Below are 57,027 nucleotides of genomic sequence, written 5' to 3'. Positions count from 1 at the left end.
AACAGCATGTCGATGCCGCCGAGCTCCTTTGCCGCGCCCTCGACCCAGGACTTCAGCGCCGCGCCGTCGGTGACGTCGACCGGGCTGCCGGTGGCGCTGATACCGCTCGCCTTCAGCTCAGCGACGGTGGCCGCAACCTGATCCGCGTTGCGTGCGCACACCGCGACATTGGCGCCTTCGCCGGCCAGCGTCGCCGCAATCGCCCGCCCGATGCCGCGCGTGCCGCCGAGGATGATGGCGTTCTTTCCCTTGAGACCGAGATCCATTGCTGGTTTTCCTTTTTGTTGATCGCGCGCCGTCGTCGCGAACGAAGCGCAGTGCCTCTCCAATGTCGTCCTGGCGAAAGCCAGGACCCATTACCACAAATCCCTGTTGTTGCGCGATGTCGTGGCCAAAGCGCATTTCAACAACATTCGACCGGGGTCATGGGTCCTGGCTTTCGCCAGGACGACACCGAGCGTGTGGTTGATTGCTTCGCCTGCGGCGACTACCTCACTCCGGTGCCGCCCCCACCGGCGGGCCGCCGGGCGGGCGGTGCAGGAAGGTCAGCGACGTGTAGGCGCCGACCCAGGAGCCGATCGCAGCGAAGGCAACATAGAAGGCGTTTTCGGTGTAGCTGATCACCGCGTAGGAGGAGAGCAGATACCAGATCGCGCTCCAGCTCGCCGCCGGCACGCGCTTGCGCGCGACCACGGCGGAGGTGAACATGACATAGACCGCGTCGGTGGCCGCCGTTGCGATGAACACGGCGCCTGCGGTGAGGGGATCGATGGCGGCCATTGCATTCCTTTCTGCGATCGTGACATGGTCGCGAAAAGTACAGCATGATCCGGAAAAATGCGCAGCGGTTTTCCGGAAGGATCCGTACTTTAAAACAATAACCCGAAAGGGAGAGAAGCGGTCATGCAAAGCCTCGCCGATATTCTCAAGGGTATCTGGACCTCCGTTGGCGGCGACCCTGTCGCGCTCGAACGTGTACGGCTGACCGGCGAGGAGCCGCAGATCCCGTCCTCGTTTCGTGTCGCTGCCGCCGGCCAAACCACAATCGCTGCGGCAGGCCTCGCCGCCGCCGAAATCTGGCGATTGCGCAGCGGTGAGGCGCAGGACGTCCATGTCGACATGCGCCACGCCGTGGCCGAATGCCGTTCGGAGCGCTATTTGCGCCTCGACGACAAGCCGCCGCCGCCGGCCTGGGACGCCATCGCCGGCGTCTACAGGACCGGCGATGGCCGCTTCGTCCGCTGCCACACCAACTTTCCGCATCACCGCGACGCGGTCTGCGAGGTGCTCGGCTGCGAGGCGGAGCGCGAGAAGGTGCAGGCCGCGTTGATGCGGTGGAAGGGCGAGGATTTCGAGACCGCGGCTTACGCTGCAGGCGGCGTCGTTGCCCTGATGCGCTCTTACGACGAGTGGTCCGCACTGCCGCAGGCGCGTGCGCTCGCCGAACTGCCGCTGATCTCGATCGAGAGGATCGGCGAGGCCCCGCCAAAGCCGTGGCCCCAAGGATTATCGAACAGCGATCGCCCGCTGTCCGGTCTCCGCGTGCTCGATCTCTCTCGCGTCATCGCAGGGCCAGTCGCCGGCCGCACGCTCGCCGCGCATGGTGCGGATGTGCTGCTGGTGTCGGGGCCGGAGCTACCCGCCATTCCCTGGCTCACCATCGACACCGGCCGCGGCAAGCTCACCACGTTCGTCGAGCTGAAGAGCGAGGGCGGCAGGGCGCAGTTGCGCGAGTTGCTCAAGGACGCCGACATTGTCTCGCAGGGCTATCGCCCGCGTGCGCTTGCCGCCCTCGGCTTCGCGCCCGAGGAGGCCGCGAAGATCAATCCCGGTATCGTCTACGTGACGCTGTCGGCCTACGGCCATGCCGGCCCCTGGGCCGAGCGGCGCGGCTTCGACTCTCTGGTGCAAACCACCACCGGTTTCAACCATGCCGAGGGGCAGGCCGCAGGCATCGACGGTCCCAAGGAATTGCCGGCACAGATACTCGATCACGCTACCGGCTATCTCATGGCGTTCGGCGCGATGATGGCCAGGGCGCGCCAGGCCCGCGAAGGCGGCAGCTGGCACGTGCGCGTGTCGCTGGCGCAGACCGGCCGCTGGCTGTGGAATCTCGGCCAGCTCGACGGCGGACTGGACACCCCGGATATTACGGGCGAGGCCGTACATGCAGCGTTCATCGAGAGCATGCCATCTGGCTTCGGTACGTTGAAAGCGGTGCGCCATTCGGCGCTGCTGTCGAGAACGCCGGCGCAATGGAGCCGTCCGGCGATGCCGCTCGGCAGTCATCCGGCACAGTGGCCGGCGAGAAGCTGACGCTTAGCTTACTTGGAGCTGACGCGTCGCAATATTTTAACGCAAATGGAAAGGTGCCTGGCGTTTTTTAGGTTGTTTGAAATCTGAATTCGGCACTATTAGCGCGACCGATGAGGCAGTCATTTGCCGAGATCGTCGCAGATACGACCGGGCCCCATGGTAGTTGAAAATACCAAGCGATTGCAGGTGCTTACAAAACAACGGGTGATCTCATCCGTAGTTTTACTGGCACTCGCCGGCGCCGGTGCCTACGGCTTCCTCTATGCGGGGGCCAAGGAAAAGAGTCATTCCGAGGTCTCCAGCCAGTCGCGCAGGAATGCGCAGAACTTCACGCCGACGCCGTCCGAATGGGCGACGCTGACGATCGAGCCGGTCAAGGCCAAGACCTTCCGCGCCGAATATGTCACCGAAGGCAAGGTCGCGGTCGACGAGGACCGTTCGACGCCGGTGTTCTCGCCCTATGCGGGCAGGGTCACCAAGCTGCTCGCGAAGCCGGGCGAGATGCTGAAGCAAGGTCAACCGCTGTTCACGATCGAGGCCGCCGACACCGTGCAGGCCCAGAACGATTTCATCGCGGCGATGACCTCGCAGAACAAGGCGAAGTCGGCGATCGATCTTGCCGACATCCAGTTCAAGCGGGCCAAGGATCTCTATGAGGGCCACGCCATTCCGCTGAAGGACTATCAGCAGGCGGAAGCCACCCAGGTTCAGGCGCAGAACGACATGCGCTCCTCGGCGACGGCGCTGGAAGCCGCACGCAACAAGCTGCGGATTCTCGGCTTCACCGACGAGACCATCAAGGCGTTTCAGGACAAGGGCGCCATCAATCCGGAGGTCACGATCTATTCGCCGATCTCCGGCACGGTCGTGCAGCGCAAGATCGGCCCCGGCCAGTACGTCAATTCCGGCGCCAGCGATCCGGTCTTCGTGATCGGCGACCTCTCCACGGTCTGGCTCACCGCCTTCGTGCGTGAGAGCGACGCGGCCGCCGTGTGCATCGGGCAGGACATCACCGTCAACGTGATGGCGCTGCCGGGCCGGCCGCTGACTGCCAAGATCAACTACGTCGCCGCTGCGATCGATCCCAGCACCCGCCGTCTGCTGGTTCGCGCCACCATCGACAACAAGGACGGCCTGCTCAAGCCGGAAATGTTCGCCAACGTCACGATCTATTCGGCTGGCGACCGTGCGGCACCGGCGGTGCCGAAACAGGCGCTGATCTATGAAGCCGACAAGGTTCGCATCTGGGTGGCGCGCGAGGACAAGTCGGTCGAGCTGCGCCAGATCAAGATCGGCCTCATCAACGGCAACGTCGTCGAGGTCACGAGCAACCTGAAACCCGGCGAGCAGATCGTCACCAAGGGCAGCCTGTTCATCGACCGCGCGGCGTCCGGCAGCTGATCGACGACCCAAAAAACTGAAAACAAACTGAAGAGTTGAATGGATCGTCTCGTCGCCCTTGCCGTCAACCGGCGCTTCCTGATGGTCGGCATGTTCGTTGCCGTGCTGATCGGCGGCCTGATCGCATTCAACCAGCTCAACATCGAGGCCTATCCCGACCCGACCCCGCCGATGGTCGACATCGTGACGCAGAGCCCGGGCCTGTCGGCCGAGGAAATCGAGCGTTACATCACGATCCCGATCGAGACCCAGGTCGCGGGTCTGAAGAACCTCACGACGATCCGCACCATCTCGCTCTACGGTCTCTCCGACATCAAGCTCCAGTTCTCCTTCGCCTACACTTATGACGAGGCGTTGCAGCAGGTCTTGAACCGCCTGGCGCAGCTCGCGCCGCTGCCGGGCAATGTGCAGCCGCAGATCTCGCCGCTCAGCCCGATCGGCGAAATCTTCCGCTACCGCCTGGTCGGCCCGCCGAACTACAGCGTGCTCGATCTCAAGACCATCCAGGACTGGATCCTCCAGCGCCGCTTCCGCGCCGTGCCGGGCGTGATCGACGTCACCGGCTGGGGCGGCAAGAGCAAGACCTACGAGCTCCAGGTCGACTTCAACAAGCTCGTCGCCAACGGCCTGACGCTGCCGCAATTGCTCCAGGCGGTCGGCAATGCGAACGTCAATGTCGGCGGCAACACCGTCAATATCGGCCAGCAATCGGCCGTGGTGCGCGGCGTCGGCCTGATACGTTCGATCGACGACCTTGCCAACACCATGGTCTCGCAGACCAACGGCAACCCCGTGCTGGTCAAGGACGTCGCCACCGTCACCGTCGGTCAGAAGCCTCGTCTTGGCATTGCCGGCCTCGACGAGTCCGACGACATCGTGCAAGGCATCGTCCTGATGCGCCGTGGCGAGCAGAGCTCGCCAACCATCAAGCGCGTCCACCAGCTCGTTCAAACCATCAACGACTCCAGCATCCTGCCGCCCGGCGTGCGCATCGAGCGCATCTACGACCGTGGCGACCTGATCGAGCTCACCACCCACACCGTGCTGCACAACATGGTGGTCGGCATCCTGCTGATCGTGCTGTTGCAGTGGATCTTCCTCGGTGACCTGCGCAGCGCGCTGATCGTCGGCGCCACCATTCCGTTCGCGCTGTTCTTCGCTGTGATCATCCTGGTGCTGCGCGGGGAATCGGCGAATTTGCTGTCGGTCGGTGCGATCGACTTCGGCCTGATCGTCGATGCCACCGTCATCATGGTGGAAGCAATCTTCCGCCGCCTGACCCAGACGACGCCGGTGTCCGAATCCGAGCACATGTCGCCCGAGACGCTGTTCGGCATGAAGAGCCACGCCATCCTCAGCGCGGCGGCCGACGTGTCGCGCTCGATCTTCTTCGCCGCCGCCATCATCATCGCGGCCTTCCTGCCGCTGTTCACGCTCTCCGGCGTCGAAGGCAACATCTTCGGGCCGATGGCGCGCACCTATGCCTATGCGCTTGCCGGCGGCCTGCTGGCCACCTTCACGGTGACGCCGGCGCTGTCCGCGATCATCCTGCCCGCACATGTCGAGGAAACCGAGACCAGGGTCATGCTGATCCTGCACCGGATCTACATGCCGGTGCTGCATTGGGCGGTCGCCAATCGCGGCATCATGCTCGGCGGTGCGGTCGGTCTCGTGCTGATGACGGTGGCGCTCAGCCGGCTGCTCGGCCTCGAATTCCTGCCCAAGCTGGAAGAGGGCAATCTCTGGATCCGCGCCACGCTGCCGCCGACCATCTCGCTCCAGGAAGGCAACACCTACGTCAACGAGATGCGCAAGGTGATCCGCGCCCGGCCCGAGGTGGAATCCGTGGTGTCGCAGCACGGCCGTCCCGACGACGGCACCGACGCGGCCGGCTTCTTCAACGCCGAGTTCTTCGCGCCGCTCAAGCCCGTCAGCCAATGGCCCGGCACGCGCGACAAGGAAGAGCTGACCGCGCAACTGCTCAAGCAGCTCGACGACCGCTTCCCCGGCGTCGAATTCAACTTCTCGCAATATCTCCAGGACAACGTCTCCGAGGCCGTCTCGGGCGTGAAGGGCGAGAACTCGATCAAGCTGTTCGGCAGCGATCTCCAGGCGCTCACCGACACCGCCAACAAGATCAAGTCGGTGCTGGCCACCGTGCAGGGCGTCACCGACCTTGCGGTGTTCACCTCGCTCGGGCAGCCGACCATCCAGATCGACATCGACCGTGCCAAGGCCGCGCGCTACGGCCTCGCGCCGGGCGACATCAACGCCACCATCAAGGTCGCGATCGGCGGCGACACTGCGGGCGATCTCTACGAGCCCGGAAGCGACCGCCATTTCCCGATCATCGTCCGCCTTGCGCCGGAATACCGCAGGAGCGCGGAGGCGATCCAGAACCTGCGCATCGGCGCGCCCGGGCCGAACGGCACCGTCACGCAGATTCCCCTGAGCGAGGTCGCCACCATCAGCCTCGTCTCGGGTGCGGCCTACATCTATCGCGAGCAGCAGGAGCGCTACCTGCCGATCAAGTTCTCGGTGCGCGAGCGCGATCTCGGCAGCGCGATCCGCGAGGCGCAGCAGAAGATCGCCAGCCAGGTGCAGCTGCCGCCCGGCGCGCACATGGACTGGGTCGGCGAATTCGGCAATCTCCAGGATGCGATCCGGCGCCTCTCGATCGTGGTGCCGATCTCGCTGGCGTTGATCGGCGTCCTGCTCTGGTTCAATTTCGGCTCGATGACCGACACGCTGCTCGCGATGAGCGTGATCCCGATGGCGATCTTCGGCGGCGTGCTCGGGCTGTTGATCACCGGCACCGCGTTCAGCGTCTCCGCCGCGATCGGCTTCATCGCGCTGTTCGGCATTGCGGTCATGGACGGCATCATCATCCTGTCGCAGTTCAATCAGCTGATCGAAGAAGGCATGGACCGCGTCAGCGCGGTGATCCGCACCGGCGAGCTGCAGCTCCGGCCGGTGCTGATGACCTGCGTCGTGGCCGGCGTCGGCCTCTTGCCTGCTGCACTGTCGGAGGGCATCGGCTCGCAGGTGCAGAAGCCGCTCGCCGTCGTCGTCGTCACCGGCATGATGCTGGCGCCGGTCGTGATCCTGGTGACCCTGCCGGTCCTGATTTCCTTCTTCTCCCGCCGCGCGCGCTGATCGCGGGGGCTTGTCGCGCCTCAGAAGCCGTAGAGCCGTGCCGGATTGTCGACCAGGATCTGCTTGCGCACCTCCGCATCCGGCGCCCACACCGGGAGCTGGTTGAACAGACGACCATCGTCGATCTGGTAGAGCGGCGCGATGTCGGTGGCTTTCCGTCCCTCGACGCGGTTCGAATCCGGATGCGGCCAGTCGGTGCCCCAGACGATGCGATCCGGATTGGCCGCGATCAGCGCGCGGGCATAGGGCACCATGTCCTGATAATCAGGCGCGAGTTTTGACGAGCGATAGGCGCCGGAGATCTTCACATAAGCCTTGCCGGATTTGACGAGCGCGACCAGGTCCGCAAATCCCGGCTGCTCCAGCCCGAGCGAAGCCTCGAGGCCGCCGAAATGATCGAATACCGCGGGCACCGGCGCGGCCAGAACCAGCTCCTTGATTGCTGAGATCATCGGCAGCGTGGTGTAGAGCTGCACGTGCCAGCCGCGCGCCTTCATGCGCTCCACGGCCGCAGTGAAGCGGGCCCGGCCGACATTGGGATCGCTGATGCCGCCGGTCGCAAGGTTGATGCGGATGCCGCGGAAGCCGTCCTGCTGCATCGCGTCGAGCTGGGCCTCCGTCGTCTTGTCGTCGATCACGGCGACCCCGCGGGCGGTTCCGCCCCGCGCCTTCATGCCGAACAGAGAGGAGGAGTTGTCGGTGCCGTAGACGCTCGGCGTCACGATCACCACGCGCTCGATATGCAGCGCCTTGTGCAGAGCGGCCATTTCTTCAGGGCTCGCCGTCTCCGGCGTGTAGACCCGTCCTGCGAAGAACGGAAACTTTTCGGGATCGCCATGGATGTGGGTGTGGCAGTCGCAGGCATGCGCCGGAACATCGAAATTGACCGGCGTCGCGGGCTGCGACGCGCGGGCGTGAGCTTTGTTGGTCATGGCTACTCCGGCGGCAAGGGAGGCAAGCAGGACGCTGCGTCGGGTGAGCATGGTTTCTCTCCATGTTTTCATTATTGGCAGTGGCGCCGCGACAGTATCACATCAGCCCGGCAATCGCTCCGCTTCGCTGCATAGCTGCTCGACAAGGTTCGCAAGCGGGTGTGAGCCGTCAACGCGCACGACCGGGCAGGGCAGGCCCGCGAGCCAGGCCTCATCTTTTGTGAGACTGCGGCCCTCGCGATCGCCGGCTTCGTAGCGCGAGGCCCATTCGACGAACGACTCCGTCTCCTCATGACGCCAGCCGCCCTGTGCGACGGCATCAGCTCCGAAATGCGTAGCCTCGCGGCCACGCAGGCGCTGCAAGCGAAGCTCGCGCGGCGTCGTCACAAAGACGACAAGATCGAAGAACGGGACGAGCTCGTCGCCCCAGCCGGTGACGGTTCCGCTCAGCACCCAATCGAGACGCGGCAGAAACATCTCGCGCATCAGGCGCAGGCGCTCTGCGGCGCGGCGCGTCGTCTGGTAGGGAGGCGCGGTCGGCAGCCAGAAATAGTCGTCGCTGTCGTGATGCGGAAGCGCAAGCTGGGCGGCGAGCGCGCGACCGAGCGTCGTCACGCCGGAGCCCGAAGCTCCCATCAGATGGATGCGGCGGCTTTTCATCTCATCGGCACCGGGCCAAAAGATTGAAACTACTGCCCCGACGGCGTGCGCAGGCCGTGCCAGGCGTCGCGGACCTGCTGGTAGTGCACTTCGGGCAGGTAGTCCGGCGTGTTCAGGCTCAAGGTCTTGACGTCGAGATGGCCGACGGCGCTGAGCAGCGTGTAGGAGGCGATGACGCGGTCGCGCAGCGCGCCGATCAGACGGGCCTTGGCCTGGATCAGATCGGCCTGCGAGTTCAGCACGTCCACCGTCGTGCGCTGTCCGCCGGCGGCCTCGCGCTGCACGCCCTGGAGCGCGACGGTTGCCGCCTTCACCTCGGACTCCGAGGCCGAGACCGCGATCTTGGCACCTTCATTCGCAACCCAGGCGCTGACCGCCGCGGTGCGGGCCTGATTGCGCACCTGGTCGAGCACGAGCCGGCTCTGCGCCGTGATCTCCTTGGCCTGCCGGGTCTGCGCGGCGGCCTGGCCGCCGTCGTAGATCGGCGCGGTGACGTTGGCGACGATTGAAGCCTGGTCCTCCGCGAACGTGCCGAGTGTCGGGTCGTTGTTGCGGCTTTTGCTGGCGCTGCCCTGGATGCTCGCGCTCGGCAGCAGGGCGCCTTCGGCGACGCGGATGTTGGTGGAGGCGACATCGACGTCGAAGCCTGCCGCCATCACGGCGGGATGCTGGCGGATCGCCATCGTCATCGCGTCTTCGCGGCTCTTCGGCAGGTAGCGGTCGACGACCTCGGCGGGCCGAAGCTGCGACGGCGCATTGCCGATCACCTGCGCGTAGATCGCCTGGCTCACGGCGAGCGCGACTTCGGCGGCGTTGAGATCGGCAAGGCCGCGGTTGAGACGGGCTTCGGCCTGCGCGGAGTCGGTCGGCGTGACGTCGCCGGCGTTGAGGCGGCGCTGGGTGACGGAGAGCGTCTCGCGCAGGAAGGCGACGTTGGAGCGCTGCGCCTCGACCAGCGACTGGTTCGCCAGCACGTTGGTGTAGGCGGTGACCGCGTCGAGCAGCACGCCCTGGCCGACATTGCGCAGCGCCTCGCGGCCCGACTGGACCTGGAGTTCGGCGGCTCGCACGTTGTTGGCGGTGCGGAAACCGTTGAACAGGGTCTGCGTCACGGTGACGCCGATCACCCAGGGCTTAAGATTGGCGGTCTGGATGGTGTTGTCGGGCAGCAGATTGCGCACCGATTGCAGGCCGGCGCTGAGGCTTGCCACGATCTGCGGCCGGTAGCCGGCCAGCGCCTGCGGCACGTTCTCGTCGGTCGCGCGCTGCCGCGCGCGCTCGGCGTTGAGCTGCGGGTTGGTCTGGTAGGCCTTGGCGAGCGCCTCCGGCAGGGCTTCGGCCCATGCAGCGGAGGAGAGGGCGCAACACAACGCCAGCGTGGTCCATGTCGCAAGCACAGGACCCACGCCCGATCGATGCCGCGTCATCACGCGACCAGCTCTGGCGGCTCGCCCAATCATGTAATCCCGCTAACCCCGGCTGTCCGCCCCCGCCGACGGTGGCCTCTTAGCTGTTTAACCAGCCGGGGTCCCGCAGGCAAACTGCCGCGGGGAAAACCCCCATGTATTCCGTGCTTGTTGCAGGTGCGTCACAGGGGTTGCGCGGGGAAGCGGCGGAGCCTTACACCGGCCTTACCGCTCGCCGGCGTTACCGGTTCTTGTTCACCGGCTTGCGCTTCTCGATGAACGCCGCCATGCCCTCGGAGCGGTCTTCCAGCGCAAAGGTCGAGTGGAACAGGTTGCGCTCGACGCTCATGCCCTCGGCGAGCGTGGTCTCGAAGGCGCGGTTCACCGCTTCCTTGGCCATGGCGGCGGCGGGGCGCGACATCGAGGCGATCTTCTCGGCGGCGGCCAGGACTTCGTCCATGAGCTTGTCGGCGGGCACGATGCGGCTAACCAGGCCTGAGCGCTCGGCCTCCGCTGCATCCATCATGCGACCGGTGAGGCAGAGGTCCATCGCCTTGGACTTGCCGATCGCGCGGGTCAGGCGCTGGGTGCCGCCGATGCCGGGAATGGTGCCGAGCGTGATTTCGGGCTGGCCGAACTTGGCGGTGTCGGCGGCGATGATGAAGTCGCACATCATGGCGAGCTCGCAGCCGCCGCCGAGCGCGTAGCCCGCGACCGCGGCGATGGTCGGCTTGCGGCAGCGCGCGACGCGGTCGCCGCCGATTGCGGCGAAATCCTCGGAGAACATGTCGATGAAGCCCTTCGGCTGCATCTCCTTGATGTCGGCGCCGGCGGCAAAGGCTTTCTCGCTGCCGGTCACGACGATGCAGCCGATGGCATCATCGCCCTCGAGATCGTCGACCGCGGCTGCAATCTCGCGGAAGACGCCGAAGGAGAGCGCATTGAGCATCTTCGGCCGGTTCAGCTTGATGATACCGACCGCGCCTTTGCTTTCGACGATGATGTGTTCGAACGTGCTCATGCTCCACCCACGCTTTTGATTGGGCGGGCAATGTGCCCGCTAGCGCGGTGGGCTTCAAGGGGGCCTGGAAAGCTGCCGGAACAAGGCCGCCCGGAACGCGCAGCAAATTGCGCGTCCCGGACGAGGTCCGTCGGGCCAAAAGATCAGGCCAAAAGATCAGGCCAAGAAATCAGGCCATGAACATCCGCGCGGCGGAGGCCAGCGTCAGCAGCGTGCCGACGCCGATGAAGATCTTGCCGATCAGGGAGCTCTGGTCCCAGGCCGTGCTCTGCTGGCTGCTCGCCATCACCGGCGCGGGCCGCGGCTGCGCGTCGGCTGCGGCGATCACCGCGTTCTGCTTCTGCGCCGGCGGGCTGTCCTGTTGCAGGGCGCGGTCGAGATCGTTGAGCTGGTCGGGCGCCACCACCTGGTTCTCGGCATTCGGGGTGGCGGTATTATCGGCCGCTGCCTGGACGTTGTCGTTGGCGCGGCCCGTCATCGCGGAGGCCGCAGCCGCAGCCGCAGGCGGCGTATCGGCGGCGAGCTGCGCATTGGCGTTGGCGACTTCCGGCGGCATCTGGTTCGAAGCCGGCACGTCGCTATCGGCCTTGTTGTCAGCCTGTTTGTCGGCCTTGGCCTCGTCGGTCTTTGCCGCGTCCGTCTTGCCGGCCTTGTCGCCGGAGGACTTCTGCGCCGTCTTGCTGCTGGTGCGGCGAGCATCGTGGCGCCGGTGCTTGCTCGGCTGGACTGCATCAGCCTGTTTGCCTGCGCTGTCCGATTTGCTGTCCGCAGCCGAAGCCGGCGCCGCCTGTGCGGCGCCTCCGAACAGCAGGAAAAGCCCGGCCATAAGAATCAGGGCAGCGCGCCCGCTGGTTTTCATCATGTTGACGATCTCCCCAATCCACCCATCCCGGACCGAACAGAGACGCCGTGGCGTGACGACAGCGGGGCAGAAAATGGGAATCTTCTGGCTAGACCGGGCAAAAACGGGGCAAGCCGCCCCTTCGGGGCTGGCCGCCGGGTGCGGACGGGATCGATCGGTGTTATGAGCCGTCGCGGATTTCCACGGCCGCGTGGGAGAGTCGGCATGTCACTTATCACGAGTTCGTGATCGTGCGGGTGCCGGCGTAACAAATTGAAAGAGCGGCCGAATTGCATGGTGAGGGCGCGCGTGCGCGGACGTGAGGACGAATGGACCGGCCTGATGCGGTCGGCCATGGCAGGCGATGATGCGGCGTATCATCGCCTGTTGAAGGCGGTCACGCCGGTGCTGCGCGCCGCCGCGAGGCGCGGGCTGGCGCGGGCCGGCCAGCCTCCCGACCAGGCCGAGGATATCGTGCAGGAGATTCTGTTGGCGGTGCATCTGAAGCGGCACACCTGGGACAGCGAAGCCCCCTTCGCACCCTGGCTGTTCGCGATCGCCCGCAACAAGCTGATCGATGCGCTAAGACGGCGGGGCCGGCGCGTCTTCGTCAACATCGATGATTTCGCCGAGACCCTGCCGGGCGAGACGCCGCAGGAGACGGCGTCGGCGGGCGAGGTCACAGCGCAGCTCAACACGCTGCCGCAGCGCCAGCGCGACGTGTTGCAGTCGATCGCGGTCGATAGCGCGTCGATCAAGGACACGGCGGCAAAGTTTTCGATGAGCGAGGGCGCCGTGCGGGTCGCGTTGCATCGCGGACTTGCGGCGCTCACGGCCAAACTGCGGGACCACTAGTCATGGATACCGATCAACTCATTCGCTCGCTCGCGGCCGACAACGCCCATCGCGCCCCGCGCGTCGGCGCCGTGCTGACCATGGCGCTCCTGGTCGCCGCGCCCCTGTCGATCCTGATCTTCGCGACGTTCCTCGGCGTGCGGAGCGACGTGATGAGCGCCATGCACAACCCGTTCTTCGACATGAAGTTCGCGGTGACGCTGTCGCTCGCGATCCCCGCGATCATCGTCAGCCTGCATCTGTCGCGGCCCGAAGCCTTGCTGCGCGGCTGGGGCTGGCTGTTGCTGCTTCCCGTCGGCCTTCTTGCGGTCGCGATCGGCGGCGAGGCGATGATGGCGCCGGCCATGCCGATGACGATGCGGCTGATGGGCAAGAACTCCAGGGTTTGCCTGCTGGCGATCCCCGCGATGTCGCTGCCGTTGCTGGCGGGGGCGCTGTTCGGCCTGCGCCACGGTGCGCCATCGCACCCCGCGCTCGCCGGTGCGCTCGCCGGCCTGGTGTCGGCCGGGCTCGCCGCGACGCTCTACGCCTCGCACTGCACCGACGATTCCCCGCTGTTCGTCGCGACCTGGTACACGCTCGCGACCGCGTTCGTCGCGGCGGTCGGCGCGTTGGCCGGCTCGAAAGTGCTGAGATACTGACCGCGCAGCCAGGCCCCGCGCTCGGTCGTCAGCGCTCAAACAACCCGCGCAAGTTTCGGCGTCATGACTTCCTGCGATAGAGGATGAACCGGGTCGACTCTTCGGAGCGTTCGAACTGCTCCTGCAAGATCTCGTCCACCATCTCCTTCATCCAATCATATTGGTAGGTCGCGCCGCGTTCCAAAAAGAAATAGTCGGTCCCGGCAAAACTCCTGATCACCTGGTCCCGGCTGAACGCGTCCCGGAAAGGCATGAATTCGCTCTTGGGAGCCCGGCCAAGCGCCGGGAGAACGGCCCAATCCTGGTCCGACAACAGCAGCATGCGGCCACCGGGTGGCACGACCTTGTTGACCAGGTCGATGTCGCTGGCGTCGAGCGCGACCTTGACCGGGTCCGCGCTTTGTTTCCATCGGAAGCTGGCGATGCTTGGATACTTCAAATACGACCGCAGGCCGATCGTTATCGTCTCGGGCTGTCGCCGATCCTGCGCACTCAGAAGCACGGCGACCGAGACGACGGCGACCGCCGCCAGCGACACGGCCGGGACCAACTGCGACTTGGTTCGGCCGACAGCGGCGCGAAATGCCGATCGGCCCCACCAAGCGCCAACGGCAAGATAAGCAAACGCGTTCTGCTGCCACACCGCATCGAGCGATCGGTTCACCCACTTGGTCATGAACACCAGCGCGACGAGAGACAAAACCAGCAGATAAGCGCGCTCGATCGTGCGTGAGCCGGTCCACGCACCGGCGACGCTCACGGCTGTGCCGATGGCGATCGCGGGCATGACGATCTGGTAGACCGTCCCGAAACCGGGAGTCCAGATCAGGATCACCGCTACCCAGTTCGAGAAGCTGTGCAGACTGAGCGGGGCAAGGAAGACGTACAGGAAGTCCCTTGAAAGGACGGCCAGGCCGAATGCGGCAACGAACAATGCCAGCAGGAACACGATCGACATGCCGGTGAAGGCCGCGACCTCCCAAAACCGGCGCCGTTCCAGCAACCGCACGCATAATGCGGCACACGCCACAGCCCAGGTATAGATCCCGGTCTCGGTGTTCCAAAAGATCGAGGCCGCGCAGACGGCGGACAGCGCCACCAGCAACCAGTCGGACGGTTTCACCATGAGACGCGCCAGAATGCCCACGGCGATGAACACGAACATGTACCGGATCGCGAGCGCGGACGGCCCGCCGAAAGCGTCACCGTTGGCGTACTGGCACAGGGCGAGAAACACGACCGTCAAGACGAAAGGCATCGCCCGGTTCTGGAAGAAGTCCCGCAGCACCCAATAGGCCGACAGGTGGAAGACCACGAGACTTGCAGCAATGATCCGGATGTAGTGGCTATACAGGGCGTTGACGTCCGTGGTGAGGAACCTGCTCAACACGTAAGGCGGTCCGTACCCGTAGAACGACAGGAAGTCGCGGCCGGGCACCATGTCCTTTGCAAAGTGATAGAGCGCCGGCCCCGTCAGGTAGGATACCGGATGATTGCCGATCAACGCCCGCGTGGCCATGCCCTGCACGTCCCCGGGCAGGATCAGGGCCAGCAGTGCAGCGATCAGCACCGCATCGACCCATCGAAATTCGAATAGCCCGATCGGCCTGGATTCCGCATCGCCATCGATGTGAATGCGGATCGGGAAGCGTTTCACGAACGGGATGAAGACGGCGACGACAAGGACGGCCAGCGCGACCCTTTGAAGTCTGGGCTCGAATGTGGCCCGCAGGAACGGATGTAGCTCTGTGACGATGATCACCGACGAGAGGTAGAACAAAACGAGCGAGCGGCCTTCGAAAAACTTTCGGAGCTTGAGGGCAGCAAACGCTGCGGCAGCGCCGAACCCGTAGAACAGGACATAGAAGATTTTCTCGGCGCGCTTGATGGCCTCGCTGTTCGGGACGTCTGATCGAACGACCGGAAAGTCCTGTGCCAGGTTGACGGCAAGGTCCGGCCTGGCGGCATTCAGGATCAGATAGGCCGACAGGCCAGCTGCAACGGCGCCAACGCAAGCCCCCCACAGTGCCAAGCTCTGAAAACGCCAAAGCTCAAGTTCTGACCGTGTGATCGGCTTGACAAGACGCAACAATACCACCCCCCGCCCGGGACGAATCCTCCGGAAGGCTAAAACAAAAAAATCGCCGGCGCCATAAGCGCCGCGCGCGATGGATGGCATGCCCGTGGGAAGGCTCACGCTCGAGGATCGAAGCCGTGATGCTTCGTCCCTCGCGCGTCAGGCCGGCATCGTGCCGTGCTGCATGCGGTGGAAACGCAGCACCTGCTGCGCGGTCGATGAGCGCAGGGCCTCGTAGGTATCGCGCAGCGTCAGCATGTCGGTCTGCGAGCCGCCCGAGAGCTTTTCGCGCATGGCGATGATTGCGCGCACGCTCACCCATGACATGCCCGCGACCTTGGCGAGGATCATCACGCCCTCGGTGCGGCTCTCGATCATCATGGTCTCGGCGGTCTCGACCGCGACGCCCGCGAGCGCCGCGAGCCCCGCATTGGTCTCGTCGAACTTGCCCTGTTCTGCGAAGGCGGTGACTTGGACCTCGTTGAGGCGGCCGTCCTCGTAGAGCGACTTCACCAGCGCGCGCGCCAGCTCTGTCTGCCTGGTCATGGCCGCTGCGCGGACCCGCTGGGCCGCTTCCTGGACCACGCTCGACACCTCGTCCGCGAGCTCCGGATGCGCGGCCTCGAGCTTCCTGCGCACGTTCAAGGACGCCTTCGCGACCAGCTTGAGGTAGTGATGGCGCGGCAGGTCGGGCCGCAGGCCGATGCAGGTGGCGAGGTCGTCGTCGCGCTCGGCCCGCGTGACGAGGTCGGTGAGACTGCCCTCGGAGAGCTGCGCGCCGGGATTGCTGACGGTCGATTGCACCACGTCCTCGTCGCCGCGCGTCACCAGCACGTCGGTCAGCGCTTCCGACAGCACCCGCCGCAGCGAGATCGCCTTCAGATGCGCCTGGCCCCGCGTGCGTGCGATCTCGATCAGGGTCGTCTCGTCCAGCCGTTCCGATTTCGACAGCACCGGGCCGGCGACCTCGATGACCTCGTCGAGCGCGAGCGTGCGGATGATCTTCGGCGGTGCCGCCGCGATCGGTGCGAGGCGGTCGGCGAGCAGCGTCCTGGCCGAGGTCTCGATCTGTTCGATCAGGCACTGAAACACGTCGTCGAACACGCGGATGTGGTCGTCGGAGTAGTCCACTGCATTGCCCACGAAGAGATCGGTGACGCGGCGTAACGTCTCGACCCGGCGCGCAACGGTGCCGTGCGAGAGCGCAGCCTGCAATTCCTCGAGCAGGTTCTCGGATGGTCTGGCGGATCTGGATATCATTGCCCTGTCCTGGAGCGTTCGGTCCGGCGGCGGCTTCTCACGCGCCGGAGAAAATGGATTGGTCAGCTCGTTGCAATACGGTTGCGCCCTTGCGCCTTGGCGGAATAGAGCGCGCTGTCGGCGCGCGCGAGAATCGTGTCGGCAGTATCAACGTCGCGCAGCGTCACGACGCCCGCGGAAATCGTCACGCGCATGCCCGGGGAGAATGCGCTCCAGTCGAGATCGGCGACGATGCTGCGCAAGCGCTCGAGCATGCGCGGGGCCGCCTCGCCATCGGTATCCGGCAGCAGCAGCAGGAATTCCTCGCCGCCGTAGCGGCCGAAGCAGTCGTCCGGGCGGATGTTGGCGAAAATGGTGATCGCGAAGGTGCGCAGCACCTCGTCGCCGACGGGATGGCCGTGGGCATCGTTGATGCGCTTGAACCAGTCGAGATCGATCAGCGCGATTGCGCAAGGTGTCGATGCCCGCCGCGACTTCTCCATCTCGGTGTCGAGCAGGCGCATGATGCAGCGGCGGTTGTAGGAACCGGTCAGCTCGTCGAGTTCGGCCAGTTCCTCGATGCGCTGATAGGCCGCCTTCAGTTCGATGCTGCGCTGGTACAGGATCTTGCGCAGCGTTGCGCCGAACAGGCCGAGAAAGGCGCACTGGCCGATCACCAGCACGAAGCACAGCATCGAGGCGGTCCGCTGGAGCCGCGTTGCGACGGGCATGCCGATCGGCAGGTCGGAGGCGAGGAAGACGGCGGCAAGGCCGATGGCCGCGAGCGTCCAGGTGAGCATCGCCTGCGCCGAGGTCATGCGCAGCGTGCCGAAGGCGAAGATCAGGAACAGCACGCAGATGAAGGCGATGCCGATGGTCGGGACCGACAGCAGGAACACGAATTGCAGCGCCATATGCGCCGAGATCTGGAAGACGGTGAGATAGTGGTCGGTGAATCTGTCACCGACGCCGGCTTCCGACAGCACGGTGAACGTGCCGATGATCAGGAGGCCGCCGAACCAGAACAGCGAGGCAATGTCGACCGAGATCGCGCCGTCATAGGCGTAGATCATCAGGACGGAGGCGCCGAGCGAGTAGCTCGCCACCTGGCCGATATACATCTGGCGGCGCTGCCGGGCCCGGCGCGCCCGGACTTCGGGCGCCGCCGCCTCGGGCGCCAGAACGAGCTCCGCGACCTCAGCGGCATTCCTCTCGGGAAAGGACGTCGCGGCCGTGTTCATGGTTCCGCCAGTGGTGGATGTCAGCCCAAAAATCTACGTGGCAAGCCTTTAGGTTTGGTATCCTTTGAAAACGAATCCGAACCGTGCAGCGCAAAACAGGTGATGTCGGTCGCAAGGGGAATTTGCCGGCGATTAGGCATCATTTGCGATGCGGTCGAGCCAAAGCAGGGCTTCGTGAGACATACGTCGTGCAGGACTGCTATGGAACCGAACTTGGTCGGCCCATCCGTGCCCCGGCAGGCATTCCGCAGGGAAGTGTTGCAGTATTATGTTACCTATCTGGATCGAAATGGCCAATCCGCGCGGGCGGGGCAGGAAAAATCCGCGTATGTGGGGTAGATTACACAAGCTCCCGTATGACCGCGGTAGGTTGAACAATTTTGCACCTGTCGTCGAACCGTCCGCTGCATCGATCCGACCAACCTTGCGAGACGGCCTTTGAGCGTGACACAGGCGGCTTCGGACGAGATCCTCATCGCCAGGATCGCTCAGGGTGACCGGCTTGCCATGCAGGTGCTGTACGGGCGGCACCATGTCAGGGTCTACAGGTTCGGCCTCAGGCTCGTACGGGACGAGCAGGCGGCGGAAGACCTCATCAGCGAGGTGTTTCTCGACGTCTGGCGTCAAGCCGGCAAGTTCGAGGGTCGATCCGCAGTTTCCACTTGGCTGCTGGCCATTACCCGATTCAAGGCCCTCTCGGCGCTTCGGCGCAGGAAGGACTTTGAGTTGGACGAAGACGCCGCGAACGCGATCGAGGATACGTCCGACGATCCGGAAACGGTGGTGCAGAAGAAGGATACCAGTGAAGCGTTGCGGGGGTGTCTGACGGGCCTCTCGCCGGAGCACCGGGAAATCGTCGATCTCGTCTACTACCACGAGAAGTCCGTGGAAGAGGTGGCCGAAATCGTCGGGATACCGGAGAACACTGTGAAGACGCGCTTGTTCTATGCGCGCAAGAAACTGGCCGAACTGCTGAAAGCAGCCGGCGTTGAGCGAGGCTGGCCATGATGGCTTTGAGCAAAAAGATGCTGGAGCAAGAGCCCAGTGAGATTGAACTGCTGCTGCCGTGGCACGCCGCCGGCACGCTGAACGCGCGCGACGCCCGCCGCGTCGAGGAAGCGCTGGCACGTGATCCCGAGCTCGCCAAGCAATATGCCGCGATCCGCGGCGAGTACGAAGAGACCATCCATCTGAACGAGAGCCTGGGTGCTCCGTCGGCACGCGCGATGCAGAAGCTGTTCGTCGCGATCGACACCGAACCGGCGCGTGCGACCGGATCGCTGCCGCTGTCGGCGCGCATCTCGACCTTCTTCGCGAGCCTGTCGCCGCGGACGCTGGCCTGGTCGGCGAGCCTCGGTGCCGTCGCGCTCATGCTCCAGGCCGGCATCATCGGCGCGGTGCTGATGAAGACCCAGCCCACGACCTTCCAGACCGCCTCGCTGTCGACCAGTGCGCCGATCACGCGCGAGCTTGGGACTGCGGTTGCACCGGCGCGCGCGCTGGTGCGCTTCGCGCCCGAGGCGCGCGTCGCCGACATCACGGCGCTGCTCGACAGCTACCAGGCCTCGATCATCGGGGATGCCAAGGGCGGCATGTTCCGCCTCCAGTTCGACAAGGCGATGAGCCAGGACGAGCTCGCCTCGCTGCTCGGCAGGATGCAGCGCGAGAAGTTCGTCAACCTCGCCGTCGCGGCGCCGTAAGGCGCCGCTGAACCGATGACGCGCAAGTCCGAGAGTAAGTTGCGAGCCGGGGCCTGCGCTTCGTCGGTCGGAGCCGCGCTGCTGCTTGCCGCCTGTCTCGGCGTCGAGGTTGCGCAGGCGCAGGCGATCATGCGCACGCCCACGATCAGCGTCCCCTCGCGCACGCCGACCATCTCTCCCAGCATCGCTGCGCGGGCGGTGAGCATCGATCGCGGCCCGCGCACGATGACCACCGCACGTATCTCTACACCCCGAATCGGGCCGGCGCCGGTGCTGCCTTATGCGCGCTACTCGCCGAACCTCTATCCGTCCTGCACGGCACCCTACCGCGACGCCGACGGCGAATGCCTGGCGCAGCCGAATGCAGGCGGTGACGGCGCCGGCAAGTCCGGCAAGAGGAGCGCGGGCAAGGGGCGCGGCAACAACACGCCCGTCGCGCTGAACCAGCGCATCTTCGCAGGCGAATTCGTCGCCGAGATCGACGGCGCGCTGTCGGTGACCGAAGCCGATGAGCTCGCGCGTCGCCACGGCCTCGCGCGCATCGCGTCCGAGAATATCCCGCTGATCGGGGCGACCTTCGGCCTGTTCCGCATCACCGACGGCCGTCCCGCCGAGACGGTACGGCGCGAGTTCGCCGCCGACGGCAGCGTGCGCTCGGTCCAGCCCAACTTCCGCTACGTGCTCCAAGACCAAAAATCCTCCGTGCCGACCGAGGGGGATCCGGCGCAATATGTGCTGACCAAGCTCCGCCTTCCGCAGGCGCACGCGCTGGCGCACGGCGCCAACGTGACGGTTGCCGTGATCGACTCCGGCATCGACGCCAGGCATCCCGAGCTCGCCAATTCCATCGCCGACAATTTCGACGCGCTCGGCGGCGCCGAGGGCCCGCATATTCACGGCACCGGCATCGCCGGGGCGATCGTGGCGCACGCCCGGCTGATGGGCAGCGCGCCCGAGGCGCGCATCATCGCGATCCGCGCCTTCGGCGGCACCACGGGCGGCGCCGAGAGCTCGTCCTATATCATCCTGCGCTCGCTGAACTACGCCGCTGAGCACGGCGCGCAGATCGTCAATATGAGCTTTGCCGGTCCGAAGGATGCCGTGATCGAGCGGGCCATCGCGGCGACCGCCGCGCGCGGCCTCGTGCTGATCGCGGCCGCCGGCAATGCGGGTGCGAAATCGCCGCCGCTCTATCCCGCCGCCAATCCCAACGTGATCGCGGTCAGCGCGACCGACCAGCAGGACAAGCTGTTCACCGCCTCCAACCGCGGCAACTACATCGCGCTGGCGGCGCCCGGCGTCGACATCTTCCTGCCGGCGCCCGAGGGCAAATACCAGATGACGTCGGGAACCTCGTTCTCGGCGGCCTATGTCTCCGGCGTCGCGGCGCTGCTGCTCGAGCGCAACTACGCGCTCAAGCCGGAAGCGCTGCGCATGACCCTTGCGAAGACCGCGCGCGATCTCGGCTCACCCGGGCGTGACGATCTGTTCGGCGACGGCGAGGCCGATGCGTTTGCCGCGGTCTTGGCCGTTCCCGCCGAAAGCGCGACGCCGGTGGCGGCTGCATCCGGTACAACAAAACGTGAAGATGGGCAGCCACGTCGCGACGCGCCCGGCATCCGCGCGATCGAGCAGCCTTCGTTGTCGAGCGCGGATGATAAATCCACGATTTCTCAGTCGGATAGGCCGGCGGCGCGATAGGCGCTGCGGCTACTTTGCGCGCGGGCCGAAGGCCAAATAATCGAACGCGGCATTGAACGTTCGGCCGGCTGCCACGACCAAATTATGTGGGAGCGGTCATCCCTCCCCATCAGTCATATCAGGCGCGAGCGCCCATCCACCCCAAGCGCCCATATGGCTCGACCCGTCCGGTTGTCCCCCCGGACGGGTCTTTTCTTTTCGGGCATCCGATTCCTTGAAGCCGTGTTTGAGATCAGCTTCTGGTTGAAGGATCGCGTTTGCGTTCATCGCCATTGGTCGGCGGCATCCCGCACGCCCGCCATGCTTGTGCGAAGCTTGACTCGAAAACAGAGCAAATCTCCGCACGACTACGGTCTTTCACGACGAACGAGGTGTCGTTGCTGGACAAGTCAAAACTTTTCCACAAAATATTCATGTCGCGTCTAAATTGATTCGTGTGCGTTGCGTCCCCCGCGTCCGTATTTTTCTCATGACGGGCTGGTTCATGACACATCGCCAAGAGTCTGTTCGCGAGTTTGTTCGCGGCGCGGCTGGTAGCCGTGAGATCGCTGCACGCTGGTGCGCTCTCGCCGAACAGCGGCTGGAACATCTCTCCGAAATGTTCGAGACCGGACGCTGGCGCCGCTATCATTCCGAGATCGCATTCCTCGAAAACATCCAGGAAGCCAAGCGCGCTGTCCAGACCTGGCGCGCCATCGCCACTGGCGGGGACGTCGCCGCGGCGGCCGCGAGCGTCACTCCCGCATTCGGCTGGTCGCCGGCGACGATGCCCCGCACGGCGCCGCGTGAGCAGCAGGCGCAGACCGTGCAGCCCAAGATGTTGCAGCCAAAGGCCGTCCACATCGCCCCCGAGACCGCCGTGCCGGTCAAGCTCGCCCCCACGCCGAATGTGCTCGCCGAGGTGACCGAAGCCCCGCTCGCGCCGCTCGCCGCGCCTGCCGCGATGGCGCCGCCCACGGCGCCTGCTGCGATGGCATCGCTTCTGCCGCAGTTCTCCCCACCCGCCGCCGAAATCGTCGCCGCCCCCGAACGCGTCGTCGAATTCACCCTCAGCCTCGACGGCATCGAGGCGAAGTACCCGCTGCTGCGGAATACGTTCTAGCTTCTGAAGCTCTGGCCCAGGCCGAGCGCACCGCCGTCGTCCTGGCGAACGCCAGGACCCATACCGCGGGATATTTCAATAGGACGATGCGGCCGGTACCGCCCCCATAACCCCATCCTGTGGTTACGGGTCCTGGATCTGCGCTTCGCTTGTCCAGGACGACACCGAGTGGGTCCTACCGCCGCACCGCGTTCCCGCCGACCACCACCTGCGCAAAGCGCTGCGCGCCGTCCGCCGACAGATCCGCCGTCACCGCGCGCGCGTGATCGAGGCCGACCACGGCGCCGCGCGGCGTCTCCGAGATCATGTTGTTGTTGACGAGCGCGGTGCCGGCCCCCGGCACCACGGAGACGCCGATTCCGGCCAGCGCCTTGCGGATCACGTTGCCGGTGATCGCGACGTCGCGCAGGTATTTGCCCCAGCCGGCGACGATGCCGTAGGACGGCGCGTTCTCGATCACGTTGCCGGTCACCGAGGTATCCGCCTCGATGTAGATGCCGACGCCGGCATCGTCGTCAGGCGCGGTGCCGATCGGCCGCTTCGGGATCAGGTTGCGGATGATGTTGCCCTGGATCACGGCGATGCGGCCGCCCTCGTTGAAATTGCAGACGGAGACGCCGACGGCGGCGCCGTCCACAATGTTGTTGGCGATCACGGCCGCCTCGAACGCGAACTCGGAATAGAGCGCGACCTCGCGCACGTCGCTGACGCTGTTGCCTGATATGTGGATGTTGGAGGCGGAATTGCCGCGTACCGCGGAGTAGTCGCAATTCTTGATGCGGTTGCCGCGCACGATCACGTTGCCGGCGCGGAAGGCGTTGATGGCGTTGCCGTACTGGCCCGAGCCGCCGGGACCGGCCTTGATGTCCTCGATGCGGTTGTCCGCGACCAGCGTGCCGTCATCGCCGATCGCGCTGCGCAGGATCTCGATGCCGTTGTCGTTGGTGCCGATGATGGTGTTGCGGGCGACGCCGAGGCCCCTGGCGTCGAACGAGACCACCGCCGTCACCGCGATGTTGGCGAAGATGTTGCCGGAGATATCGCCGGACACCTGCTCGAGCCAGATGCCGCTGCCGCCGGAGCCGGTGATCTCGCAATCGGTGATGCGGACGTCGCGGCCGCCGAGAACGTGGATCAGTCCGCGCCGCGCCGGCAGCGGGACGCCGCCGCCGTCGAAGGTGATGCCGGAAAGGCCGATCGCATCGGAACCGTCGCTCTGGATCGCCGAGGCGCCGCCGGTGAAGACGAATTTCGTCGCGCCGCGCACCCCGATCAGTTGCGCGCCGTTCGGCAGCCGCAGCAATCCGCTGCGGTAGACGCCCGGCGGCAGCGCCAGCGGCATCTGCGCCCGCGCGGCCTCGTCGATGGCGCGTTGCAGTGCGCGCGTCTGGTCCTCGCTGCTGCCGGGCCGCACGCCATATTGCGTGGCATCGCGGCCGAGCAGCGATGTCAGCGGCACCGCGCGCGCAGCATCGGCCGGCATGGCCAGCGCGCCGGCGATGCCGGCGGTCGAGGCTCCAATGAGATGACGGCGGTTGAGGTCCATGGATGCGTCCTCCGGCGGACGCGGGGCGTGTCCGCAGCGGTTAGGTAGCGCAGCGCGGCCGGGGCCGTGAGGATTGTTCGCGGTAGGGTTAAATGTTTACCCCTACGAAGTGCGGGCCTTCCGGGCCAATCGCACCATCTCCATCAGCATCGCTTCCCCGGCATCCACCAGTTCCTCCAGCGTGATCCGTGGCGCACCCTTGCGGCGCACGGCGCCGCTGCGGGCAAGCAGCGGAATATGGATGAACGCCGCGAGCTGCGGTCCACCGGCCTTCACGTTCTCGATCGCGCGCCAGCTCAGATAGTTGCAGAGATAGGCGCCGGCATCGCGCGAGGCGCGTGCATCGATGCCGGTGAGGCGTGCCGCGCGCAGCAGCCTTGCGGTGTGCGGGCCGAACAGCATCGCATCCGCATGGCCGGCGATGCCGCGCTTGCTCGAGCGCGTGTTGGCGGCATCGGGCCAGAGCATGGTGACCGCGTTGCGCGCACGGGTCTCGATGCGCAGATACGAGGTCCGCGCCGCAAGGCCGAACATCAGCAGCGCGTCGGGCTTCTGCGCAGCGAGCACCTCGGGCAATTGCCGGTCGACCGCGGCATAGGTCACGGGGAAAATGTGGGTCGCAAGTTCGACATCGTCGAACGCCGGGCGGCGCAGCCGCGCCAGCCGCGCGACCAGCGGCTGCGTCGGATTATAGGGCGCGCCGGGGAAGGGACCGAAGCCGGTCAGGAGAATGCGGAGCTTTTGGCTCATTGCAGCAACTCCAGGATCTGCTCGGCGGCGAGCGCCGGCGTGAGGTGGCCGTCGGCGACTTCGGCCTCGATCTTCCGGACCTTCGTCCGCACCGATGCCTCGCTGCGCAGCCGCGCCAGCATGCGCTGCTCCAGCATCGACCACATCCACTTCACCTGCTGCTCGCGCCGCCGCGCGGCGAAATCGCCGGACGCGTTCATCGCCTTGCGGTGATCGAGGACCTTTTGCCAGATCTTTGCGATGCCGTTGCCGGTCAGCGCCGAATAGGTCTCGACCGGCGGGTGCCAATGTTCGGACCGGGGGCTGAGGATATGCAGCGCGCCGCGATAGTCGGCGGCGGTGATGTTGGCGCGCTTGAGGTTGTCGCCGTCGGCCTTGTTGATCGCGATCATGTCGGCGAGCTCGACCAGGCCCTTCTTGATGCCCTGCAACTCGTCGCCGGCGCCCGGCAGCATCAGGGCGAGGAAGAAGTCGGTCATGTCGCAGACCGCGGTCTCGGACTGGCCGATGCCGACGGTCTCGACCAGCACGACGCCGAAGCCGGCCGCCTCGCACAGCAGCATCGCCTCGCGCGTCTTGGCGGCGACGCCGCCGAGCGTACCCGAGGACGGCGAGGGGCGGATGAAGGCATTGTCCGAGGCCGACAGCCGCGCCATCCGCGTCTTGTCGCCGAGGATCGAGCCGCCGCTGCGCGCCGAGGACGGATCGACCGCGAGCACCGCGACCTTGTGGCCCTGTTCGATCAGATAGGTGCCGAGCGCGTCGATGGTGGTGGATTTGCCGACCCCGGGCGAGCCGGTGATGCCGACACGAAACGCCTTGCCGGTGTCGGGCAGCAGCATCTGCACGAGCTCCCGCGCCAGCGCCTGGTGGTCGCCGCGCCGGCTCTCCACCAGCGTGATGGCCCGGGCGAGCGCCGCGCGACTGCCGGAGCGGAGGTCGCGGGCGAGGGATTTGATGTCCAGTGAAGCCTTCTTCTCAACCATGCCCTGCTTTACAACGCCCCGGCGGGGCAGGCGAGGGCCGCCCGCCCGCTATCACCGGGATGTTGCTGCCACCGCCTGCACCGGTTTCACCTTGCGCCAGACCCACACCATCACCGGCCACAGCAGTGCGCCGATCGCCATGGCCGCGAGGATGGCGGCGACCGGGCGTTCGAAGAACGGCAGGATGCTGCCGTCGGACTTGATCAGCGAGGTGACAAAGGCCTGCTCGACCATGGTGCCCATGACGATGCCGAGCACCATCGCGGCGACGGGATAGCCGTTCGCCTCCATCACGTAGCCGATCACGCCGAAGGCGGCGACGGTGACGACGCCGAACATGTTGTTGCCGATCGCGAACGAGCCGACCGCGCAGCACAGCATGATGATCGGCATGATGGCGGAGCGCGGTGCCAGCAGGATGTAGGCGGCGATCCGGATCATGGCGATGCCGAGCGGGATCATCAGGATGTTCGCGATGATGAACATCAGGTAGATCGCGTACATGCTCGACGCCTTCTCGGTGAACAGCGTCGGCCCCGGATTGAGCCCCTTCATGTAGAGCACGCCGATCGCGATCGCGGCGATGGTGTCGCCGGGGATGCCGAACAGCAGCGAGGGCACCCAGCCCGAGGCGATGCTGGCGTTGTTGCTGGCGCCGGCCTCGACCAGGCCCTCGACATGGCCGGTGCCGAATTTCTCCGGCTCCTTGGAGAAGCGCTTGGACATCGCGTAGCTGACCCAGGCGGCCATGTCGGCGCCGGCGCCAGGCAGCACGCCGATGATGATGCCGACGATGTTCCCGCGCGTCATCTGCCAATGGTATTTCCTGGTCAGCTTCCACTGGCCGGCCATGATGCTTCCGAATTTTCGACGCGGCAGTGGAGGTGGTTCCGGCGTCAGCATCGCGCGCATCACCTGCGCCACCGCGAACACGCCGACCAGCGCCGGGATCGGCTCGATGCCGCCGAACAGGTCGGTGATGCCGAAGGTGAAGCGCGGCACGCCGCCGGGATTCTCGATTCCGATGCAGGAGACGAGCAGGCCGAGGAACATGCCGGCGATCGCCTTCACCGGCGAGGAGCGTGCGACCAGGGTGGCGCACATCAGGCCGAGCAGCGCCAGCCAGAAATATTCGAAGGTCGAGAACGACAGCGCGACCTCGGCGAGCGGCGGCGCCAGGATCATCAGTGACAGCACGCCGGCGATGCCGCCGACCGCGGAGAACCAGACGCCGGCCCCGAGCGCGAGCTCGGCCTGGCCCTTGCGCGTCATGGCATAGGCCTCGTCCGCATAGGCGGCCGACGCGGGCGTTCCGGGAATGCGCAGCAATGCGCCGGGAATGTCGCCGGAGAAGATCGCCATCGAGGACGCCGCCACGATGGTCGCGATCGCGGCGATCGGCGACAGATAGAAGGTCACGGGGACGAGCAGGGCGGTCGCCATCGTCGCCGACAGGCCCGGCAGCGAGCCGATGACGAGGCCGTACACGGAGGCTGCGAACATCGCGATGATCACCTCCCAGGTGGAGATCAGCGCGAACGCTTCAATCAGGGTTTTCAGCATGGATCACCAGGGCGTCGGCAGCAGGCCGGCAGGAAGCGGCACGCGCAGCAGCTTGCCGAAGATGAGGTGGATGGCGAAAGGCGAGAGCGCGGCGAGTGGCAGCGCCAGCTTCCACTTCGCGCCGAGCGCGGTCGAGGTGACGTAGACCATGATCGCCGCGGTGACGATGAAGCCGAGCCGGTCGGCGGTGACAACGTAGAACAGCAAAAGCGCCGGCGGCAGCAGCGCACGCAGGCCGTAGAGCTTGCCCTGCGGCGGCGGGCTTGCTGCCTGGCCGTCCTTCAGCGGGATCAGCTCTTCCTCCTCCTCGAAGGAATGCCCGATGCCGAACACGATCGCGAGCCCGCACAGCGCAAGCCCCGTGCCGATCACGAGCGGAAACACATTGGGGCCGACCGGCTGCCCCGGCACCGGCGGCAGGATGTAGCCGCCATAAGCGGCGGCCGCGCCGAGCACGACCAGAAACGATCCCGTGACGGAGTCGGGAAGACGCATGACGAGAATCCTATGCGAGGCATTCTCCCTTGCCCCGCTTGCGGGGAGAGGGTTGGGGTGAGGGGGCTCTCCGCGGCGAAGGTGAGAGTTGGATTCGCGGAGACTCCCCCTCACCCGAATTCGAGCGGAGCTCGAATTGGACCTCTCCCCGCACGCGGGGAGAGGTGAAAGATCACGCCTTGCTCAGGCCCGCGGCCTTCATCGCTTCGCCCATCTGGGCGTCGCCCTTGTCCATGAAGCCTGCGAACTGGGCGGCATCGCCCCACACCGTGCCGAAGCCGCGATTGCTCATGAAGTCCTTGAACTCGGCGGAGTCGTAGACCTTCTTCAGCGCCGCGGTGAGCTTCGTTGCGAGCTCCGGGGGCAGGTTCTTGGGCGCGCCGATGCCGCGCCAGGCGCCGGTCGCGTATTCGATGCCCATCGCCTCCTTCAGCGTCGGCACGTCCGGGAAGATCGGGTTGCGCGCCGGCGCCATGATGGCGAGGCTCCTGGCCTTGCCGGCCTCGATGATGGCGCGCGCTTCCGGCACCGAACAGGTGGTGAGGTCGAGGCCGCCGGCGGCGAGATCCTGCATCGCCGGAGCGGCGCCGTTCGACGGCACCCAGGCGACCTGGTTGGCGGGCAGGCCCATCGCCTGCATCCAGCCGACCAGCGCCAGATGCCAGATGCCGCCCTGGCCGGTGCCCGAGGCCTTGAACTTGCCGGGCGGCGCGGCCTTGATCGCCTCGGCGAGCTCCTTGACCGTCTTGTAGGGCGAGGAGGAAGAGACCTGGATGCCGGGCGGGTCCTCGTTCATCAGCGCCAGCGGGGTGTAGCTCTTCGGCGTCAGCTCGGTCAGTCCCTGCCAGTGCATCATCGAGATCTCGACCGTGAGCATGCCGATGGTGTAGCCGTCGGGCTGGGCAGTTGCGATCGCGGTATGGCCGACGACGCCGGAGCCGCCGGTCCGGTTGACCACGTTGAAGGGCTGGCCGAGGTCCTTTTCCAGAAGGGCTGCGACAATGCGCGCAGTCGCGTCGGTGCCGCCACCGGCGCCCCAGGGCACGATCACGGTGACGGGCCGCGCCGGATAGGCTTGGGCGCGGGCGGGTGCGAGGCCGAATGCGGCGGATGCCGCAACCGCGGCGGATGAAGCCGCAAAAGCGCGGCGCGTAATCTTGGACATGAATGCCTCCCAGCGGCGCCCGTAACACCGGGCGCTCTTGTCAATGACGGCATTCTAGTCGGCTTTGCAGCGCCGCTGCAAGGTAGCGCTACCAAGGCGCTGTGAGCAATGTGCCGCGGCTCAAACGATGATCATTGCGGCTCTTCCGCATCGCCCTTCGGTCGCGCGCCGCCGAAGATGCGCGCGCCTTCCGCGGTGAGGTAAGGCTTCACCGTGTCCCACGGCACGAAGGCGACATATTCGCCCTCGGCGTAAGGACCGACCGCATAGGGCGGATAATGGAAGGTGAGACCGGAACTCCGGCCTGCTTCGGTCGACGGGGCGAGCGTCACGGCGCCGATCTTGAGTAGGTTCGGCTCCACGCCCTTGAACCACTCGTCGGTCGCGGTCTCGCTGGTGTCGCGCTTCTTCTTCTCGGCCTTGAGCGAGGCGATCACGGCCTTCACCATCGCCTTCATCGTCGGGCCGCCATCGGCGGTCTCGGTGAAGAACGGGCGGATCGAGATGCGCTTGTGCTCGGTCTTGTCCCACAGGATCGTGTTCACGTCCGAGTTGGGATGGGCGCCGTGGGTGTCCATGTAGTCGTTGCGCAGGAGGCTGACATAGCGGTCGCCGACCACGGAGCGCAGCGAATATTTGCGCTCGAAGTCCCAGCCGCCGTCCTTGAAGAACTGCGGATCTTCTTTGCGCGCGGCGGCGGCCTCGGCTGCGTTCTTGTCGAGCCACTTCCTGCCTTCGGCCAGGCAATCCGCTTCAAGCGTTGCATCCGCCTTGATCTTGTCGTCGAGGAAGACGCGCGCCTCGATGCTCTTGGTCTTGACGACGGCGTCGGGCTTTGGGTCCGCGGCGAGGGCCGAGATCGCGCAGGTTGCGCTAAGCGCCATGGCGACGCTCAAACCGATCATGAACTTCAAGGGAGTGCTCCTTACGTGAGCGTCAGAATATTTCGAGGATGTCGTCTGCGATCTGCTGCGCAGAGTGGGGGGAGGCGGAGCGCCGGACAGTCGCCTGCGCCTGCAAGCCGGTCGCGTCCTCGATGATCTGCTCGACGTCGATCAGGTTGAGCAGCGAGAAGGTGGCCTCCGGTTCGACCTCGACCAGGACATCGATGTCACTGTCCGGGCGATAGTCGTCGCCGGCACGCGAGCCGAGGATGGCGAGCTTCGACACGCCCTTGGCTTTGATGGCGTCAGCGTTCTTGCGTATCGCAGCGATGACCTCGTCACGTGTCATGGAGACAGCCCGGCCGGTGATACGGCCAGCGTACCATCTACTCCGCCGCCTCGCTATGCCCGAGCCGGGCGTTCAGCTTGCGGATCAGCTCCTCCGCGGCGTCCGCGATCACCGTGCCGGGCGGGAAGATCGCCTCCGCACCGGCCGCGTAGAGCGCATCGTAATCCTGCGGCGGCACCACGCCGCCGACGATGATCATGATGTCGTCGCGGCCCTGCTTCTTCAGCGCGGCCTTGAGTTCAGGCACGGCGGTGAGATGGGCGGCGGCGAGGGAGGAGACGCCGAGGATGTGGACGTCGTTCTCGACGGCCTGTCGCGCGGCTTCGTCGGCGGTGGCGAACAGCGGCCCGATGTCGACGTCGAAGCCGATATCGGCGAACGCCGAGGCGATCACCTTCTGGCCGCGGTCGTGGCCGTCCTGGCCGATCTTGGCGACCAGGATGCGCGGGCGGCGGCCCTCCGCCTCCTCGAAGGCGTCGATCAGCGCCTGAACCTTCTCGACCCGGTTACCCATGCTGGACGCCTCCCGCTTGTAGACGCCGGTGATGGACTTGATCTCGGCGCGGTGCCGGCCGAACACCTTCTCCATCGCGTCCGAAATTTCGCCGACGGTCGCCTTCGCCCGCGCCGCGTCAATGGCGAGCGCGAGCAGGTTGCCGTTGCCTTCGCCGGCCGAGCGCGTCAGCGCGGCGAGCGCGGCATCGACGTCCTTCTGGTTGCGCTCGGACTTCAGCCGCGTCAGCTTGTCGATCTGGAGCCGGCGGACATTGGTGTTGTCGACCTTGAGGATATCGATCGGGGCTTCGTCCGTCGGCTTGTACTTGTTGACGCCGATCACCGCCTGCTTGCCGGCATCGATACGGGCCTGCGTCTTCGCGGAAGCCTCCTCGATGCGCAGCTTGGGCACGCCGGCCTCGATAGCCTTGGCCATGCCGCCGAGCTCCTCGACCTCCTGGATATGGCTCCAGGCTTTCGCCGCGAGGTCGCGCGTCAGCCGCTCGACATAGTACGAGCCGCCCCAGGGATCGATGATGCGGGTGGTGCCGCTCTCCTGCTGGAGGAAGAGCTGGGTGTTGCGGGCGATGCGGGCCGAGAAGTCGGTCGGCAGCGCCAGCGCCTCGTCGAGCGCGTTGGTGTGCAGCGACTGGGTGTGGCCTTGGGTGGCCGCCATCGCCTCCACCGTCGTGCGCATCACGTTGTTGAAGACGTCCTGCGCCGTCAGCGACCAGCCCGAGGTCTGGCAATGCGTGCGCAGCGAGAGCGAGCGCGGATCCCTAGGATTGAACGGCTTCAGCAGCTTCGCCCACAACAGGCGCGCGGCGCGCATCTTGGCGACTTCCATGAAGAAGTTCATGCCGATCGCCCAGAAGAACGACAGCCGCGGCGCGAAGCGGTCGACGTCGAGGCCAGCGGCAAGGCCGGCGCGCAAATATTCGACGCCGTCGGCGAGCGTATAGGCGAGCTCGAGATCCTGCGTCGCGCCGGCCTCCTGCATGTGATAGCCGGAGATCGAGATCGAATTGTATTTCGGCATCTTTTGCGAGGTGTACGCAAAGATGTCGGAGATGATCCGCATCGAGGGCGCAGGCGGATAGATATAGGTGTTGCGCACCATGAACTCTTTCAGAATGTCGTTCTGAATGGTCCCTGAGAGCTTCTCCGGCGGCACGCCCTGTTCGCCCGCGGCGGCGACGAACAGCGCGAGGATCGGCAGCACCGCGCCGTTCATGGTCATGGACACGCTCATCTGGTCGAGCGGGATGCCCGCAAACAGCGTGCGCATGTCGTAGATGGAATCGATCGCTACGCCGGCCATGCCGACGTCGCCGCCGACGCGCGGATGATCGCTGTCATAGCCGCGATGGGTGGCGAGATCGAAGGCGACCGAGAGGCCCTTCTGTCCGGCAGCCAGGTTGCGGCGGTAGAACGCGTTGGAATCCTCGGCCGTGGAGAAGCCGGCATATTGCCTGACGGTCCAGGGCTGGTTGACATACATGGTCGGGTAGGGGCCGCGCAGGTAGGGCGCGATGCCCGGATAGGTCTCGAGGAAATCGAGCCCGGCGAGATCGGCCTCGCCATAGGCTGATTTCACCAAAATGCCCTCGGGCGTCAGCCACGGCTCGGCGCTGCCGGCTGGCGCGGCGGTGGCGATGCGCTCGAAGGCGACGTCTGCGAAATTGGGAATGCGGCTCATGGTTTCGACCATATCATAGACGCTCAATCATGATCCGGATGCTGATGGCTGACGATGGTCGCCATCTTCTCCGGTCCGTAATTCTGCTGCGTGGTCTGGCTCGGAAGATTGGCGATGCCGACCACCCAGCCGAGGCGGGATTCGGTTCCATACTGCCGTGTCGGCACCACGTGATCCGGACGATCGAACGTACCGGTCATGATCTCGATGCGCGGGCCGTCGATGCGGCGGAAGCTCAGCGGCGTGCCGCAGGCGGAGCAGAAATCGCGCATCGCGATGGACGAGGAGCGGAACGCAGAGGGTATGCCCTTGGTCCAGGCGAAATCAGCCTTCTCGATATCGGCATAGGAGGCGAACGGCGCACCGGTCGCCTTCTGGCACATCCGGCAATGACAGATGCTGATCTTCGCCGGCGCGGCCGAGACCGCAAAGCGCACAGCGCCGCATTGGCAGCCGCCGGTGAGAACTGGTTTGCCTGGCTCGGTCATGCCTGCTCCATCCGTCGATACGCGTCTTGCAGCGTGGCAAGCGCATCGCCCCCGGCGAAGACGAAGCCCGTGACGCCGGCGGCCCGCAGCACCGCCTCGGCCTCGGTCGGGCGGCCTGCAAGATAGATATGTCTGCTGCCTACGGTTTGCAGGGCCTTTGCCGCGGCTTCGGCGTGTTCCGCATAGACCTTGTCGCTGGAACAAAGGCAGGCAAGCTCGGCGCCGGAGGCCTTGAATGCAGCCGCCAGCTTGGCCGGATCGGCAAAACCCTCGCTGTCGACGGCCTGGATGCCGCCGGCCTCGAAGAAGCTCTTGGCAAAGGTCGCGCGCGCCGTGAAATCGGCGGGCGTGCCGAGATTGGCCAGGAACACTTTTGGCCGCGCCCCGCGCGCCTTCAATGCCGCATCCGACTTGTCGCGCAAGGCCTCGAACGGTTCCGCAAGCCGGATCGGCGGCAGCGCGTCGAACTTGTATTTTGGCTCGCCGTAAGGGGCGAGCGCGACCGGCGTCGCTTTCAGCACCGCCGTCTCGCTCTCGTGCAGGTTCGGAAACTCGCTCGCGCCGGTCAGCACGTCGCGGCGCTTTGCGATGTTGGCGTCGCGCGCTTTGCGCGCGGCTGCCACCTTGCTCTGGAACAGGCCCTGCTGAAGCGCGGCAAAGGCGCCGCCGGCTTTCTCGCTTTCCTGGAACAGCGCCCAGGCCGCCTCGCACAGCTGCGCCGTCAGCGTCTCGATGCCGCCTGCGCCCGCGGCGGGATCGCTGACCTTGGCGAGGTTGCTCTCTTCCAGCAGTAGAAGCTGCGTGTTGCGCGCCACGCGCCGCGCGAACGGATCGGGCAGCCCGAGCGCCAGCGTGTGCGGCAGCACCGTGATCGCGTTGGCGCCGGCGAGCCCCGCCGCGAACGTCGCCATGGTCGCGCGCAGCATGTTCACATAGGGATCGCGCTGCGTCAGCATGCGCCAGGCGGTGTCGGCGGCAACGAACAACGGCTTCGGCGTCAGCCCGCACGCCGTCTCGATGCGCGCCCACAGCAGCCGCAGCGCGCGGAATTTCGCCATGGTCAGGAACTGGTCGGCGTCCGCGGCAAGCCGCGCATAGACCATGCCCTGGGCCTGTTCCAGCGCAATGCCCGCGCCTTCGATCGCGCGCAAATAGGCGACGCCGCAGGCGAGCACGAAGGCGAGCTCCTGCACCTCGGAGCCGCCGGCATCGTGAATCACGCGGCCGTCGGCGGACGCAAACGGCCCCTTGAAGCCGAGCGCGGCGAGACCCTTGATGGCGCCGGTGACGGCGGGAGCGATCTCCTCCCAGGTATAGGGGCTGTGGCCCCACACCGCGCCGGCCGCGAGCGGATCGAGTCCGAAGCGGATGTTACAGGCCGCGGGATCGAGGCCGTTGCTCTTCACATATTCCGCGACATGGATCGCGGCCATCCGCGATTGCGGACCGATCTGAAGCTCGATGCCGATGCCGGCATCGAGATGAATGTCCTTCAAGACCTTTGCGACCGCATCCGCCGAAGGTTCCAGGCCAAAGCCGTGAGCACCGTTGCCACCGGCGAACACCAGCGCCAGCCCCGTCGCGCCATTCTCCAGATCCTGCAGGGCCTGCGCGTTCGCGGCCGCCGCGTCGGGATGGTCGATCCGCTGCACAATCTGCCACGGCGCGGCCGCAGCCCGTCCGGCCACGGGCGCAACGCCGCTGGCGCGCGGATAGAGCGGATCGATCTTGAGGCCGTCATAGGTCTTGCCGACCAGCTTCTCGAACGGCGCGCCCTTGAGCACGCCGTCGACCAGCTTGCGCCAGTCTTCGACCGTGGCCTTGGGAAAATCCGCCGCCAGCGGCAGGTCGTCAGTCACGGAGGTCATGCGGCGAGGGGCTCCCGAAAATCTTGTTATTCGCAGGCGAAATTGCCACGGCGGAGCGTCCCTGCAAACGGTTGTTTTTGGTTAACCGGTATCCGGAAGCCGCTCAATGCCTTGCGTCGAGACGCTGGAAAGCCCGTCACGCACGCGAATGCCTGAGATCACGCGGTCGGGCGCGATCTCGGCCAGCGGCACCAGCACGAAGGCGCGCTCGAACAGGCGCGGATGCGGCAAGGTCAGATCGGGCTTCTGCAAGCTGACATCGTCATAGGCGATCATGTCGAGATCGAGCGTGCGCGGCCCCCAGCGCCGCTCCTTGGTCCGGGTGCGGCCAAATCTCTGCTCGACCTTCTGCAGCACGAACAGCAGCGCGTGCGGATCGAGGCTGGTCTCGATCTCGATGCAGGCATTGACGAAGGGATCCTGCGCCTCATCGCCCCAGGGCGGGGTTGCATAGTCCGAGGAGCGTGCGATCAGCGCGGCCTGCGCCATGCCGCAGATGTGGGCGATCGCCTTCCGGAACGTCGCGCGGACATCGCCGACATTGCCGCCGAGTGCGATCAGAACGCTTGCCATCAGGGATGCCGCGAGCGCGTCAGCATGATGCCGACGTCGTCGAAGATCGCGGCGATCGGCGCATGCGGTTTGTGCACGGTGATCTTCACGGCGCGGATGCGCGGGAAGTGCGACAGGATGGCGTCGGCGACCGCGCCGGCCGCGCGTTCCAGCAGCTTGTAATTGGTGTTCTTGAACGCCGCCGTCGTGGTCGCCACGACCTCGGCATAGGACACCGTGTCGGCGAGCCGATCGGTGCGCGAGGGCTCCGACAGGTCGGTATAGAGTTCGAGATCAATCACGAAACGCTGGCCGACTTCGGTTTCGTGATCCATCACGCCGTGGCGAGCATGGATCGACAGGCCGGTCACGAAGATCGTATCGGTCATTGCTTGCTCTCGATTGCGTGCGCCACCCGCAGGGCCTGCAAGGTCTCGGCGACGTCATGGGTCCGGATGATCCTGGCGCCGCGCTGGGCGGCGATGAGATGCGCGGCGATCGAGCCGGCGAGTCTTTCCTTCGGCTCCGACGGCGACACCGACGTGATGAAGCGCTTGCGCGAGGCGCCAACCAGGACCGGCAGGCCGAACATGTCGAATTCGCGCAGACGTGCCAGCGCGGTCATGCTCTGCTCGGCGGTCTTGCCGAAGCCGATGCCGGGATCGAGCACGATCTTGTCACGTGCGATGCCGGCCTTGGCGGCGATGTCCAGCGAGCGCAGGAAGAACGCCTTCATGTCGGCGATGATGTCGATGGCGGAATCCACGCTGTCGCGGTTATGCATGACGATGACGGGGACATCTCTCGCGGCCACCAGCGGCGCCATGGCGGCATCGCGTTGCAGGCCCCAGACGTCGTTGGCGATCGCCGCGCCCTGGTCGAGCGCGAAGGCCACCACCTCCGCCTTCATGCTGTCGATCGAGACCGGCACGCCGAGCGCAACCACGCTTGCCAGCACCGGCCTCAGCCGGGCGAGCTCGTCCTCGGCCGTGACTGGCTTGGCGCCCTTGTAGGGCCGGGTGGACTCCGCGCCGATGTCGATGATGTCGACGCCATCGGCGATCATCGCCCGCGCCCGCTCGAGCGCCTGGTCGGGCGCGATGAATTCGCCGCCGTCGGAGAAGGAATCCGGGGTGATGTTGAGCACGCCCATCACCGCCGGGAGAGGCCGTTCCAGCAGCGTCCGCAGCACGTCACGCCCGGCCGAGCCGGCCGGCGGGACGGAAGAGGATGGCAAGGCATTCATGCGCGTGGATTTGCGCGGTCGGGGAGGGGGAGTCAAGACGGGATTGGGGGCATCGCGCGCCGCTCTATCACCGTCACCCTGAGGTGGCCGCTACTTCAGCGGCCCTCGAAGGGCGACGGCCCGGCTCTCGCAGCGTGGCCGTCCATCCTTCGAGGCTTACCATGAGACGCTTCGCGTCCCATGCCTCGCACCTCAGGATGACGGGGAGGGAGCGAATGAAGTGCAGAGAGCCTGCGCTAATACGTGATCTTCGGTGGCAGCTTCTTGGCCTTGGCGATGATGTCGCCGACCGACTTTTCCGAGGGCAGGATGCGGACGAGCTTCTTCTTCTCGTTGGCTTCGCGCATGCTCTGGGCGAGCCTTGCCGGATTCCGATAGGCGAGCTCGCGCACGGTGGTGACGCCGGCGGCGCGGACCAGGCCGACCTTGGCCCGGCCCATCCCAGGAATGCGCATGTAGTCGGAGACGTTGGCCCATTCCAAGAGCTGCTGCTCGCTGATGCCGGTCTTGGCGGACAGCGCCTTGCGGCCCTTCACGGTCGAGGCCGCCTCGAGCAGCGCGTCGGTGGTGCGGATTCCCTGCGCCTTCAACTTGTTGGCGGCAAAGGCAGGCAGGCCCTCAATCTCGGAGATCGGATATGTCATGATACTCGATATGAAAAGCGTAGCTCAGGCAAATTGGCTGAGGCCTGGCGTCCCTGCGATGATCTTGCCCATCTGATCCGCTCCGATTTTGTCTCGGCCGAAGCGAAAAAGTTCACGGGCAATGTTCTGAATCTCGGACATGCCAAGTCCCAGGCCCATCAGGCGCGTGCCGACGGCCATCAGGCCGCCGCCCATCAGCCGCGACAGTCCGCCGCCGCTGCTGGACGCCTCGATCGCCGCTTCCGCGCCGGGAATATGATTGATCAGGGCTTCGACGTTCTCGGAAGGGCCCTCGCTGCGGAGGAAGCCCAGGATAATGCCGACGGTCTTTTCAGCGACAGCACTATCTATGCTGGCGTTTGTCGCCAGCCGCCCGATCAGCTCGTCCATAAGACCCGCCCCTCAACCGGTTTGCATGCCGGAGTATTACTTTCGAAAAATGATCTTGAGCCGGTGTGGTGTGAAATACAAGCTATGAACGGAGGCGAACATGCGATTCACCTTAGAACGCGCGAAAGGTGTTGCAGCGATGCAAGAGCGGAGATGAAATCAGCAGTAAATTACCGCGGTGCGAACGCGCCGTTCCGACTTTCGGCCGATGTCGTCCACCTGGTTTCCGACCATGTCGCAAGATCAGATCGTGTTTGAACGGTTTCAATCGGCGTGCGACATGCGGTAAACTACGGAACTGGCATTTGAGTTTCAATACGCGAAACCCGGCAGACGGATCAGAGAAAATAATGACCGCACAGGACAGCAAGCTCGGCGACACCGACGACAAGATCTTCGTCGGCAAGGGAGACGAGCAGGCATGGCTGACGCTGGCGCTCGCCAATCGCCACGGCCTCGTCACCGGTGCAACTGGAACCGGCAAGACGGTGTCGCTGCAAGTCATGGCAGAGGGATTTGCGCGCGCCGGTGTTCCGGTCTTCGCGGCCGACATCAAGGGCGACCTCTCCGGCATCTCCGAGGTCGGCGTGCCCGCGGACTTCATCGTCAAGCGCGCCACCGCGATGGGGCTGACGTTCCAGCCCGACCAGTTCTCGACGGTGTTCTGGGACGTGTTCGGTGAGCAGGGCCACCCGGTGCGGGCGACCGTCACCGAGATGGGGCCGCTTCTGCTCGCGCGCATGCTCGACCTCAACGACGTGCAGGAGGGTGTGCTCAACGTCGCCTTCCGCGTCGCCGACGACAACGGCCTTGTCCTGATCGACATGAAGGATCTGCGGGCGCTGCTCGATGCCATCGTTCCCGACAGCAGCAAGAAGGGGACGGACGCCGCCGAGGATCCGCTTGCCGACATCCGCAAGGCCGCCCAGGGGTTCGGCAACGTCACCAAGGCCACCGTCGGCACCATCCAGCGTCAGCTGCTGGTGCTGGAGAACCAGGGCGCCACCAAGTTCTTCGGCGAGCCGGCGCTGACGCTGAAGGATTTCATGAAGACCGACCGCGACGGCCGCGGCATGGTCAACATCCTGGTCGCCGACAAGCTGCTCCAGAGCCCTCGGCTTTACGCGACATTCCTGTTGTGGATGCTGTCCGAGCTGTTCGAGGAGTTGCCCGAGGCCGGCGACCTGCCGAAGCCGAAGCTGGTGTTCTTCTTCGACGAGGCGCATCTGTTGTTCAACGACGCGCCCAAGGCGCTGATGGACAAGATCGAGCAGGTGGTCCGCCTGATCCGCTCGAAGGGCGTCGGCGTCTATTTCGTGACGCAGAACCCGATCGACGTGCCCGACCGCGTGCTCGGGCAGCTCGGCAACCGGGTGCAGCACGCGCTGCGCGCCTTCACTCCGCGCGACCAGAAGGCGGTCGCTGCCGCGGCCCAGACCTTCCGGCCCAACCCGAAGCTCGACACCGTCAAGGTGATCACGGAGCTCGGCAAGGGCGAGGCGCTGGTGTCCTTCCTCGAAGGCAACGGCACGCCGGCGATGGTCGAGCGGGTGATGATCCGGCCGCCATCGGCCCGGATCGGATCGATCACGCCGGAAGAGCGCAAGGCGATCATGGATGCGAGCCCGGTGAAGGGCAAATACGACACCGCCGTTGATGAAGAGTCCGCCTATGAGATGATCCAGAAGCGCATCGCCGGCACCGCGGCGACCGCGGATGCTCCGGCGGGCGGAGGCGGCGGCATCCTCGGCCAGATCGGCTCGATCGTCGGCACCATCTTCGGCACCAATGTCAAGCGCGGCCGCCTGTCGGCCGGCCAGGTCATTGCGCGCGACGTGACGCGATCGGTGACCAACCAGGTGATCGGAGGGATGGCCGCCAATCTCGGCAAGTCGGTCGGCGGCCAGCTCGGCGGCTCGATCGGCCGCACCTTGGTCCGCGGCGCGCTCGGCGGGCTGCTGCGCAGGTAGGCAGAAAGCCCGATTGGAGGCATCCGCGCGCCGGCGCGGCCCGCCTTGCTGCGGGACAATTTCCGGTGAGGGGGTTCTCCAAGCGTCCTTCGGTCTGCTACGTCCTACCCGACTTCCGGACTGGACCGAATTGTGACCTCAACCGACTTGTTACCCAAACCTGATGCGCCGAGACGCCTGTCGCTTCGTGCGCCGCTGGATATTCTCTTTCTGCTCTGTTGCTTCATCCTGGCCGCGGACGTCCTCGGTCCCGAGCTGTTCGGCAAGGGCAAGACCAAGGACTATGGGCTGTGGTACTGGGCCGGGCAGCAGGTTCTGAACGGGGGGGCGCTCTATCCCGCCAACGCCGGTGGGTATTTCGAGTTCATCTATCCGCCGCTGCCCGCGATCCTGCTCGCGATTCCGAGCTGGTTCGGCAAGATCCCGCTCTACATCGTGCTGTCGGTCCTGAATGCGCTGGCGTGGTGGTGCACCGGGACGTTCTCCGATGTCATGACCGGCTCGGGTCGCAGGGCCGGTCCGTGGCTGGAGGCACTGCCGGTTTTCGTCACCGTGACCTTCGTGTTCGACATGTTCGATCTTGGCCAGCCCAACCTCGTGCTGCTGGCGATGATGCTCTACGGGTTCTGGAGCCTGCAACATCAGCGCGCCTGGCTCGCAGGCTTCATGTTCGCGCTCGCGACCGCCATCAAGGTGTTTCCGATCGCGGTGCTGCCCTATCTGGTCTGGCGGCGGAAGTGGGCGGCTGTCGTCGCAACCGTCGCCTTTACCGGCATCCTTCTCTACGCCGTGCCGGCGCCCATTCGCGGCTTCGAACGCAACGCGGCCGAGCTTGCGACCTGGTATCAGGGCATGGTCGGGGCGAGCTCGGAAAAGGGCTTTGGCCAGCGCGACGAGCAGAACTGGTCGTGGGTCAACCAATCCATCATTGCCGTCACGCACCGCCTGGTCCGGCCGATCAACTACAATCTGGAGGATCCCAGCAAGCCGCCGCGCACGATGAATATCATCGACGTCGATTACAGGACGGCGAACTGGATCGTGCTCGCTGTGTCCGTGTTGCTCGGGCTCGGCTTCGTCGCGGTGATGCCGCGGCAAGCGCGGCGAACGGCGCGCTCGGATGCCGAGGAGCTCGGCATCCTGTTCTGCCTGATGACGGTGGCATCGCCCCTGGCGCGGCAATACTACTTCATGTGGCTGTTCTTCCCGATGACGGTGCTGATGCATCGCGCCGCCTTCGACGAGCGGGCGAATGTGCGGCTGGGAACCTGGCTTGCCCTCGGCGCGGCCGGCTTGCTCATGCTGCTGGCGCTGCCGTGGTTTCCCAACGTCTTCCAGGCCTGGGGCAATAACCTCCTCGCCACCGCCGTCCTCGCGGGGAGCCTCGCATGGCACATCCGGCATCCACCGGTTGTGGCTGGCTCCGGCGTCGCGGCAGGGCTAAAACCCAAGACCTCTTGAAACCAAGACCTCTTGAGAAGCCATCTTGAGACTCATAAGTCAGGAATCCGACCATGGCCAATGCGCAGCTTCAATCCGTGCTCGACCACATCGACAAGGATTTTGACAACAGCCTCGAGCGCCTGTTCTCGCTGTTGCGGATCAAGTCGATCTCGGCGGATCCGGCCTTTGCCAACGACTGCAAGGCCGCGGCCGAGCATCTCGCCAAGGACATCGCGAGCCTCGGCGTCGCCACCGAAGTTAGGCCGACCGCCGGCCATCCCGCCATCGTCGGCAAGACCGGAGCGGGCGGACGGCCGCATGTGATCTTCTACGGCCATTACGACGTGCAGCCGGTCGATCCGCTCGACCTCTGGCATCGCCCGCCGTTCGAGCCTGTCGTCACCGATCATGCCGACGGCCGCAAGATCATCGTCGCGCGCGGCGCCGAGGACGACAAGGGCCAGGTGATGACCTTCGTCGAGGCCTGCCGCGCCTGGAAGAAGGTGACGGGCTCGCTGCCGATCGACGTCACCTTCCTGATCGAAGGCGAGGAGGAGGTCGGCTCGAAGAATTTCGTGCCCTTCATCGAGGCCAACAAGGACGAGTTCAAGGCCGATTACGTGCTTGTCTGCGACACCGGCATGTGGGACCGCAACACTCCGGCGATCACGACGTCGCTGCGCGGCCTGCTCTATGAGGAGCTGAAGATCACCGCCGCCAATCGCGATTTGCATTCCGGCGTGTTCGGCGGCAGCGCGATGAATCCGATCCGGGTGCTCACGAAAATTCTCGGCGGGCTGTTCGACGACGACAACCGCATCACCATTCCCGGCTTCTATGACGGGGTGAAGGATCTGCCGCCCGATATCCTGGAGCAGTGGAAGAAGCTCAATCTCACGCCGGAGATGTTCCTCAAGCCGATCGGCCTGTCGATCCCGGCCGGCGAGAAGGGGCGGCTGTTGATCGAGCAGGCCTCCTCGCGTCCGACCTGCGACGTCAACGGCATCTGGGGCGGCTATATCGGCGAAGGCTCCAAGACGGTGATCCCGTCGCATGCCTCCGCAAAGGTCTCGTTCCGTTTGGTCGAGGGACAGGACCCCGCAAAAATCCGCAAGGCGTTCCGCGACTACGTGACGGCACGGCTTCCGGGCGACTGCAAGGTCGAGTTCGGCGACCATTCCGCCGCGCCCGCGGTCGCGCTCGACTGGAACATGAAGCCGCTCGCCGCCGCCAGCAAGGCGCTGACCGAGGAATGGGGCAAGGAGACCGTGCTGATGGGCTCGGGCGCCTCGATCCCGATCGTCGCCGACTTCAAGCGCACGCTGGGGCTCGACTCGCTGCTGGTCGGCTTTGGTTTGGACGACGACAACATCCACTCGCCGAACGAGAAGTACGACCTCCGCAGCTTCCAGAAGGGCATCCGCTCCTGGGCCCGCATCCTTGCCGCGCTGGCGGAGGTGAAATAGGGGCGTTCTATCCTCGTCATTGCGAGCGAAGCGAAGCAATCCAGAATCCCTCCGCGAAAGCAGTCTGGATTGCTTCGTCGCAAGAGCTCCTCGCAATGACAGCGGGGCCAAATAAAAACGCCGCCCGGAATTGGGCGGCGTTTCATTCCAAGACGTGCAGAGGTAGTTGAGAACTATCCTACACGAAATCCCGAAAATCTCAAGACCGATAGCCCGGCAGCTCGCGGTCGAGCTTGCGCAGCAGCGGCGGCCACACGAGGTTCGTCGCGCGCAGCTCGGCGCGGTCGCGGTTCGCCAGAAGCTCGGTGTTCTTCTCGATCGCGATCTCCTCGACCGGATAGACCGGCGTTCCCAGCGCGCGCGTGCGCACCTGCATCGAGCAGGCGCGCTCGAGGTGATACATGCGCTCGAAGGCGGAGGCGACCGAGCGGCCGACCGTCAGCGTGCCGTGGTTGCGCAGGAGCATGTGGTTGTGGTCGCCGAGGTCCTTCTGGAGTCGCGGCCGTTCGTCGTGGTCGAGCGCGATGCCTTCATAGTCGTGATAGGCGAGGTCGTGGGTGACGAGCTGGGCGGTCTGGTTCAACGGCAGCAGCCCTTCGGCGCTGCTCGAAACCGCGGTGCCGTCGAGGGTGTGGAGATGCAGCACGCAGATCGCGTCCTCGCGCACCTCGTGGATCGCCGAATGGATGGTGAAGCCGGCCGGGTTGATGCTGTACTCGCTCTCGGAGAGCTGGTTGCCGTGCAGGTCGACCTTGACGAGGCTCGACGCCGTGATCTCGTCGAACATCAGCCCGTAGGGATTGATGAGGAAGTGATGCTCGGGGCCGGGCACGCGGGCGGAGATGTGGGTGTCGACCAGATCGTCCCAGCCGTAGAGCGAGACGAGACGATAGCAGGCGGCGAGATTGACCCGTTGCTGCCACTCGGCCTCCGTCATGTTCGAGGGTACTTCCCTCAGGCGCGCTTCCGCTGGTGACATGGCAAATCTCTCCGAACCTCGTTGTTGCGGGAAGGGAGCCTAGTCTCGGGTGAGGCTGGCAGCAAGGCGCCTGGAGCGCGGCAGTTCAGCGTAGCCCGCATGCGCGAAGCGACATGCGGGACTCGTCCGGAGCCCGGATGTTGCGTCGCTCACCCGGGCTGCAAACTGCGTCTTTCTTGTGCAGACCCGAGATCGGGGAAAGAAATTACGGTGCCGGGATCGAAAGCAGGCTGGAAATGCTGCTGCCGCGGATGTCGTAGACGCGGGCGAACACCACGTCGTCGCGCTTGATCTCGACCAGGACAGGCGCGGTCAGGCCCTTGCAGTAGAACTCGCCGAGCGTCATGGCGAAATCGGCCGCATTGGAATCCCAGCCGATGGTGAAGTCGGGCCCGAGCGCGACCTGCGCCGGACGCTGCGGACCGCACACCGCGACCTTCCATTTGCGGTTGCGCGGCGGCACTTCCTGGCGCTCGATCAGCTGCTCGCGCAGTTCGTCGGAGGCCTGCTTCAGCGCGAGGCCCCAATAGTCCAGCATGAAGCGGTCGTCGGCGGCGCGCACGGTGCCGGCGATGTGGTTGAAGTGGGTGTATTGATAGGGATGCAGCCGGATCATCTCGGCGAGCGAGAGCGCGAGGCCGAAGCAGAAGGTGGCGAGCACGACCGGCTGCCAGGTGCGGTGGTTGGCGCGCAGGCGCTCCATGGTCCAGGCGAAGGCGACGCCGCCGAGCACCGCCATCGGCGGGATCACGAAGACGAAATGGCGGATGCCGTTGTAGAGCGCGGGCCGCTTCACCATCGCGATCGCGAGCGGCAGGGTCGCGGCGAGCGTCAGCATCAGCAGGATGGTCTTGCGGCGGGCCGGAACCTCGCGGCGCGGCAGCAGCGCGAAGGTGCTGACCACGGCGCCGGTCATCAGCACCAGCATCACCTCGGGCAACTGAAGCGCGAACAGCGTTGGCAGATAGGACCAGGGCATGTCGGGCACGGACACGATCGCGCCGTCGAACATCTCCTTCCAGGGCTTCTCGAAGAAGTGCGAGAAGTAGGTCAGCGCCTCGAAGGGATTGCCGGGTTCCATGATCGACCACGGCCAGATCAGGCCCATCACGAGATAGCCGAACACGAGGCCGGGCAGCAGCACGTAGACGACATGGGCGAAGCGGCGGGCCGCCTCGCGAGCGCCTTCGGTGCGCAGTTCCTCCAGGAACAGCGGAATGAAGCCGATCATGGCGTAGACCAGCGCAAGCCCGCCGAGGATGCGGCAGCCGATCGACAGGCCGGCGCCGATGCCGACGATCAGGATCGTGCGCGGCGAAGGCTGCGGATATTCCTCGGCGAGCCGGACCAGGCCCAGCATCAGGATGATCATGGCCACCGCGAAGGGCGCATCCTTCGGGTTCATGAACATGTGGCCGTAGAAGATCGGGCAGAGCGCGAGCAGCAGGAGCGAGGCGAGACCGGCAAGGGGCCCGCCGATGCGGCGGCCAAGCCGCCACGTCACGGCAAGCCCGACCACGCCGACGATTGCGCCGACCAGGCGGCGCGTCTCGAACAGCTCGAGCGGAATGACCTTGTGCAGGAGAGCCGCGACCATGTCGAAGCCGCCGCCGTACATATAGAGGTTGGCGAAGGAGAGCGCCGCGGTGTCCTTGAAGCCGGAACCGAACATGCGCAGCAGCAGATCGGCATATTCAGCGTGGGTGTAGTCGTCCCAGCCGAGCCCGTAGTCGCGGAAGGTCAAGCCTGCAATGACGGCGACCGCGGCCAGCACCAGCATGGCGAGATCGTCGCAAGTCCGTTCGACCGAGCGCCGCAGAGGCGTGTCGATCGCCGAAGTCGTGATGGATGTCATGGCTATTGGTGACCCGGAATCCCCTCTTGGCCCTGCTGGCGCGCGCGGGCCTGCTCCCCGGACTCCGTATAGCGCAGTTCCATTACCAAGTAATTGGGCATTATGGCTAAATTCCTGATGCGACGCAGCAAAACCAGAAACTCAAGAGCACTCTAGGAGTAGCGATCCGTAGCTGAAGGGAATGTGAATAAGTCCCTGATTTCCTTCTCTTTAGGAACGTTGATCACAATTCGCCGTTGGCGAGGAACACAGGATGACGGTATCGTGGCGCGAGTGTCGCGTGCGGATGCGCGGCCGGGGGTGAGTTCGATGACGTTGGCATTGTTGATCGCGGGGATTGTCGCCGTCCTGGCGGGCCTCCTTGCGATCCTGTTTGGCTTCACCGTCAGGGAGTTCAGTCTCGGCAGTACCCTCATAATCTCGGGGACGATCGGCGTCTGCTCCGGATTGTTACTGGCGGGCCTCCATGTGGTGGTGCTGGAGCTGAAGGGCATCGCCCGCCGGCTGGCTGGATCAGCCGCCGCGTCCGAGGTGCGGGTCAGGCCCGTGCTGCCGGGTCTCGCGCTGCCCGGCGCGCCTGCGCCCGAGCCTGCTCCGGCGACGCGCGCCGAGCCGACGGCCCCGCCATCGCCGGCTGCGCCGCCGCCATGGCTGGGCGAAGCACCCGCGCGTCCGCGCGTCGAGCCGCCGCCCGCGCCGGAACCTCCGGCGCCGCCCGCGGCTCCGGAAACGCCCCGCCGGCGCAACCTGCTGTTCGCCTCGACCTCGCGAAAGGAACGCGAGCGCGCGGAGGCCAAGGCCACCGAGGGCTCACCGCCGCCGCTTGCAGAGCCCGCGGCGCCTGCCGCCCCAGACACGCAGCCTGCAAGCTTCGACGACGCCTGGCCGAAGCCGGACCGTATGCGCCCGCCGGAGCCGCCGGCGGCCTCCTCGCGCCGGCCGCCGCCGCGCTCGCCCTCGACCTTTGTCGAGGCGGCCCCGCCGCCTGCACCACCCGAGCCGGAGCCGGCGCCGGCGGTCGAGCAGGCGCCCGTGACGGTGCTCAAATCCGGCATCGTCGACGGCATGGCCTATTCGCTCTATTCCGACGGCTCGATCGAAGCGCAGATGCCGGAAGGCATGATGCGCTTTGCCTCGATCGACGAGTTGCGCGCGCATCTCGACCAGCGCTCCTGAGGACTTCCGCGGCCAAGTAAAGCGCCAATGTTCTTGTCACTTTGTCAGTCGTCGCATTTTGGCCGAACGTATTGTTGACACGGAATACTTCGGCGTCGTCAATCCCGTGAGACGCAAGGTGGAGAAAGGTCGGGCCCATGTCGGATGCCGGGGCTAAGAATTTCATTGAGCTGACGGCCAGCATCGTCTCGGCCTATCTCGGCAACAATCCGACGCCGGCCGCCGAGATCCCGAACCTGATCAGCCAGGTGCACGGCGCGCTGGTGCGGGTCTCGTCAGGCCGCGTCGAGGCGGCGCCGCTCGAGCCGGCCAAGCCGGCGGTGTCGCTGAAGAAGTCGATCGCGCCGGACTATCTGGTCTGTCTGGAAGACGGCAAGCGCTTCAAGTCGCTGAAGCGCCATCTGCGCACCCAGTACAACATGACGCCGGAGCAATATCGCGAGAAATGGGGCCTGCCGGCCGACTATCCCATGGTCGCGCCGAACTACGCGGTGGCGCGCTCGCAATTGGCAAAGCAGATGGGTTTGGGACAGCAGCAGCGGAAGCGCAAATAGCCGCTTCAGGTGGCTTCCGCCAGCGCCTCTTTCGCGTCGGTCTTGATGCGTTCGACCATCGAGCGCAGGCCGTTGGAGCGCTGCGGCGTCAGATGATCGCGAAAGCCGAACTCGTCGAACACCGCGATCGCGTCGGTCGCGAGGATCTGCTGCGGCGTGCGGCCCGAATAGAGCGAGAGCACGATCGCGACCAGGCCGCGCACGATATGCGCGTCGCTGTCGCCGCGATATCTGAGGATCGGCGCGCCATTGCCGCGATCGACCAGCTTCTGGAGCCAGACCTGGCTGACGCAGCCATTCACCTTGTTGGCGGCGGAATGCTCGGCCTCGGGCATCGGTTCCAGGGTGCGGCCAAGCTCGATGACGTACCGGTAGCGGTCGTCCCACTCGTCCAGAATCTCGAAATTATCCCTGATTTCGTCGATCGTCGTCATGCTGGCCTATCGTTCCCGTTCAGGCCAATATAGGGACGCGAGGCCGTGAAATCGATAGGGTTTGGGGGCTAATTCGCCAGCCCCGGTCCGCGCCATTCCAGCGCGAGGTCGTCCTGGGTCAGGGTGTCGCGCGGCGCCTCGCTCGCAGCAGTGTCGCCTTCGCCGGCCAGTGCGATCGAGCCGGTGTGGTCGGGCGCCTTCTTGTCGCTCTTGTCGCTCTTGTCGTTCTTCTCGTTCTTCTCGTTGGTGATGTGCTCTTTCTTGTCGTTGATGATCTGATAGATCTTCTTCGCGCCCTCCTGGGCGCGCTGGCCGATAATGGTCGCGGCCTGTCCGCCGACCTCGCATGCCGCCGGCTGGCGCTTGCAGAACTGGGTCATGTCGGAGACGGCCGCGGTCGCAGCCTGCACCGCGTCGGCGGCGCCGATCTGCGGCAGCTTCTCCGATTCGGGCGTCTTGTCCCGCGGCAGGAGCACCAGCACCAGCCCGAGCCAGAATGTGATGCGGAGCAGAAAGCGCATCTTGCGACCTGTATGTTAGATCCCGCCGCGGCGATTTCCGCAGAGCGCATCGGACCTAGCAACTCTCGATAAATCGCAAGTGATTGCCTTGAGCTTAATTCGCGGAAATTTTACGCAAAAAACTTCGAAAATGGCGGCCTCGTGAATTTTCCATTGAAGCCGGGCCCCCGTGATGTTGCGGTCTTCCGTATCCACCAATTCGAAACCATGCGGGCCGGGGTGAAACCCTGTGTTCACCATCCTTAATGAAGACGTCGCCAAATCGTCTAAAAAGCTCCGCGATGACACGGTGTCCGGCGCCGGGCCGCGCCGCCTTAGCACTCGTTTAAGGTCGCTCTGACACGGTGGCTCAACGACAAGGAGGCGTTCCGGCGCGTCTCTCCGACGAATGAGCCGAAGCGCGAGACCCGTGACAGTTTTGAGTATCATCCGCGATTGTCTCGATGCGCTGCTGCATCCCTCCGCGCGTTACGACGCGCTGACGCGAGCGCGCCATCGTGCCTTCATGGCGCCGCGTCTGCTCGGCAGCCTGGCCGCGTTTGCCGCATTCCCGGTTTATCTCGCCATGCGTGGCGCGCCGAGCGCGGTCGAGGTCGCGGCCTTTGCCTGGCTGATCGCGCCGATCATGTTGTCCTGGTTCCTGTCGCGCACCGGCCGCTACGAAGGCGCGCATGTGCTGTCGTCGCTGGCGCTCGCCGGCCTGATCATGGCGGTCGCCATCACGACCGGCGGCATCGGATCCTTCGCTGCGGTGTGGCTGATCGTCGTTCCCCTCGAGGCTGCGCTGTCGGCCTCGCGCCGCGTCGCGGCCTTCGCCTCGCTGCTCGCGCTCTCCTGCGCGGGGATCCTGATCCTCGTCAGCCAGCTCGGCTGGCTGCCGCTGGACGAGCCGAGTGCCGCGCAGCGTAGCCTGCTGATGGCGTTCGGCGTCGCCTCGGCCACCCTCTATGCTGCGGCCCTTGCCTTCGGCGCGGAATCGCTGGCGCGCACCAGCGTTGCGCTGCTGTCGCGCGAGGAGGAGCGTTATCGCCTGCTCGCACGCAACATGAGCGACGTCATCTCGCGGCATCGGCGCAACGGCGCGGTGCAGTTCATCTCGCCGGCCGCCGAGGCCATGCTCGGCATGCCCGTTGCGCAGCTGCACGGCCACGGCCTGTTCGATCGCGTCCATGTCGCCGATCGCCCGGCCTATCTCACGGCGCTCTCCGATGCCGCGCGCGGCGAGGTGCGCAGCGTCGAGTTCCGGCTGCGGCGGGAGCCGACCGGCTCGGAGCGCGGCCAGATCGACTTCATCTGGGTCGAGATGCGCTGTCGCCCGCTCGACCAGGATCTCGGCCGCCAGGATATTGACCGTGATGCCGCACACGAGACGGAAGTCGTCGCGGTGATGCGCGACGTCACCGATCGCAAGCTCTCCGAGCAGGCGCTCGATCAGGCCCGCAGCGCTGCGGAGGCGGCCGACGCCGCCAAGACGCGCTTCCTCGCCACCATGAGCCACGAGCTGCGCACGCCGCTCAACGCCATCATCGGCTTCTCCGACATGATCGCGCAGGAGCAGACCCTGATGCTGGGGGCGGCCCAGCGCAGGGAATATGCCCAGCTGATCAACGATTCCGGCCAGCATCTGCTATCGGTCGTCAACGGCATCCTCGACATGTCCAAGATGGAATCGGGCAATTTCGAGATTGCGTCGGAGCCGTTCGCGCCGCGCGCCTCGCTCATGCATTGCTGCAATCTGCTCGCGCTGAAGGCGCGGGAGAACGGCATCGACCTCGTCACCGATGCGCCGCAGGACCTGCCTGTCATGACCGGCGATCCGCGCGCCTTCAAACAGATCGTGCTCAACCTCGTCGCCAACGCCATCAAGTTCACCGAGCGCGGCGGACAGGTCTCCGTTTCCGCCGCGGTGTCGGGCTCGCAGCTCATGCTGCGCATCAGCGACACCGGCGTCGGCATTGCGCCCGACGACCTCAAGCGTCTCGGCGCGCCGTTCTTCCAGGCCGGCAAGACCTATCAGCGCCGTCACGAGGGCACCGGACTCGGACTTTCGATCGTGAAGAGTCTCGTGGCGTTGCATCTCGGCGATTTGACGATACAAAGCAGGTTAGGGGAGGGCACCGCCGTCACCGTCAAGCTGCCGCTGGTCTACACGTCGCCACATGCCAAGGCGGCCGAGAGCAAGATCGCGACCTTGACGCCGGTGCTGCGCCAGGAACCTCAAGACCAACTTCAAGACCGACCTCACGACCAACCTGCTCCGGTGAAGAAAAGTGCCTAAGAAGTCTGCAAAGGGCGAAGCCGCTCCGCGCCGCCGTGGCGCCAAGGCCGCGGCTGTCGACATCGAGACCGAGCGCAACCTCGTGATGCGCGTGCTGCTGCACAGTCCCAAGGACACGCTGGCCGGCCTCGTCGCCGTGGCCGCCATCAGCGCGATCGTTGCCAATGCGCTGTTCCTCCAGACCGGCCGGCATCCGGCGCCGATGTTCGGCACCGTGATCAATCTTCCCGCGCCGTCGTCGGTGCCGCTGTCGAACCCGTTGCCGCGTCCGCGCCCCGTCGGCGCCGATACCTCGCCGCTCGAGCCGAGAGCGACGGAGTTTCGCGTCGAGCCCAAACCTGTCGAGCCCAAGCCTGTCGAGAGAGTCGCCGAGAAGGCGCCGGAGAAGCCCGTCGAGGCGACCGCATCGACGCCGCGCTCGGCCGATCCCCTGACCAACCTCGTCAAGCAAACGACGTCGACGCCGCCGTCCAGCGCCGTCGCGCGTCCGCCGGCGCCGATCCCGGCGCAGCAGAGCCCGGCGGTGCGGCGTATCGCCGGCGTGCAGCGCGCGCTGTCCGAATACGGCTACGGCAATTTGAAGGTCACCGGCGCGATGAGCGGCGAGACCCAGTCCGCGATCCAGAAATTCGAGCGCGAGCACAAGATGCAGGTCACCGGCCAGGTGTCCGATCGCCTGCTGCGCGAGCTCGCGGCCGCGATCGGCCATCCCGTCGAATAGCGGCATTCGTCGTCGTCATTGACGCGGATCAATTGGCTGCGCGTGACCCGCAAGGGGATGCCAGCCCTGCGCCGGCGCGATTTGTCCGGGATCAATGACTGCCGGCGGCGTCAGGGAAGATGATCGCTCATCCTCATCAAGGAAGAGAGGTCATCATGTTCAAGGTCTCGATTCTCGTCTGGATCATGCTGGGTACCGTGCTGGCGGGTGTCAGCCTGATCGTGGTGCTGATGGTGCCGAGCCTTGCCGCGGAGGCGATCAGGAACATCCCCTATGCCGCGGCCGTGGGGTTTGCGCTTGCGATGCCGCTGTCATATCTCGTCGCGCGCCAGATCGGCGGCGGACAGGGCGCAGGCAAGGCGTAGCGAGCGCGCGCCGAGACTGGCGGGACGCTTCGTACTGGCCTATCGTCCGACTCATGCGTTTGAAATCCAACATATGGGTCGCGGCCTATTTGCGCCGGTGCCAGAGCGAGGGCGTGTTCGGCGCGGTGCGCCGTCGCGGCGCCGAGGAGGCGGGCGCGGTGTTCGTGAAGGTGTCGCTGCTCGACGGCAATGCGATGCTCTACGCGCCGGCGCCGCAGGCCGTCTATGACGACGGCCGGCCGGTCGACCGCTTCTTCGTGCCGGTTGCGCCGCAGCCGCTGCCGGAGCCCGCCGTCGAGGAACGGCTGACGAGGGAAATCCGCTTCGATTCGGATGCCTGGATCGTCGAGACCGAAGACCGCGCGGGGCGGCACTTTCTCGAACTCGCGAAGACCTGATTGGCTCCCCCACCGTCATTGGCAGCGCAGCGAAGCAATCCAGAATCTTTCCGCGGAGGGATTCTGGATTGTTTCGTCGCAAGAGCTCCTCGCAATGACGAACTCGGGGGCGTCGCGCGCCCCGCACTCGATGTCACTGCCTGTGGAGCCGGGCGTCAGCGAACTACTGGTCCGACGACCCGCCGGTGCCGGTCCGCACCGTCGGGCTGGAGCCGGGCTGCACGCCCGGCCGCGTCTGGCTTGCGCCCGCACGCGCGCGCTGGCGTTCGCCATCGTGCAGGGCCGACTGGTACTTTGCGCGCGTGACGGCGAGCGTGGAGCCGCGCCAGGCGGCCAGCATCACCAGCGCGGAGCGCTCGGCGAGGCGATCGTAGAGCCGCGACAGCCGGTACACGTTGTTCACGGAGTTGCCGATCTCCGGCTTGAAGAACAAGAGGATGCGCTGGAAGTTCGGGCTCGGCATGTCGAGCGCGCGCGCGGCGACCGCGAGCGCTTCGCCGCCGGGATCGTCGACGATCTGGGCCGCGACGCGTGAGGGCAGGATCAGGCTGTCGCCGAGCTCGTAGGTGAAATTCTCGACGTCGCCCGCGATCGCCGCCATCTCCAGGATCTGGATCGCGCGCTTGGCGCGCACGGTCGGAATCCGCGGCGCGGCCTTCAGCGGCGTCTGCTCCAGATTGTGCAGGATCAGCGCGCGCTGGGACGCATCGGCGCCGAAGAACATGTCGTGGATTTCAGCGGCGTCCGTCGGCTGCATCGCCATGTTCGAGGCCATGCGCTGCTCGGCCTCGGTCGGCGTGCGAACCGGGGAGGGCGCCGGCGGGGCAGCCGGGATTTCGCGCGCGAGCGGAACCCTGCGGCCTTCCTGGGCCGCGACCAGCCCGAGCTTCTGCAGGATCGGGACGGGCGTCTGCGGGTAGACCGCAAGCCGCGCCTTGACGGCCGCGCGTGTCGCGTCGTCGACCTGGTCGATCAATCGCGTGGCGAGTTCGACGAATTGCCGCTGTTCGTCCTCGCTGTGGACGCGCGTCTGGACATAGAGGTCTGTCAGCACGCGCAGCAGCGTCGGGCGAACATCGACGCCTTCGCGACGGGAGAGGGTCATCAGCCCGTCGAATCCGGGAAACAGCGACTTGGTCATGGAGGCGTACGCAACTCGGAAAAGAGACTCGCGGGCGAGCCTAGCGCAGGTTCTTTTAAAGCCTCGTTAAGGAAAACGAGGCGTGAAGCCGGCCCTGCAATTCCAGGCATTGTCGTGCCGCAACGGGACGGCGCGGCCGGTCCCGTGCGGTTACGGTCCAAGGGCCATGTTTACACCCCGTTAACCATGAGCTGATCTTAATGATCCGCATGTTGCAGGGGCGCGTTTGGTCGCGCGGCAATTGAAGAGAGCTGACATGGGGACCATCATCGAATTTCCGGCCGGTCGCCGGGTAGGCTCGTCGGGGGACGTCACACCGCGCGCGGACATGGGGACGATTCTGATCCTTCCCGTGATCCGCATCGAGCGCGAGGCGGACGAAACCAGCGGCGATCGTGGGCCGGAAGCGGGCACAGCGCCGGGGCGCCGTCGTCGTCGCCGCTAGATCCGGCTCTTGCAATGCCGGACACCATCCGCCAGATCCGGCCCTTCGTATCGGCCGTCCTGCTCGCGCTGCTCGGTGCGGCGCTCGGCGCCTGTAGCGGCGGCGATTTCGGTCGCACCCGCGCTGATATGCGCAGCGACGACATGCATCGCTGGCTCGGCACCGAGGCCACCGCGAGCGTCGGGTTGAGGCCGTCGCAATTCCAGCTCACCGACGAGGAGCGCCAGCTGCGCGACCTCGCTTATCCCCTGATCGAGCCGCCGCTGTCGCGCCCCGCATGGAAGAGCGTGTTCGGCGACTACAAGGCCTTGCCGTCACCGTGGCGGCAGAAGGTGGTGTTCGACCGCACCATGTACGGGCGCACGCTGATCGACGAGCCGCACCGCTCGCATTCCTCGCGCTATGCGCAGCTGATCGAGGACGTGCGCAACGACACCACCCGTTTCGAACCGTTCTTCGCCTCCGCGATCCGCGTCATCGATCTCGACAAGAAGCGCAATGCCAGCATGGCGCGCGTCTCCGCCCTCTCGCCGAGGGAGAGGGACGATGCGGTCGAGCGCATGCAGGAGAACTCGCTGATCATCCAGTGGGTGCAGCAGTGCCTCGAGCAGCGCGTCTCCTCCTATCGCTGGGCGCTGGAGCGCCTGGTGATCCAGGCGCCCGACGGCATGGCCGCCGACGCCGACCGCCTGATCGGCGAGCTCGCAGCCCAGACTGCCAACCCGCCGGTCGCGGCGCAGCCGGTTTACGGGCGTTCGGTCAGCGTGCGGGGCTGACTGCGCACAAGGCGCCTTAGCCCGCTACCGATCCTGCGATCCGCGCCTGCGGGCCCGGCCGGCGGCGGACGCCGGGAACTCGGGCCTGCCGCCGCCGACCCGGTTGAGGATGTCCCTGGATCGCCCTGATTGGCGCTTGTTCTCCCAAGCCGGACGGGTAGGATTATTCGGTTACACCAAGTCATTTTACGCCAAAGGCCTTTCATCATGAGCGTAGACGCTGGGAGTCCGTTTGAAAGCCGTCTGAATCTCACCCCACCCCAAACGATCCGGAAGGTGCTGGCCCTCGCCCTGTTGCTCGGATCGACCGGCTCGGCCGCCGCGCTGACCAAGGAGGCGGCGATCGAGAACTGCCGGATGACCGTCGGCAAGCCGATCGTTCAGGCCTGCATGCAGGCCCAGGGAGGTCGCAAGGCCGGTGCCGACCTAGAGGGGTGCCGCGCCAAGGCGTCCCCCCAGGTCAAGGCCTGCGTGATGGCGGCTCTCAACGCCGCCAACGGACGCGCCAATGTCGCGGTCGAGCTTCCGAAGGAAGCTGCGCCCAAATTAGAGCCCGGCACGGCGCTGCCGAAGGACTTCATCGCGCCGCCCCGCACCATCGCCGACATCACCGCGATCCTCGATAGTGAGAAGCCGGATGCAAAGCTCATCGCGGAGCTGAAATCGGATGCGGATTCGACGCCGACGGGGAAGGAATCACGCGAGGATCTCGCGCACTTCTATTTCGACCGCGCTAATGCACGTGCGCAGCTCGGTCGGCTCCCCGAATCCATCGCCGATGCCAGCAAGGCCGTCGAGATCGGCCGCGGCGCGGTCGAACCCAGGATGATGGGCCGGCTGATGCAACTCCTGTCGTTGCAATATGCCGCGGCCGGCGATCCAAAACGCGCGCTCGACGTCATCCAGCGGCTGCTGCGTGAGACGGCCACACTGCCCGGCGCCAAGGGATTTCAGTTGAGCGCCAACCGGGCTGTCGTCGGCTTCTTCATCCAGATGGGTGACGTCAGCCAGGCAGAAGCCTATTTGCGCCGAAACATGACCGCCATCCAGGAGGCACGCACCAGCGGGCTTCCAGGTTGGCGCGCCAACTATGCGCGCATGGGACAGAACTGGGAATCGGAGCTCGAAAACAGCCGGGCGATGATCTTCGAAGCGCGCGGACAGTTCGCGGAAGCCGAGGCCGCCTATCGTGTGTCAGAGCAGCGCAAGCGGGCGGGCATGAAGGGTGTGCTGGACTCCGAGAACCCGCCGGCGGAAACCATCCTGCTGCAGGCGATCGACAATAGCGTGCTCAGTCAGGCGCGCATGAAGGCACGGCAGGGCCGGCTTGCGGAAGCGGAGGTCGATGCCCGCCGCGCTTTGTTGTCGCGATTGAAAGATACCGGCAAATACAATCCCGTGATGCCGCGCTACGTCATGGGTCTCGCCGGCATCCTGGTCGAAGAGGGCCGTTACGAGGAAGCCGAGCAGCTGGGCCGCGTGGCCCTGGAGATCAACAAGACCGTCGGAGTGCCCAACGATTCTCAATCCACCGTGCAGTTGCTCTCGCAACTGGCCGGCATCCTGACGCTGCAGCGTAAGACGCCGGAAGCCAACGGGATCTATGCGACGATCGACAAGGCGATCGCCAATTGGGAGCCGCAGCGCCGCCAGGTGTTCGAGCTCAATCCGTCACGGATCCTCTCGCTGTATGCGTCCGGCCAGCTCGACGCCGGCATAGCTGCGGCCGAGCAACTGGTGAAGAAGCAGGTCGGCCGCGTCGGCGAAAATCATTTCGATGCCGCCTCCGCGCGCGGGACGCTGGCGATCGGCCTGATGCGCGCGCGGCGCGACGCGGAGGCGATCCGCGAGTTCAAGGCCGCCATCCCGATCATGATGGCGAGTGCGCGGGAAAACGCCGACGACGAGAACACGACCGTGGTCGCCGCGCGCAGCCAGCGCCTGCAGAGCATCGTGGAAAACTATTTCGTGCTGCTTGCGCGCGCCGAAGCTGCGAGTGGCGGGGTCGGCGAGGAGACGTTCAGTCTCGCCGATGCCATCCGTGGTCACTCGGTTCAGCAGGCTCTGGCGGCATCGAGCGCCCGCGCGGCGGCCAAGGATCCGGCGCTCGCCGAACTCGTCCGCAAGGAGCAGGACCTGACCAAGCAGGTCAACGCTCAGCTCGGCACGCTCAACAACGTGCTGGCGCTTCCCTCCGCGGAGCGCGATGAGAAGGGCGTTCAGCAGATCCAGGCGTCGATCGCCACCTTGCGCGGCGAGCGCGACAAGGCGCGCCAGCAGATCAAGCAGAAGTTTCCGATCTACGCCGATCTCGTGTCGCCCAAGCCGCCGAGCGTCGCCGAGATTCGTGCGACGCTGGCCGACGACGAGGCCATGTTGTCGTTCTATTTCGGCCAGAACGGCAGCTTCGTCTGGGCCGTGCCGAAGTCAGGGGCGGTGGCGTTTGCCGCCGTCAACGCCAAGATCGGCGATATCGAGACCAAGATTCGCAAGCTGCGTGAGGCGCTCGAGCCCCAGGCGGCGATGATCTCGGACATTCCGCCGTTCGATCTGAAGCTCGGCTACGAGCTCTACGAGCTGTTGCTGAAGCCGGTCGAGAGCGGATGGAAGCCGGCGAAGAAGTTGATCGTCGTCACCAACGGCGCGCTGGGCCTGTTGCCGCTGTCGCTGCTGCCGACCGCACCGGCGGAGGTGGCCGCGGACGAGGATCCGCTGTTTGTTAGCTATCGCAAGGTGCCATGGCTGGCCCGAACCCATGCCGTGTCGACGGTGCCGTCGGCGGCCGCGTTGCGCACGCTGCGGCAGTTGCCGCCGGGCAAGCCCGGCCGCGGCGACCTCGTGGCGTTCGGCGACCCCTATTTCAACAAGGACCAGCAAGCCGAGGCTGAAGGCGACGCCAAAGTTGAGGTGGCCGACGCCGGCAGCAACGTCACCCGCGGCATGCCGCTGAAGCGGCGCAACAGCCCGAAGCTCGAAGGCGTCGACAGTGCCGAGCTCGGTCTGCTGCCGCGGCTTCCCGACACGGCCGATGAGCTGAAGTCGATCGCGCTCGCCTTGCAGGCGGATCCCTCGAAGGTGTTGTTCCTCGGCAAGAGT

52 protein-coding genes (2 of these 52 cut by a window edge) are annotated in these 57,027 nt (G+C 65.7%); 21 read left to right on the top strand and 31 right to left on the bottom strand.

The features are described 5' to 3' along the window. Together BM118_RS27355 and BM118_RS27350 are read right to left on the bottom strand one after the other, a co-directional pair. A protein-coding gene (locus tag BM118_RS27355; protein ID WP_092189129.1) for an SDR family NAD(P)-dependent oxidoreductase crosses the window boundary here: on the bottom strand, window positions 1-266 show its start. Its footprint begins 505 nt before the window's first position; 266 of the gene's 771 nt are visible here — the first part of the coding sequence; the start codon lies at window positions 264-266; its stop codon lies beyond the left edge, outside the window. A gap of 226 nt (window positions 267-492) precedes the next feature. Next, the gene (locus tag BM118_RS27350) at window positions 493-780 is read right to left on the bottom strand and encodes a hypothetical protein (RefSeq protein WP_092189127.1); all 288 of its coding nucleotides are present in this window, start codon (window positions 778-780) and stop codon (window positions 493-495) included. A 123-nt stretch (window positions 781-903) separates the two neighbouring features. Between BM118_RS27350 and BM118_RS27345 the strand changes: the two genes are divergently transcribed. From BM118_RS27345 to BM118_RS27335, 3 genes are all read left to right on the top strand, one after another. Next, window positions 904-2,316: a CoA transferase gene (locus BM118_RS27345; protein ID WP_092189125.1), complete on the top strand. Its 1,413-nt coding sequence runs from the start codon at window positions 904-906 to the stop codon at window positions 2,314-2,316. Between the two features lie 156 nt (window positions 2,317-2,472). Continuing rightward, window positions 2,473-3,717 (top strand): efflux RND transporter periplasmic adaptor subunit, encoded by a 1,245-nt coding sequence (locus BM118_RS27340; RefSeq protein WP_092189123.1) that lies wholly within the window; start codon window positions 2,473-2,475, stop codon window positions 3,715-3,717. A gap of 39 nt (window positions 3,718-3,756) precedes the next feature. Beyond that, the gene (locus tag BM118_RS27335; protein WP_092189121.1) at window positions 3,757-6,873 is read left to right on the top strand and encodes an efflux RND transporter permease subunit; all 3,117 of its coding nucleotides are present in this window, start codon (window positions 3,757-3,759) and stop codon (window positions 6,871-6,873) included. Window positions 6,874-6,893: 20 nt separating this feature from the next. Here the strand turns inward: BM118_RS27335 and BM118_RS27330 are convergent, their stop codons facing one another. The 5 genes from BM118_RS27330 to BM118_RS27310 form a co-directional block, all read right to left on the bottom strand. After that, the gene (locus tag BM118_RS27330; protein WP_092189119.1) at window positions 6,894-7,856 is read right to left on the bottom strand and encodes an amidohydrolase family protein; all 963 of its coding nucleotides are present in this window, start codon (window positions 7,854-7,856) and stop codon (window positions 6,894-6,896) included. 51 nt (window positions 7,857-7,907) lie between these two features. Beyond that, entirely contained in the window at window positions 7,908-8,465 is a 558-nt protein-coding gene (locus BM118_RS27325) for a P-loop NTPase family protein (protein WP_092189117.1), read from the bottom strand. Between the two features lie 29 nt (window positions 8,466-8,494). Then, window positions 8,495-9,925 carry a TolC family outer membrane protein gene (locus BM118_RS27320; RefSeq protein ID WP_092189115.1) on the bottom strand — a complete coding sequence of 477 codons (1,431 nt, stop codon included), beginning with the start codon at window positions 9,923-9,925 and terminating at the stop codon, window positions 8,495-8,497. Between the two features lie 187 nt (window positions 9,926-10,112). After that, window positions 10,113-10,892 (bottom strand): enoyl-CoA hydratase, encoded by a 780-nt coding sequence (locus BM118_RS27315; protein ID WP_092189113.1) that lies wholly within the window; start codon window positions 10,890-10,892, stop codon window positions 10,113-10,115. 169 nt (window positions 10,893-11,061) lie between these two features. Further along, window positions 11,062-11,754, bottom strand: a complete 693-nt coding sequence (locus tag BM118_RS27310; RefSeq protein ID WP_092189111.1) for a hypothetical protein — start codon at window positions 11,752-11,754, stop codon at window positions 11,062-11,064. A gap of 288 nt (window positions 11,755-12,042) precedes the next feature. On the opposite strand from BM118_RS27310, the gene BM118_RS27305 reads away from it, so the two are divergent. Then, the gene (locus BM118_RS27305) at window positions 12,043-12,588 is read left to right on the top strand and encodes a sigma-70 family RNA polymerase sigma factor (protein ID WP_028172304.1); all 546 of its coding nucleotides are present in this window, start codon (window positions 12,043-12,045) and stop codon (window positions 12,586-12,588) included. Window positions 12,589-12,590: 2 nt separating this feature from the next. Next, window positions 12,591-13,229: an NrsF family protein gene (locus tag BM118_RS27300; protein WP_092189107.1), complete on the top strand. Its 639-nt coding sequence runs from the start codon at window positions 12,591-12,593 to the stop codon at window positions 13,227-13,229. 61 nt (window positions 13,230-13,290) lie between these two features. Here BM118_RS27300 and BM118_RS27295 read toward each other — a convergent pair whose 3' ends face one another. The 3 genes from BM118_RS27295 to BM118_RS27285 all read right to left on the bottom strand — a co-directional run bounded on the left by BM118_RS27295 (window position 13,291) and on the right by BM118_RS27285 (window position 17,786). After that, window positions 13,291-15,426, bottom strand: coding sequence for a hypothetical protein (locus tag BM118_RS27295; RefSeq protein WP_143099528.1), 2,136 nt, complete (start codon window positions 15,424-15,426; stop codon window positions 13,291-13,293). A gap of 39 nt (window positions 15,427-15,465) precedes the next feature. Continuing rightward, window positions 15,466-16,566 carry a DUF2336 domain-containing protein gene (locus tag BM118_RS27290; protein WP_092189103.1) on the bottom strand — a complete coding sequence of 367 codons (1,101 nt, stop codon included), beginning with the start codon at window positions 16,564-16,566 and terminating at the stop codon, window positions 15,466-15,468. Window positions 16,567-16,628: 62 nt separating this feature from the next. Further along, a complete protein-coding gene (locus BM118_RS27285) occupies window positions 16,629-17,786 on the bottom strand; it encodes a GGDEF domain-containing protein (RefSeq protein WP_092189099.1) in 1,158 nt (385 codons plus the stop codon). A 438-nt stretch (window positions 17,787-18,224) separates the two neighbouring features. Between BM118_RS27285 and BM118_RS27280 the strand changes: the two genes are divergently transcribed. The 4 genes from BM118_RS27280 (at window position 18,225) to BM118_RS27265 (ending at window position 22,289) form a co-directional block, all read left to right on the top strand. Further along, entirely contained in the window at window positions 18,225-18,794 is a 570-nt protein-coding gene (locus BM118_RS27280) for a sigma-70 family RNA polymerase sigma factor (protein ID WP_177234730.1), read from the top strand. Then, window positions 18,791-19,486 carry a hypothetical protein gene (locus BM118_RS27275; RefSeq protein WP_092189097.1) on the top strand — a complete coding sequence of 232 codons (696 nt, stop codon included), beginning with the start codon at window positions 18,791-18,793 and terminating at the stop codon, window positions 19,484-19,486. The genes BM118_RS27280 and BM118_RS27275 overlap by 4 nt, the downstream gene beginning before the upstream one ends. Before the next feature lie 15 nt (window positions 19,487-19,501). Then, a complete protein-coding gene (locus BM118_RS27270; protein ID WP_092189095.1) occupies window positions 19,502-21,187 on the top strand; it encodes a S8 family serine peptidase in 1,686 nt (561 codons plus the stop codon). Window positions 21,188-21,671: 484 nt separating this feature from the next. Beyond that, the gene (locus BM118_RS27265) at window positions 21,672-22,289 is read left to right on the top strand and encodes a TIGR03809 family protein (RefSeq protein WP_177234742.1); all 618 of its coding nucleotides are present in this window, start codon (window positions 21,672-21,674) and stop codon (window positions 22,287-22,289) included. A 175-nt stretch (window positions 22,290-22,464) separates the two neighbouring features. On the opposite strand, the gene BM118_RS27260 is transcribed toward BM118_RS27265, so the two are convergent. From BM118_RS27260 to BM118_RS27185, 16 genes are all read right to left on the bottom strand, one after another. Continuing rightward, complete coding sequence (locus BM118_RS27260) at window positions 22,465-23,835, bottom strand: TIGR03808 family TAT-translocated repetitive protein (protein ID WP_092189091.1); 1,371 nt, start codon at window positions 23,833-23,835, stop codon at window positions 22,465-22,467. A gap of 102 nt (window positions 23,836-23,937) precedes the next feature. Then, window positions 23,938-24,585 (bottom strand): pyroglutamyl-peptidase I, encoded by a 648-nt coding sequence (locus BM118_RS27255; protein ID WP_092189089.1) that lies wholly within the window; start codon window positions 24,583-24,585, stop codon window positions 23,938-23,940. Next, window positions 24,582-25,571: a methylmalonyl Co-A mutase-associated GTPase MeaB gene (gene meaB, locus BM118_RS27250; RefSeq protein WP_092189087.1), complete on the bottom strand. Its 990-nt coding sequence runs from the start codon at window positions 25,569-25,571 to the stop codon at window positions 24,582-24,584. Before meaB ends, BM118_RS27255 begins: the two co-directional genes overlap by 4 nt. Window positions 25,572-25,622: 51 nt before the next feature. After that, complete coding sequence (locus BM118_RS27245) at window positions 25,623-27,134, bottom strand: tripartite tricarboxylate transporter permease (protein WP_092189085.1); 1,512 nt, start codon at window positions 27,132-27,134, stop codon at window positions 25,623-25,625. A gap of 3 nt (window positions 27,135-27,137) precedes the next feature. Next, window positions 27,138-27,629 carry a tripartite tricarboxylate transporter TctB family protein gene (locus BM118_RS27240; protein ID WP_092189083.1) on the bottom strand — a complete coding sequence of 164 codons (492 nt, stop codon included), beginning with the start codon at window positions 27,627-27,629 and terminating at the stop codon, window positions 27,138-27,140. Window positions 27,630-27,801: 172 nt separating this feature from the next. Continuing rightward, window positions 27,802-28,794: a tripartite tricarboxylate transporter substrate binding protein gene (locus tag BM118_RS27235; RefSeq protein ID WP_092189081.1), complete on the bottom strand. Its 993-nt coding sequence runs from the start codon at window positions 28,792-28,794 to the stop codon at window positions 27,802-27,804. Between the two features lie 131 nt (window positions 28,795-28,925). After that, complete coding sequence (locus tag BM118_RS27230; RefSeq protein WP_092189179.1) at window positions 28,926-29,699, bottom strand: RsiV family protein; 774 nt, start codon at window positions 29,697-29,699, stop codon at window positions 28,926-28,928. A 31-nt stretch (window positions 29,700-29,730) separates the two neighbouring features. Then, window positions 29,731-30,027 (bottom strand): nucleotidyltransferase family protein, encoded by a 297-nt coding sequence (locus tag BM118_RS27225; protein ID WP_092189079.1) that lies wholly within the window; start codon window positions 30,025-30,027, stop codon window positions 29,731-29,733. A gap of 37 nt (window positions 30,028-30,064) precedes the next feature. Further along, window positions 30,065-32,221, bottom strand: a complete 2,157-nt coding sequence (scpA, locus tag BM118_RS27220; protein ID WP_092189177.1) for a methylmalonyl-CoA mutase — start codon at window positions 32,219-32,221, stop codon at window positions 30,065-30,067. A 23-nt stretch (window positions 32,222-32,244) separates the two neighbouring features. Then, the gene (locus tag BM118_RS27215; protein WP_092189077.1) at window positions 32,245-32,709 is read right to left on the bottom strand and encodes a GFA family protein; all 465 of its coding nucleotides are present in this window, start codon (window positions 32,707-32,709) and stop codon (window positions 32,245-32,247) included. Continuing rightward, window positions 32,706-34,577 carry a methylmalonyl-CoA mutase family protein gene (locus BM118_RS27210; RefSeq protein WP_092189075.1) on the bottom strand — a complete coding sequence of 624 codons (1,872 nt, stop codon included), beginning with the start codon at window positions 34,575-34,577 and terminating at the stop codon, window positions 32,706-32,708. The genes BM118_RS27215 and BM118_RS27210 overlap by 4 nt, the downstream gene beginning before the upstream one ends. Window positions 34,578-34,658: 81 nt before the next feature. Then, window positions 34,659-35,150: a 2-amino-4-hydroxy-6-hydroxymethyldihydropteridine diphosphokinase gene (gene folK / locus BM118_RS27205; RefSeq protein ID WP_092189073.1), complete on the bottom strand. Its 492-nt coding sequence runs from the start codon at window positions 35,148-35,150 to the stop codon at window positions 34,659-34,661. After that, entirely contained in the window at window positions 35,150-35,518 is a 369-nt protein-coding gene (folB, locus tag BM118_RS27200; protein WP_027544155.1) for a dihydroneopterin aldolase, read from the bottom strand. Before folB ends, folK begins: the two co-directional genes overlap by 1 nt. Further along, entirely contained in the window at window positions 35,515-36,375 is an 861-nt protein-coding gene (gene folP / locus BM118_RS27195; protein ID WP_092189071.1) for a dihydropteroate synthase, read from the bottom strand. Before folP ends, folB begins: the two co-directional genes overlap by 4 nt. 236 nt (window positions 36,376-36,611) lie before the next feature. Continuing rightward, window positions 36,612-37,019 (bottom strand): DUF4332 domain-containing protein, encoded by a 408-nt coding sequence (locus BM118_RS27190; protein ID WP_027544157.1) that lies wholly within the window; start codon window positions 37,017-37,019, stop codon window positions 36,612-36,614. Window positions 37,020-37,043: 24 nt separating this feature from the next. After that, window positions 37,044-37,409: a hypothetical protein gene (locus tag BM118_RS27185; protein ID WP_092189069.1), complete on the bottom strand. Its 366-nt coding sequence runs from the start codon at window positions 37,407-37,409 to the stop codon at window positions 37,044-37,046. A gap of 350 nt (window positions 37,410-37,759) precedes the next feature. Here BM118_RS27185 and BM118_RS27180 point away from each other — a divergent pair, with 350 nt between their 5' ends. From BM118_RS27180 to BM118_RS27170, 3 genes are all read left to right on the top strand, one after another. After that, a complete protein-coding gene (locus BM118_RS27180) occupies window positions 37,760-39,379 on the top strand; it encodes a helicase HerA-like domain-containing protein (protein ID WP_092189067.1) in 1,620 nt (539 codons plus the stop codon). A gap of 132 nt (window positions 39,380-39,511) precedes the next feature. Then, the gene (locus tag BM118_RS27175) at window positions 39,512-40,840 is read left to right on the top strand and encodes a glycosyltransferase family 87 protein (protein WP_092189065.1); all 1,329 of its coding nucleotides are present in this window, start codon (window positions 39,512-39,514) and stop codon (window positions 40,838-40,840) included. Window positions 40,841-40,893: 53 nt separating this feature from the next. Further along, window positions 40,894-42,288, top strand: coding sequence for a M20/M25/M40 family metallo-hydrolase (locus BM118_RS27170; protein ID WP_092189063.1), 1,395 nt, complete (start codon window positions 40,894-40,896; stop codon window positions 42,286-42,288). Window positions 42,289-42,487: 199 nt separating this feature from the next. Here BM118_RS27170 and BM118_RS27165 read toward each other — a convergent pair whose 3' ends face one another. Both BM118_RS27165 and BM118_RS27160 read right to left on the bottom strand, forming a co-directional pair. Continuing rightward, window positions 42,488-43,267, bottom strand: a complete 780-nt coding sequence (locus BM118_RS27165; protein WP_092189061.1) for a class II aldolase/adducin family protein — start codon at window positions 43,265-43,267, stop codon at window positions 42,488-42,490. Window positions 43,268-43,472: 205 nt separating this feature from the next. Beyond that, window positions 43,473-45,122 (bottom strand): glycosyltransferase family 39 protein, encoded by a 1,650-nt coding sequence (locus BM118_RS27160; protein ID WP_092189058.1) that lies wholly within the window; start codon window positions 45,120-45,122, stop codon window positions 43,473-43,475. Between the two features lie 309 nt (window positions 45,123-45,431). Between BM118_RS27160 and BM118_RS27155 the strand changes: the two genes are divergently transcribed. Further along, on the top strand, window positions 45,432-46,298 hold the full coding sequence (locus BM118_RS27155; RefSeq protein ID WP_177234729.1) for a DUF308 domain-containing protein: 867 nt from the start codon (window positions 45,432-45,434) through the stop codon (window positions 46,296-46,298). 137 nt (window positions 46,299-46,435) lie between these two features. Continuing rightward, the gene (locus BM118_RS27150; RefSeq protein ID WP_011085852.1) at window positions 46,436-46,852 is read left to right on the top strand and encodes a Ros/MucR family transcriptional regulator; all 417 of its coding nucleotides are present in this window, start codon (window positions 46,436-46,438) and stop codon (window positions 46,850-46,852) included. 5 nt (window positions 46,853-46,857) lie between these two features. Here BM118_RS27150 and BM118_RS27145 read toward each other — a convergent pair whose 3' ends face one another. Next, window positions 46,858-47,286: a SufE family protein gene (locus tag BM118_RS27145; RefSeq protein ID WP_092189053.1), complete on the bottom strand. Its 429-nt coding sequence runs from the start codon at window positions 47,284-47,286 to the stop codon at window positions 46,858-46,860. A 68-nt stretch (window positions 47,287-47,354) separates the two neighbouring features. After that, the gene (locus BM118_RS27140; protein ID WP_092189051.1) at window positions 47,355-47,807 is read right to left on the bottom strand and encodes a DUF5330 domain-containing protein; all 453 of its coding nucleotides are present in this window, start codon (window positions 47,805-47,807) and stop codon (window positions 47,355-47,357) included. Window positions 47,808-48,195: 388 nt separating this feature from the next. On the opposite strand from BM118_RS27140, the gene BM118_RS27135 reads away from it, so the two are divergent. The 4 genes from BM118_RS27135 (at window position 48,196) to BM118_RS27120 (ending at window position 51,569) form a co-directional block, all read left to right on the top strand. Continuing rightward, complete coding sequence (locus tag BM118_RS27135; RefSeq protein ID WP_092189049.1) at window positions 48,196-50,085, top strand: PAS domain-containing sensor histidine kinase; 1,890 nt, start codon at window positions 48,196-48,198, stop codon at window positions 50,083-50,085. Beyond that, entirely contained in the window at window positions 50,078-50,806 is a 729-nt protein-coding gene (locus tag BM118_RS27130; RefSeq protein ID WP_092189047.1) for a peptidoglycan-binding protein, read from the top strand. The genes BM118_RS27135 and BM118_RS27130 overlap by 8 nt, the downstream gene beginning before the upstream one ends. A 155-nt stretch (window positions 50,807-50,961) precedes the next feature. After that, the gene (locus BM118_RS27125; protein WP_177234728.1) at window positions 50,962-51,171 is read left to right on the top strand and encodes a hypothetical protein; all 210 of its coding nucleotides are present in this window, start codon (window positions 50,962-50,964) and stop codon (window positions 51,169-51,171) included. Between the two features lie 53 nt (window positions 51,172-51,224). Then, window positions 51,225-51,569 carry a DUF1491 family protein gene (locus BM118_RS27120; protein ID WP_092189043.1) on the top strand — a complete coding sequence of 115 codons (345 nt, stop codon included), beginning with the start codon at window positions 51,225-51,227 and terminating at the stop codon, window positions 51,567-51,569. Between the two features lie 163 nt (window positions 51,570-51,732). On the opposite strand, the gene BM118_RS27115 is transcribed toward BM118_RS27120, so the two are convergent. Beyond that, on the bottom strand, window positions 51,733-52,710 hold the full coding sequence (locus tag BM118_RS27115) for a DUF2336 domain-containing protein (protein ID WP_092189041.1): 978 nt from the start codon (window positions 52,708-52,710) through the stop codon (window positions 51,733-51,735). A 256-nt stretch (window positions 52,711-52,966) separates the two neighbouring features. Between BM118_RS27115 and BM118_RS27110 the strand changes: the two genes are divergently transcribed. From BM118_RS27110 to BM118_RS27100, 3 genes are all read left to right on the top strand, one after another. Beyond that, a complete protein-coding gene (locus BM118_RS27110) occupies window positions 52,967-53,155 on the top strand; it encodes a hypothetical protein (protein WP_027531082.1) in 189 nt (62 codons plus the stop codon). Window positions 53,156-53,169: 14 nt separating this feature from the next. Further along, the gene (locus tag BM118_RS27105) at window positions 53,170-53,931 is read left to right on the top strand and encodes a hypothetical protein (protein ID WP_092189039.1); all 762 of its coding nucleotides are present in this window, start codon (window positions 53,170-53,172) and stop codon (window positions 53,929-53,931) included. Between the two features lie 207 nt (window positions 53,932-54,138). Next, window positions 54,139-57,027: the 5' portion of a CHAT domain-containing protein gene (locus BM118_RS27100; protein WP_092189037.1), read on the top strand. The gene runs 537 nt beyond the window's last position; only the first 2,889 of its 3,426 coding nucleotides appear in the window; its start codon is at window positions 54,139-54,141; its stop codon lies beyond the right edge, outside the window.

It is taken from the genome of Bradyrhizobium sp. cf659 (assembly GCF_900113725.1).
Taxonomy (GTDB): domain Bacteria; phylum Pseudomonadota; class Alphaproteobacteria; order Rhizobiales; family Xanthobacteraceae; genus Bradyrhizobium.
Note: the sequence above shows the minus strand (reverse complement) of the source record. Positions and strands in the feature narration are given on the sequence as shown.

Coding starts and splice junctions, on each gene's coding strand:
- BM118_RS27350 (WP_092189127.1), bottom strand. CDS start 780: ATGGCCGCCATCGATCCCCTCACCGCAGGCGCCGTGTTCATCGCAACG.
- BM118_RS27345 (WP_092189125.1), top strand. CDS start 904: ATGCAAAGCCTCGCCGATATTCTCAAGGGTATCTGGACCTCCGTTGGC.
- BM118_RS27340 (WP_092189123.1), top strand. CDS start 2,473: ATGGTAGTTGAAAATACCAAGCGATTGCAGGTGCTTACAAAACAACGG.
- BM118_RS27335 (WP_092189121.1), top strand. CDS start 3,757: ATGGATCGTCTCGTCGCCCTTGCCGTCAACCGGCGCTTCCTGATGGTC.
- BM118_RS27330 (WP_092189119.1), bottom strand. CDS start 7,856: ATGCTCACCCGACGCAGCGTCCTGCTTGCCTCCCTTGCCGCCGGAGTA.
- BM118_RS27325 (WP_092189117.1), bottom strand. CDS start 8,465: ATGAAAAGCCGCCGCATCCATCTGATGGGAGCTTCGGGCTCCGGCGTG.
- BM118_RS27320 (WP_092189115.1), bottom strand. CDS start 9,925: ATGATTGGGCGAGCCGCCAGAGCTGGTCGCGTGATGACGCGGCATCGA.
- BM118_RS27315 (WP_092189113.1), bottom strand. CDS start 10,892: ATGAGCACGTTCGAACACATCATCGTCGAAAGCAAAGGCGCGGTCGGT.
- BM118_RS27310 (WP_092189111.1), bottom strand. CDS start 11,754: ATGATGAAAACCAGCGGGCGCGCTGCCCTGATTCTTATGGCCGGGCTT.
- BM118_RS27300 (WP_092189107.1), top strand. CDS start 12,591: ATGGATACCGATCAACTCATTCGCTCGCTCGCGGCCGACAACGCCCAT.
- BM118_RS27290 (WP_092189103.1), bottom strand. CDS start 16,566: ATGATATCCAGATCCGCCAGACCATCCGAGAACCTGCTCGAGGAATTG.
- BM118_RS27285 (WP_092189099.1), bottom strand. CDS start 17,786: ATGAACACGGCCGCGACGTCCTTTCCCGAGAGGAATGCCGCTGAGGTC.
- BM118_RS27275 (WP_092189097.1), top strand. CDS start 18,791: ATGATGGCTTTGAGCAAAAAGATGCTGGAGCAAGAGCCCAGTGAGATT.
- BM118_RS27270 (WP_092189095.1), top strand. CDS start 19,502: ATGACGCGCAAGTCCGAGAGTAAGTTGCGAGCCGGGGCCTGCGCTTCG.
- BM118_RS27265 (WP_177234742.1), top strand. CDS start 21,672: ATGACACATCGCCAAGAGTCTGTTCGCGAGTTTGTTCGCGGCGCGGCT.
- BM118_RS27260 (WP_092189091.1), bottom strand. CDS start 23,835: ATGGACCTCAACCGCCGTCATCTCATTGGAGCCTCGACCGCCGGCATC.
- BM118_RS27255 (WP_092189089.1), bottom strand. CDS start 24,585: ATGAGCCAAAAGCTCCGCATTCTCCTGACCGGCTTCGGTCCCTTCCCC.
- meaB (WP_092189087.1), bottom strand. CDS start 25,571: ATGGTTGAGAAGAAGGCTTCACTGGACATCAAATCCCTCGCCCGCGAC.
- BM118_RS27245 (WP_092189085.1), bottom strand. CDS start 27,134: ATGCTGAAAACCCTGATTGAAGCGTTCGCGCTGATCTCCACCTGGGAG.
- BM118_RS27240 (WP_092189083.1), bottom strand. CDS start 27,629: ATGCGTCTTCCCGACTCCGTCACGGGATCGTTTCTGGTCGTGCTCGGC.
- BM118_RS27235 (WP_092189081.1), bottom strand. CDS start 28,794: ATGTCCAAGATTACGCGCCGCGCTTTTGCGGCTTCATCCGCCGCGGTT.
- BM118_RS27230 (WP_092189179.1), bottom strand. CDS start 29,699: ATGATCGGTTTGAGCGTCGCCATGGCGCTTAGCGCAACCTGCGCGATC.
- BM118_RS27225 (WP_092189079.1), bottom strand. CDS start 30,027: ATGACACGTGACGAGGTCATCGCTGCGATACGCAAGAACGCTGACGCC.
- scpA (WP_092189177.1), bottom strand. CDS start 32,221: ATGAGCCGCATTCCCAATTTCGCAGACGTCGCCTTCGAGCGCATCGCC.
- BM118_RS27215 (WP_092189077.1), bottom strand. CDS start 32,709: ATGACCGAGCCAGGCAAACCAGTTCTCACCGGCGGCTGCCAATGCGGC.
- BM118_RS27210 (WP_092189075.1), bottom strand. CDS start 34,577: ATGACCTCCGTGACTGACGACCTGCCGCTGGCGGCGGATTTTCCCAAG.
- folK (WP_092189073.1), bottom strand. CDS start 35,150: ATGGCAAGCGTTCTGATCGCACTCGGCGGCAATGTCGGCGATGTCCGC.
- folB (WP_027544155.1), bottom strand. CDS start 35,518: ATGACCGATACGATCTTCGTGACCGGCCTGTCGATCCATGCTCGCCAC.
- folP (WP_092189071.1), bottom strand. CDS start 36,375: ATGAATGCCTTGCCATCCTCTTCCGTCCCGCCGGCCGGCTCGGCCGGG.
- BM118_RS27190 (WP_027544157.1), bottom strand. CDS start 37,019: ATGACATATCCGATCTCCGAGATTGAGGGCCTGCCTGCCTTTGCCGCC.
- BM118_RS27185 (WP_092189069.1), bottom strand. CDS start 37,409: ATGGACGAGCTGATCGGGCGGCTGGCGACAAACGCCAGCATAGATAGT.
- BM118_RS27180 (WP_092189067.1), top strand. CDS start 37,760: ATGACCGCACAGGACAGCAAGCTCGGCGACACCGACGACAAGATCTTC.
- BM118_RS27170 (WP_092189063.1), top strand. CDS start 40,894: ATGGCCAATGCGCAGCTTCAATCCGTGCTCGACCACATCGACAAGGAT.
- BM118_RS27165 (WP_092189061.1), bottom strand. CDS start 43,267: ATGTCACCAGCGGAAGCGCGCCTGAGGGAAGTACCCTCGAACATGACG.
- BM118_RS27160 (WP_092189058.1), bottom strand. CDS start 45,122: ATGACATCCATCACGACTTCGGCGATCGACACGCCTCTGCGGCGCTCG.
- BM118_RS27155 (WP_177234729.1), top strand. CDS start 45,432: ATGACGTTGGCATTGTTGATCGCGGGGATTGTCGCCGTCCTGGCGGGC.
- BM118_RS27150 (WP_011085852.1), top strand. CDS start 46,436: ATGTCGGATGCCGGGGCTAAGAATTTCATTGAGCTGACGGCCAGCATC.
- BM118_RS27145 (WP_092189053.1), bottom strand. CDS start 47,286: ATGACGACGATCGACGAAATCAGGGATAATTTCGAGATTCTGGACGAG.
- BM118_RS27140 (WP_092189051.1), bottom strand. CDS start 47,807: ATGCGCTTTCTGCTCCGCATCACATTCTGGCTCGGGCTGGTGCTGGTG.
- BM118_RS27135 (WP_092189049.1), top strand. CDS start 48,196: ATGAGCCGAAGCGCGAGACCCGTGACAGTTTTGAGTATCATCCGCGAT.
- BM118_RS27125 (WP_177234728.1), top strand. CDS start 50,962: ATGTTCAAGGTCTCGATTCTCGTCTGGATCATGCTGGGTACCGTGCTG.
- BM118_RS27120 (WP_092189043.1), top strand. CDS start 51,225: ATGCGTTTGAAATCCAACATATGGGTCGCGGCCTATTTGCGCCGGTGC.
- BM118_RS27115 (WP_092189041.1), bottom strand. CDS start 52,710: ATGACCAAGTCGCTGTTTCCCGGATTCGACGGGCTGATGACCCTCTCC.
- BM118_RS27110 (WP_027531082.1), top strand. CDS start 52,967: ATGGGGACCATCATCGAATTTCCGGCCGGTCGCCGGGTAGGCTCGTCG.
- BM118_RS27105 (WP_092189039.1), top strand. CDS start 53,170: ATGCCGGACACCATCCGCCAGATCCGGCCCTTCGTATCGGCCGTCCTG.